The sequence below is a fragment of the Vibrio sp. Vb2880 genome (assembly GCF_033337975.1).
GTDB classification, from domain to species: domain Bacteria; phylum Pseudomonadota; class Gammaproteobacteria; order Enterobacterales; family Vibrionaceae; genus Vibrio; species Vibrio alginolyticus.
Genome location: NZ_JAWORT010000014.1, coordinates 1 through 57,671, shown reverse-complemented (window position 1 = coordinate 57,671; position 57,671 = coordinate 1). Strand labels below are relative to the sequence as shown.

Sequence of the window (57,671 nt, the reverse complement as noted above, 5' to 3'; positions counted from 1 at the left end):
AGAAGCATGACTGCTTCGTTAAGCAGAAAGCATCAGTGAATCTGCTTTTGCTTCTAGGTTTGTGCCACCCATTAGGTAATCATCGATAGCACGGGCACATTCGCGGCCTTCATTGATACAACGAACCACCAAAGATTGGCCTGTTCGCATATCACCAGCAGCAAATACGCCTTCTTGGTTTGTAGCAAAACCTTGAGTTGCTACGTTACCGCGATCGTCTAGTGCGATATCCAGTTGAGCAAGTACACCTGTTGGTTCTGGGTGTAGGAAGCCCATCGCTAGAAATGCCATATCACATGGAATCACACGCTCGCTGCCCTCTACTTCTTTGAAGCTTGGACGCTCGCCAGGTTTCGCCTCTTCCCAAACGATATCAGCCAAACGAAGACCAGTAACTTCACCTTTGTCGTTACCGATGAACTCTTTAGTTAGGATGTTCCAGTGACGATCAACGCCTTCTTCATGAGATGTCGAAGTACGTAGGATCATCGGGTACTGTGGCCAAGGCATATTGGCAGGACGCTTTTCTGGTGGAATCGGCATGATTTCCACTTGAGTTACACTTGCTGCGCCGTGACGGTTTGATGTTCCCACACAGTCTGAACCCGTATCACCACCACCGATAACCACAACATGTTTACCCGCAGCGTGAATTTCTTCCGTTTTCATGTCCATGTTATTGGCGCGACGGTTGTTTTGACCTAGGAATTCCATCGCGAAGTGAACGCCTTTTAGTTCACGACCCGGAACGGGCAAATCACGTGGAACCGTTGAGCCACCGGTTAGTAGAACCACATCGAACTCTTGACGCAATTGTTGAGCATTTACATCAACACCGACGTGTTGGTTTACTTTAAACTCAATGCCAGCTTCTGCCATTAGATTGATCTTGCGATCAATGACTTCCATGCTCAGTTTAAAGTCTGGGATACCAAAACGTAGCAGACCGCCCACTTTCTCGTCTCGCTCGAATACCGTCACAGTATGACCAGCGCTGTTTAACTGCTCAGCAGCCGCAAGGCCAGCAGGGCCCGAACCGATGATCGCAACGGTTTTGCCAGTTCGAGAGCGTGGTGTTTTTGGTTTGGCGTACCCTTCACGATACGCCGTTTCCACGATGGTTTTCTCGATATTACAGATAGTGATTGGATCTTGGTTGATACCAAGTACACAAGCACTTTCACATGGAGCAGGGCAAACACGACCAGTGAACTCTGGGAAGTTATTGGTTGAGCTTAGAATGTTCCATGCTTCTTCCCAGCTATCACGATAAACCGCGTCGTTAAATTCTGGGATGATGTTACCGATAGGGCAGCCGTTATGACAAAACGGCACACCACAATCCATACAACGAGAAGCCTGAGTATTGATCTTGTCACCAAACTCCTCGTTCAGAACGAACTCTTTGTTGTTCTTGATGCGTTCAGCTGGGTCGATCTTCTGTGGTAGTTCACGACCATGCTCTAAAAATCCAGTAGGCTTACCCATTATACGGCCTCCACTTGAGTTTCGTTTCCTTGAGACTGTGCTTCAGCTTTACGCTTTTGAAGAACCGCTTTGTAGTCACGCGGCATTACCTTAACCATAGAGGCTAGGCTTGCTTCAAAGTTGTCTAGGAAAGACTGAGCGACTTCACTTCCTGTGAATTGAACATGCTTAGTTAGCATGTCGAGTAATAGATCTCTGTCTTCTTTCTCGATTGGATCTAGGTCTACTAATTCTGGGTTCAGTTTTGACTCAAAGTCACCTGATTTATCCCATACGTAAGCCACGCCACCACTCATACCTGCGGCAAAGTTACGACCTGTTGAACCAAGGATGATGGCTGCACCGCCAGTCATGTATTCACAACCGTGGTCACCGACGCCTTCTACTACTACTTTCGCGCCTGAGTTACGAACACAGAAACGTTCACCAGCCATACCGCGAATGAAAGACTCACCCGAAGTTGCACCGTAGAAACACACGTTACCAACCACGATGTTGTCTTCCGCGACAATACTTGATTTTGCATCTGGGTAAAGTACTAAGGTACCGCCAGATAAGCCTTTACCCCAGTAGTCGTTCGCGTCGCCTTCTACTTCGAACTTCACGCCCTTAGCTAGGAATGCGCCGAATGACTGACCCGCAGAACCCTTGAACTTCACGTTCATTGGCTGAGGTAGACCCGCATCTTTGTACACTTTCGAGATTTCGTTCGACAACATGGTACCTGCAGAGCGGTCCGTGTTGACGATAGGGAACTCGGCATTCACCGCTTCGCCTTTCTCTAGTGCAGGAATCGCTGCTTGAATCAGCTTACGGTCTAGCACTTCTTCTAGGTTGTGGTTCTGTTGAGCTTGGTTGAATACACCATCAGCTTCACGTGGTTGCTCAACGTGGAGAACAGGAGACAGATCTAGGTTCTTGTATTTCCAGTGAGAAATGTCTTGGCGGATCTTCAGTTTCTGACCTTGACCGACCATTTCATCGATAGTGCGGAAGCCAAGCTCAGCCATGATTTCACGTAGACCTTGTGCCATGTATTGGAAGAAGGTAACGACGTCTTCTACGCGGCCATCAAAGCGCTCGCGAAGCGTCTTGTTCTGAGTCGCGATACCAACAGGACAAGTGTTCTTATGACACTTACGCATCATGATACAACCTTCAACCACTAATGCTGCGGTTGCTACGCCCCATTCTTCTGCACCAAGTAGTGTTGCCACTGCAAGGTCGCGAGGTGTCTTCATCTGACCATCTGCTTGAACCACGATACGGTTACGTAGACCGTTCTTCAGTAGCGTTTGGTGCGTTTCTGCCAAGCCAAGTTCCCAAGGAAGACCGGTATGGCGGATTGAAGACATTGGTGATGCACCTGTACCGCCGTCGAAACCTGCGATTAGTACAACGTCCGCTTTCGCTTTCGCTACACCAGAAGCGATCGTACCTACGCCTGCTTCTGATACCAGCTTCACGTTTACACGGCCTGCGCGGTTCGCGTTCTTCAAGTCGTAGATAAGCTGAGCCAAATCTTCGATTGAGTAGATATCGTGGTGTGGTGGTGGAGAGATAAGGCCAACGCCCGGAGTCGAGTGACGCGTTGCACCGATCCAGTCATCTACTTTATCGCCTGGTAGCTGACCACCTTCACCTGGCTTCGCACCTTGAGCCATTTTGATTTGCAGCTCTTCAGCGTTAGTTAGGTAGTAAGAGGTTACGCCGAAACGACCTGAAGCCACCTGCTTGATTGCAGAGCGTTCCCAATCGCCGTTCTCTTTGCGCTCGAAACGCATTGGGTCTTCACCACCTTCACCAGAGTTCGATTTCGCGCCAAGACGGTTCATCGCAACAGCTAGTGTGGAGTGTGCTTCGTAAGAAATAGAACCGAATGACATAGCGCCCGTCGCGAAGCGTTTCACGATGCTTTCAATTGGCTCGACGTCGTCGATAGAGATAGAACCAGCGGGGTTCTTAATGAACTCAAGTTGGCTACGCAGGGTTACCGCGTTGTCACCTTGCTTATCTACAGCAGTCGCGTATTGCTTGAACTGATCGTAGTTCTTGTTGCGCGTAGACTCTTGCAGTAGAGAAATGGTTTCTGGGTTGAATAGGTGCTTCTCACCACGCTGTTTCCATTGGTAAACACCACCAACATCCAGCATTTGAATTGGGATTTCGCGTTGTGGGTAACCGATGCGGTGACGGATAAGTACTTCTTTGGCGATATCATCAAGGGTTAGACCTTGGATACGAGAAACCGTCCCTGTGAAGTATTTGTCGACCACGGATTTGTGGATACCCAATGCTTCGAAGATTTGCGCACCATGGTACGACTGTAGCGTAGAGATGCCCATCTTCGAGAAGATCTTCAGAAGACCGCCATTGATCGCTTTACGGTAGTTGTTGAACAGATCGCGAGGGTTCGCTTCTGGATCCAACTTCTTCGTACGTTGAAGTTCAATGATGGTTTCAATCACTAGGTAAGGGTTAACCGCATTAGCACCGTAACCAAGTAGCGTTGCAAAGTGGTGCGTTTCACGCGCGTCACCAGTTTCAACCACGATGTCACACTTCGCACGTAGACCTTTACGGATCAAGTGGTGGTGTACTGCGCCAACTGCCAGCATTGCTGGGATCGCCGCGTGGTTTGAATTCACTGCGCGGTCAGTGAGTAGGATGATTGAATAACCATCGATAACCGCGTCTTCTGCGTATTGGCAGATACGTTTTAATGCACGCTCAAGTTTGCCTTGATCTTCACTAGCTTGGAATACGATATCCAACGTTTTCGCTTGTAGGTGCTCGTTATCGATCGCACGCAATTTTTCAAGCTCAGAGTTGGCTAGAACAGGCGATTCCAATTCTACTTTCTGACAGTGAAGTGGTGTTTCAGTCAGAAGGTTTTGGTCTTTACCCAAGTAAGTGTTCAGCGACATAACCATGCGCTCACGGATCGGGTCGATCGGTGGGTTAGTTACTTGTGCAAACAGCTGCTTGAAGTAGTTTGAAAGGTGCTGAGATTGATGAGATAGAACCGCAAGAGGCCAGTCGGCACCCATTGCTGATAATGGTTCTTTCGCGTCATTCGCCATTGGAACGATGATTTCGTTCACTTCTTCAGTGCTTACGCCAAACGCTTGTTGGCGGTGTAGAAGGTGTTCTGGCTTAGGTTGGCTGAACTGGTTGCTCGCATCTGGCAGCTTCTTCAAGCTCAGTAGGTTTTCTTCTACCCACTTCTCGTAAGGCTGTGCCGTTGCGATGGTGTCTTTCACTTCTTCATCAGAGATGATTCGACCTTGTTCTAGGTCTGCAACGAAGATACGACCTGGCTGTAGGCGACCACGGAACTCAACGTTTTCTGGTTCTATATCCACAACACCAGATTCAGATGCCATCACTAGGAAGTTATCTTTGGTCACTGTGTAGCGAGAAGGGCGCAAACCGTTACGGTCTAGTGTCGCACCAACTTGAACACCATCAGTAAAACATACGGAAGCCGGGCCATCCCATGGTTCCATGATGTTCGCATGGTACTGATAGAACGCGCGACGTTTAGGATCCATGTTTTTGTTTTCTTGCCATGCTTCAGGAATCATCATCATCAATGCGTGTGGCAGGCTGCGACCAGACAGAACTAGGAGCTCAAGTGCCATGTCAAAGTTAGATGAATCCGAGCTGCCTTCCTGACAGATTGGAAGAAGCATGTCGATTTCAGCCTGAGTGAACAGGTCTGATTCTAGGATTGCTTCACGGGCTTTCATCCAGTTCAAGTTACCGCGAACTGTATTGATTTCGCCGTTGTGGGCAATGTAACGGAAAGGCTGTGCAAGACGCCATTTCGGGAAGGTGTTGGTAGAGAAACGAGAGTGTACCAGTGCCAGTGCAGTCACCATGGTCGGGTTTTGCAGATCGAGGAAGTACTGAGGTACTTGCTCAGTCGTTAACTGACCTTTGTACACTAATGTCTTGTAAGACATGGAGTTAATGTAGAAGTCGTCACCAATGTTCGAAACGCTTTCTAGGCAAACGCGTACGGTGTAATTACGAAGTACGTACAGTTTGCGTTCTAGCTCTTCAGGCGTGATGCCAGGGCCGCCGGAGATAAACACGTGCTCAAATTGAGGCTCTGTGCTTAGAGGGTCGGCACCAATCATGGAGTTGTCGGTTGGTAATACGCGGTAGCCGATAACTTCAAGGTCTAGACGCTGTGCGTTGCGTTCTAGAATGTCACGGCATTGTTCGCGTTTGTATTCGTCTTTCGGGAAAAGAACGACACCAACACCATACTTTTCAAACGAAGGCAGTTTAATGCCTAGCTTAACGGCTTCTTCTAATAGGAATTCATGAGGTTTTTGTAGCAAGATACCCGCACCGTCACCGCTGCATGGGTCACAACCTTGACCACCACGGTGTTCCATGCGAGCCAGCATATCCAATGCTTGAGTCACTACTTCATGAGATTTACGGTTTTTAAGGTGAGCAACAAAACCGATACCACAAGCGTCATGCTCCAGTTCCGGAGTGTACAGACCCTGTGGATTTTGCTCTCTATCTACCATAGATACATCCTTCCAGTTCAATGTCGACGCAAAAGTACCGGGCAGCAAATACTACCTAGACTATTGATTACGTCTTGTCCTTTATATTTATTATCGCCACCGATCTAGGTTGACCGGTCTTGATTCCTTTCCGTATCTCGCAGGAAAAGTTTTGCGAGAAAAACAATCCTTGGTGGTATCCCTTTATTTATTATCACTATCTAGTGATTTATATAGGTAGGAGTGGGATAACACCGACAAATCCCGCAGTGTGCTTTGTAATAAAAGTCACAAAAATAACGGGGTTGTGTAAGTATCCTACAATTTTGTCACTTCAGAATGCAATGAAAAAGTCGGCGTTGTGACCCAATTTTTTCGTTTAATTATGCATTTTTAGTTTAACATTTACGCAACATGAACGATTTTTGTCTTTAATTATGCAAGTTTATTGATTTTGACCTGCATGATGGGTGTTTGAATTGATTAATATTGTGTGTTTTTTCTTGCAGGGATGTAATTTATTTACACAGATCGTAGTGAGATTGATTACGATTTATTGTTGGTGAGAATTTATGCAGTTACATGAGTTGGTCAATACAATCGGCCAAGATCTTCAGCGTCGATACGGTGAAAAGGTTCATAAGTTAACATTGCACGGTGGATTTAGTTGCCCTAACCGCGATGGCACGATTGGGCGGGGAGGATGTACATTTTGCAATGTGGCTTCGTTTGCAGATGAAGAAGTCCAGATAAAAAGCATTCACGAACAGTTAAAAGATCGCGCAGGTGAAATTCACAGAGCGAAGAAGTATCTCGCTTATTTTCAGGCCTACACCAGTACCTATGCAGAAGTACAAGTTCTCAAAAACATGTATGAGGAAGCACTAAAGGCTGCAGACATGGTTGGTCTTTGTGTGGGGACGCGTCCTGATTGCGTCCCTGATGCGGTATTGGATTTACTGTCGGGCTATGTACAGCAAGGTTATGAAATTTGGCTAGAACTAGGTCTTCAAACCGCCAACAACGACACCCTCAAACGTATCAATCGTGGTCATGACTTTGAGTGTTATGCCGAAATCACTAAGCGTGCTCGAACACTCGGAATCAAGGTTTGTACTCACTTAATTGTGGGTTTACCCAAAGAAACCCGCGCCGAAAATATTGAAACGCTGCAAAAAGTGTTGGCCGTGGGAACGGATGGCATCAAGTTACATGGCTTGCATATTGTCGAAGGTAGCACCATGGCGAAAGCTTGGCGTGCTGGAAAGCTAGAAGCCCCTGAATTAGAAGAATATGTTGCGATCGCCAGTGAAATGATTCGTATGACACCACCAGATGTGATTTATCATCGCGTTTCATCAGCAGCCAGGAGGCCCACGTTATTATCGCCTCTGTGGTGTGAAAACCGTTGGCTAGCGATGACGGAAATTGGTCGAGATCTCAGTGCTCATGGTGCTCAAGGGAGTCTTACGGGGAATACCTTTATCTATACTAAACCGGAATTAATAGCAGATCGCTCAATAAATAACTGATATATTTTAACCAGTGTTCTTTGAAGGTTTAAACGATGGATCAGTTACTCAATTGGCTTTGGGGTGGTCAAGGCGGTTATGGCTATGTCGTCTTGTTGTTAATCGCAGGCGTGTGCGCGTTAGCACTGATCTATTTGCACTTTCAGACGTCACTTAAGCAACTAGTAACGGATTCTCCCTATCCAGTCATAGTGGTGGACACTAGCCATGCTCAGCTCTTGCTATCTAACCAGGCTGCGATGCAGTTATTAGGCATTCGCTCTTTGGGAACGGGGTATTTGTATCCTGCTTTATTCGATATTCATGAGCTTGAGCAGTTTCTCGATCGCTTCTCTAGTCGTCATTTTCGTCAGCAGGCTTTTGACTGGCGACTATCTGATAGTGAATCTATTAAAGTGGAGCTGTCAGGCAGAAAGAGTTTATTGCGCAATCATCGAGTTTGGATTCTTTATGCTCAGCCATATCAAGCCACTCACCAAGAGCAGCAACAAGAACTTGCACAATTAATCATCGCACGTTCGGCATTAGACTCACTTTCAGAGCTGATTTGTACCCAAGACCGCCAAGGCAATCTGTTAACGACCAATCGAGCATTTGATCAATTCTGGCAAGGGCGAAGGGAAGAAGCTTGCGCATCCAAGACCTTGGGTGAGATGACCAGAAAAAGCGAACGTAAATGGACAATGGATCCACAAGGTCGAAGTTGCTTATTGGAAGTCAGTCAAAACGCTCTTGTTTCGCCGAGTGGTGAGCTTATCGGTACGCTGTCTATTAGTCATGACGTGACTGAATGGCACAAGATGCAACAGAATCTGCGAGATGAAATGGAGCGTCGCAAAGATACAGAGGTGGCGCTAGCGCAAAGAGATACTATCTTACAAACGATTCTGGATGCCAGTCCGGACTCTATTGGTATTTTCAATGAGAACATGGTCTATCAAGCGTGTAATCAGCCTTTTGTTAAGGCGTTAGGCATTTCAAAAATTTCTGATTTGATAGGTAAGCGCCTCCAAGACGTGATTCCTAAAGAGATGTACGCGCGCTTAGCAGACAGTGACTTAGAAGCATTACGCCAGTTAGAGCCAGTTCGATACATAGATAAAGTCGTGAGTAGTGATGGTAAAAGTACGTGGTTTGATGTGGTGAAATCGCCTTTTAAAGATAAAGCATCAGGAACGAATGGTGTGCTGATCATGGCGCGTGATATTTCTGAGCGTTATCTTGCAGAACAAAAGTTGGAAAAAGCCAACCTAGAGTTAGAAAAATTGAGCTTTATGGATAGCTTAACTCAAGTATCGAACCGACGCCGTTTCGACGAACAGCTGCAGGTATTGTGGTACCACCACGCTCGAGAAAAGCTGCCGCTCACCATCATGTTATGTGACATCGACTTTTTCAAAGATTACAACGACTGTTACGGTCACCAACAAGGTGATGAAGCGTTAGTCAGTGTCGCTACCGTGTTTACACAAGTCATCAATCGTTCTTCGGATTGTGTTGCGCGTTATGGTGGCGAGGAGTTTGGTTTTATCTTGCCGAATACCACCACGGAAGGTGCGCGCAACGTAGCACAGCGTATTCATGAGAAAATTCTACAGCTTGATATGGAACACGACAGTTCAGAAGCATCTGAACGCCTTACCGTCAGTATCGGTCTGGTCTCTTACATTCCTCAGCATGGTGATGAACCCGAAATGGGCATCGCTATGGCTGACAGTGCGTTATACCAAGCTAAAGCTGATGGACGTAATCGCACCTGTATTCACCCCAGTTCTTGCTAACGCTTTGTGACCGCTTGCTCTAAGTTGATAGCTGATTGTTTAAATCACCGTATTAAACACGTTAAACTTACACAAGCCTGTGCGCTCGTTGGTTTATCTTTCTATCTCGTATCACAAGCGCAGATCGCACCGTGTGTTTTTCACTAATCAAACAGACCTAAATTGCGTTAGGTCGAGTGCATTTACCTGTTTTTCATCATCGAATGGCGCTATCTAGCCACCACCATGGAGTAGTTAATGAAACCCATGAAAAATCTCGCCCAGTATTATGTCGACTTGCTAGTCAAACTGGGGATTGTTCGCTTCTCTATTTTGCTAGCCCTTGCGCTGGTGGCATTAGCTGTTGTGGTGCAGGTAGGGATTACTTTAGCTCTCAAAGGGCGAGTAGATGATATCGACATTGTCCGTTCGGTGTTTTTTGGTCTATTGATCACCCCTTGGGCGGTTTACTTCCTCTCTGTGGTTGTCGATCAACTAGAAGAGTCTCGCCAGCGTTTAACTAAGCTGGTGTCCAAACTGAAGGACATGCGTTCGCGAGATCAAGAGCTGAATTACCAACTTCAACAAAACATTGAAAAGCTTAACCAAGAAATTGAAGAGCGTATTAAAGCGGAAGAAGCACGTGAAGAGGCGATGCAAGACCTCGAAAACGAGGTGTTCCAACGCGAACGTACTCAATTAGAGCTGGCAGAACGTACCGCATTACTACGTTCATTTATTGATGCCTCACCAGACTTAATTTACTACCGCAATGCGGATGGTGTTTTCTCTGGCTGTAACCGCGCGATGGAAGAGCTAACGGGCAAGAAAGAGCACCAGTTAGTCGGATTAAGTCCTTGGGATGTGTATAGCAAAGAAATCGCCGAGCATATCGTTGATACTGACCAAAAGGTTTTTGCCGATAATCAAGCGATTACTTACGAGCAATGGCTCGAATACCCAGATGGTCGCAAGCATTACTTTGAGCTTCGTAAAGTGCCATTTTACAGCAAAGATGGCCGCCACCTTGGTCTCGTTGGGTTCGGTCGTGATATCACTGAACGTAAGCGCCATGAAGAGTCGTTAGAGAAAGCAAGCCGCGACAAAACTACCTTCATCTCAACCATCAGTCATGAGCTGCGAACGCCGCTGAATGGCATTGTAGGCTTAAGTCGTATGCTTCTAGATAGTCCGTTGACAGAAGAGCAGCGTAAACACATGCAGACCATCAATGTGAGTGCGATTACGCTAGGTAACATCTTCAACGATATTATCGATATGGATAAATTTGATCGCCGTAAGTTAGAACTATTACCTGCGCCACTTAACTTCGAAGACTTCGTCGCTGAGATTGAAAGCATCTCAGCTCTGATGGCAGAACAAAAAGGGTTACGCTTTGACTTAGAACGTTTAAGCGATTTGCCAAAAGCAATTGAAGTGGATGCAACCCGTCTACGTCAGGTGATTTGGAACTTGGTCAGCAACGCAATGAAGTTCACCAAAGAAGGTGGCGTTGTGATGACAGTGAGCGCGGATGTCGAAGACGATTTTGCGACCATTATTATGGAAGTGGAAGACACAGGTATTGGTATCCCAGACGAAGAGCTAGATAAGATCTTTGCGATGTACTACCAAGTGAAATCAGGCAAGGACAACCTGCATGCGGTCGGTACAGGTATTGGTTTGGCGGTATCTAAGCAACTGATCAATATGATGGATGGTGACATTACGGTTACCAGTGAGGAAGGCTTTGGTAGCACTTTTACTGTATCGATCCACGTTCCGATTGTTGAACTAGCTGAGCCAGTCATTGATGCGAAACGTGACAATGTGCGCCTCAACATATTTATGGTCGAAGACATCGAGCTTAACGTAACTGTGGCTAAATCGTTACTTGAGAGCCTAGGGCACTCTGTCACCGTGGCAATGACGGGCCAAGAAGCGTTAGTGAACTTTGTGCCAGAAAAATACGACTTAGCGTTGTTGGATATCCAACTGCCTGATATGACGGGCTTTGATGTCGCCAATTATTACCGCAAGCATTATAACAATCTTCCTCCATTGGTCGCCTTAACTGCTAATGTAATGAAAGATCGTCGTGAATACTTAGATAACGGCATGGATGATGCGATCAGTAAGCCGCTGGCAGTGAATGCTATTCAGTCAGTGATTGATAAATTTTTCGCTCACCAGTTAGAACAACCTAAGGAAGTGGTGAGCGGTCCCGAAACAGTGGAAGAGCCAGTCCCTTCTCCTGTGATTGAGACACATTTGCTCGATATGGATATGTTAGAGTCTTACGTCGACATTGTTGGTGCAAAACCTGTCTACGACAGCATAAAAATGTTTGAAGATATGATGCCAGACTATATTGATGTCTTAGATTCGAACATGACAGCGAAAGATCAAGATGGGATTGTTTCTGAAGCGCATAAAATCAAAGGTGCTGCAGGTTCAATTGGCCTGAAACGTATCCAAAGTGTGGCGCAAAAAGCGCAATCGCCTGATATGCCAGCATGGTGGGAAAACATTTCAGACTGGGTTGAAGAGATCAAAAATGAATACCAAAACGATATTCAAGTCCTCAAAAGTTGGTTGGAACAAAGGAAATAACATGAAAAGAATCGCACCATTGGCATTAGCCATGGCATTGATGGCAGGCTGTAGTTCCGTTCCAAATGTGAATTGGCAACAAAACAGTCAGATTACGATTAATGAGGTTAATGTTGAGCTCAAAAGTAATTTATGGGTGAACCTCATGCCGAATATTGGGGACGTGGAAGAGCAAAGTATTCAAGGTGCACTTTACCTCGAAGGAGATCAGTTACTTCCTGCAAATCTAACGGCAGAAGCTCTTATTATTAAACAGGGGCAAAAAGAGTGGTTGGTGGACAGTGCGTCTTTAGATACTCGAACGCACAGTGAAAGCCGATGGGAGGTGGCGTTCTCGTCTCACATTGATGTGAACACAGAAAAATCGGTTGATATCGCAGTGCTTCTAGACGATGCGGGTAAACAGCGTTGGTTAGTCGAAAAGTACGTGAAGATTAACAAGGTTTATTAACCGCAATGATGTTGCATTAGTCGTTAGACCTAAAACAAAAAGGGCTTGCTCAATGAGCAAGCCCTTCGCATATTAGTGGTTAAATCTAGTCTTCTAGATCGCCACAGAAGCGGTAACCTTCGCCGTGGATAGTGGCGATGATTTCTGGCGTGCCTGAAACAGACTCAAAGTGCTTACGGATACGACGAATCGTTACGTCTACAGTACGGTCGTGTGGCTTAAGTTCACGACCAGTCATCTTCTTAAGAAGATCTGCACGAGTTTGAATCTTACCCGGGTTCTCACAGAAGTGCAGTAGTGCGCGGAACTCAGAGCGAGGTAGCTTGTAGCTATCACCAGCAGGGCTTACTAGAGAGCGGCTGTTGATGTCTAGTACCCAACCGTTGAATTCATACTTTTCTACCGAGCGCTTCTCTTCTTGCACCGCGTTAGAGCTCATTGAGCGACTAAGTAGGTTACGTGCACGAATAGTTAGCTCACGTGGATTGAATGGTTTAGTGATGTAGTCATCTGCACCAATCTCAAGACCTAGGATCTTGTCTACTTCATTGTCACGGCCTGTCAGGAACATTAAAGCAATGTTCGCTTGCTCGCGTAGTTCACGCGCTAGTAGAAGGCCATTCTTGCCTGGAAGATTAATGTCCATAATAACCAAGTTGACTGAGTTATCAGACAACACTTGGTGCATCTCTTCACCGTCACTGGCTTCAAAAACAGCGTATCCCTCTGCTTCAAAAATACTCTTAAGAGTGTTACGAGTTACTTGCTCATCTTCAACGATAAGAATCTGCGGGGTTTGCATTGGCGGTACCTAAATTTGTGACAAAATTGTGCTAATAGAATAAATTCTAGGCAAAAATATAACATACAGGTAATGTGATTTTGATAATAAATCAAGTTGATCAAAAAAACACTTCTTTCAGTTATCCGCCCTCCATGGAATTTTGCCAACTCACCAGTATCCAATGGCGACGTTTATTCTAAAGGGCTTGTTTACCTTTCATTTCCTGCTTTCAGTGGGGCCTGAAACGTAAACACCCTAAGATATTGAGCGGATTTTATATTGTTAACAGCATGCTAACAATGCTCAAATGTTAATTCCATTCAGTTTGTTGATTTATATCAATTGATGAAATGTAACTGTTATTAATCGTTTAAGACTTATGATAGAAAAAAGTAATACGAACATAGACGCATCGTTATGGAATGCTTATTCAGAATCTTTTTTCAGATTCGAAGCCGAGTGGCGTGTTTCAAACTATGCTGTGATAACCGCTTGGAACCCATACAGTAACTTGAGGTCCAAAGAAGAGAACAGCATAAACAATCACGCGTTAGAAAAACAGCTACAGCACGTTAATTACGCGCCTGTCACGGTAGGTGATAGCGCTTTTACATGGTATGAGGAAAGCTTTGCCGTCGAGTTGTCGCCAGAGGTAGCCGTTGAATTGGCGAATGACTTTCAACAAAACGCGATTTATTACGTCATTAATGACCAACTTTATCTTATTGCGTGCTCGCAGCCGAAAGTTTTTCATACGTTAGGCTCCATTAAACCTCGGCTCGTATGAAGGTATAGAAAAGGATACTGCTCACTGAAGCACCGCTTGGGTGAGAAAATTCACGGAGGAAATATGAGAGACATTACACCCGATATTTGTGACCAATTTGAAGACCAAGTGAGCTTGCTTACTTTACCATTGCAGAACTTTGGTCAACGTAGCGCTTTTTACGGTGAAATCGTTACGGTGCGCTGCTATCACGATAACTCGAAAGTGCGTGAAGTACTGGGCGAAGATGGAACGGGTAAAGTATTGATTGTTGACGGACATGGATCGTGTCAGAGAGCATTACTCGGCGATCAATTAGCGATACTCGGAATAGAAAATGGGTGGGAAGGTATCATTGTCTATGGTGCAATACGCGACGTAGCACAAATATCTCAAATGGACATTGGCGTTCAAGCTCTTGGAACTAACCCGTTTAAAACAGAGAAACGCGGGATAGGAGAGGTAAACGTAACCTTAACGATGCAAAACCAAATCGTTCAACCTAAGCACTACGTTTACGCGGACTGGAACGGTGTATTGATTTCTAAGCAAAAGCTGGACTTCTAAAAACGAAAGCCTAAACCAACCTCAAAACCTTGTTGCCAATCTTGGTAATCAAGAGTCGCGTGAAGATCCAGTTTATCGGTAATTTTTACGCGACTTGATACTTCAGCCGCGAGGCTACTGTCGTCTTGGCGAATACCTTCCGCTGTTTCGTTCTTGTAAGAGCGAACTGTACTTTTCAGCGTGACACGATCATTAAAGTGATAGCTGATCCCACTCAAAAAACCACTTTGATTTTGGGTAGGAGAGTTATTGACTCGCGCACCGACATAAACGTCTACCGAATCAAAAAGTTCGTAAGCGTAACCCGTATCGATATTCCAAACATCAAAACTGTCAGACTGATAACTGTCGCTGGAAATGAATAGTTTATGAGGAGAAGGGGATGTTTTACCTGGAAGCGGCGGAAGCTCGTTTGCTAGACAAACACCAGGCACAAAAAACAGCAACAGAAAAAGCCCTCTTTTCATGTTCACCACTCCTTGTGTCAACTTTTTTATTAGTATGCGCCCAAAGCTTCTCACTATTAAAGCATAGAATATGAAAGCTAGCTCACCTATTTTCTAAATAATTCGATCCTATGAACATAAGTCACAGTTAAGTTGTTGTTATGTGTCACAACCCTCTCGAATTATTTGATCGTACGTTTTATGGCAAAGATCAGACTAGTTATTAGATAAAAAACCGAACTGGTGATGATGGTTAAGTTCTTTACAAAAACTAACTGTAGATTTTTAAATGATCAATAATGTGTAATTAACTATAAATATCAATGACATTGCTTAGCAGAATTCTCTGAAAGATGGAAAAACAAACAATTTTTTGTTGACTATGTATCAGAAACTCGGTAAACGTAGAGTTAAGCAAACACAATTAACGTTGAATATTTATTTATGCCATCTAACAGCCTAGTAGTAATGACCACGACCATTATTATTACCGACACGACACATGTTGGGGCAGGCTGCTGAGCGAAAGAAATTCACAAAAAAGGCCTGTATCCAACAAGATACAGGCCTTTTTTTATGCTTTTTTATCCAGAATTTAGACAAATTTAAGAAGATATACCGGAGGAAGGGATGCGAGTATTGAAGTTTGGCGGATCATCACTAGCTGATGCAGATCGCTTTTTGAGAGCGGCAGACATTATTGCCAATAACGCTCAACAAGAAGAAGTGGCGGTTGTTCTTTCCGCTCCTGGTAAAACAACAAACAAATTGGTTGCGGTCATTGAAGGCGCATTGCGCAATGGTGAAGCAGAACTACAAATCAAAGAGTTGGAGGAGTCGTTTAAAACGCTCTTCACTCAAATCCAAGCAGTACTACCCAATATCGATGGTTCAGCTTTCGATAACCAAGTGAAAACTTCTCTCTCTCAATTACGCCAATTCGTTCATGGCATCAATCTTCTTGGCATGTGCCCAAACAATGTTAATGCACGTATTATTAGCAAAGGCGAACGCGTTTCGATTCAATTGATGAAAGCGGTGTTAGAAGCCAAAGGCCAGCCAGCACATCTTATCGACCCAGTTGAATACCTATACGCAAAAGGTGATCACCTTGAAGCCATGGTTGATGTAGACGTTTCAACGCAAAACTTCCGCCAAAACCCTCTTCCTCTGGGCCATGTGAACATTATGCCTGGCTTTACCGCAGGTAACGAGAAAGGTGAATTGGTAACACTTGGTCGCAATGGCTCTGATTATTCAGCGGCGGTTCTTGCGGCGTGTCTGCGCGCAGATTGTTGTGAGATCTGGACTGACGTAGATGGTGTATACAACTGTGACCCTCGTTTAGTAGAAGATGCTCGCCTGCTTAAATCTCTTAGCTACCAAGAAGCGATGGAGCTTTCTTACTTCGGTGCTTCCGTTTTGCATCCGAAGACCATTGCTCCTATCGCGCAGTTCCACATCCCATGTCTGATCAAAAACAGCTTTAACCCACAAGGTGCAGGAACTTTGATTGGGCAAGACACTGGTGAAGACAATCTGGCGATCAAAGGTATCACGACGCTAAACGACCTAACTATGGTTAACGTCTCCGGCCCAGGTATGAAGGGTATGGTTGGCATGGCAAGCCGCGTATTTGGCGCAATGTCTTCCGCTGGTGTGTCTATTGTTCTTATTACTCAGTCTTCTTCTGAGTACAGCATTAGCTTCTGTATTGAGGCAGAAGATAAAGCAAAAGCGCAACAAGTACTGGCCGATGCGTTTGAGTTGGAACTGAAAGATAGCTTATTAGAGCCGGTCGAGTTTATTGATAATGTTTCAATCATAACGTTGGTTGGTGACGGCATGCGTACATCGCGCGGTGTTGCATCTCGCTTCTTCTCATCTCTTGCTGAAGTGAACGTAAACATTGTAGCCATCGCACAGGGCTCATCTGAGCGTGCTATCTCAGCCGTGATTCCTGAAGATAAAATCTCTGAAGCGATCAAAGCGTGTCACGAGAACCTATTCAACTCTAAGCACTTCTTAGACGTATTCGTGGTTGGTATTGGCGGCGTTGGTGGTGAGCTGGTGGATCAGATCGAGCGTCAACAGGCGAAGCTTGCGGAAAAAGGCATCGTTATTCGCGTGTGTGGCTTGGCAAACAGCAAAGGTCTTCTGCTTGATAGTGAAGGTCTGCCACTCGATCATTGGCGTGATCGTATGTCGGCAGCGACAGAAGAGTTCAGCCTAGCGCGTTTGATTTCTTTGGTTCAACGTAACCACATCATCAACCCAGTATTGGTTGACTGTACATCAAGTGAAGATATCGCGAATCAATACGCTGATTTCTTAGCTGCTGGTTTCCATGTCGTTACACCAAATAAAAAAGCAAACACAGCAAGCATGGCTTACTACCATCAGCTTCGCGATGTTGCGCGCAGCTCTCGTCGCAAGCTGATGTACGAAACAACTGTGGGGGCGGGTCTACCGGTAATCGAAAACCTGCAAAACCTAATCTCAGCGGGTGATGAGCTAGAGCGCTTTAGCGGTATTCTTTCTGGCTCTCTGTCATACATCTTCGGTAAGTTAGATGAAGGTATGAGCCTAAGTGAAGCAACTAATATCGCAAAAGAAAATGGTTTTACTGAACCGGATCCTCGTGATGATCTTTCTGGTATGGATGTCGCGCGTAAGCTTCTGATCCTAGCTCGTGAAGCAGGCATGTCTCTAGAACTAGAAGACGTTGTGGTTGATCAAGCACTGCCACCAGGTTTTGATGATTCTGGTAGCGTTGATGAATTTATGGCGCGTTTACCTGAAGCAGACGCCTACTTTAAAGAATTATCTGCAAAGGCAGCGGAAGAGGGCAAAGTACTGCGCTACGTTGGTGAAATTAATGAGGGCAAGTGCACAGTAAGCATCGCAGCGGTGGATGAAAACGATCCAATGTATAAAATCAAGGACGGTGAAAACGCACTGGCATTTTACAGCCGTTACTATCAGCCAATCCCACTAGTGTTACGTGGCTATGGTGCAGGCACCGAAGTAACGGCTGCGGGTGTATTTTCTGACGTGATGCGTACTTTAGGTTGGAAACTAGGGGTATAACAATAATGAGTTCAAGTGATATGGATGTAGTGGTTTATGCCCCAGCATCAATTGGTAATGTAAGCGTTGGCTTTGATGTGCTGGGGGCTGCCGTGTCTCCAGTGGATGGCACACTATTGGGTGACCGTGTATTGGTGAAATCTGGGGCTGATCCGTTCAGCCTTAAAACGGCGGGTGATTTTGTTGAGAAATTGCCAACTGAACCAAAAGAGAACATCGTCTACGACTGTTGGCTCGTGTTTGCTCGTGAGTTAGACAAAAAAGGCGTTGAGCTAAAACCACTTGAGATGACGCTAGAAAAGAACATGCCAATTGGCTCTGGTTTAGGCTCAAGTGCATGTTCTATCGTTGCTGCATTAGATGCATTGAACCGATTCCATGGACAGCCACTTAACGAGACAGAATTACTAGCGCTGATGGGAGAGATGGAAGGCAAGATCTCTGGTGGTATTCACTACGACAACGTTGCGCCATGTTACCTTGGTGGTGTGCAACTGATGCTTGAAGAGTTGGGTATCATCAGTCAAGAAGTGCCTTGCTTTGATGATTGGTACTGGGTGATGGCGTATCCGGGTATCAAGGTATCAACGGCGGAAGCGCGTGAGATCCTACCATCTCAATACCGCCGACAAGATATCATCGCTCATGGTCGCCACCTTGCGGGCTTTATTCATGCGTGTCATTCTGGTCAGCCAGAACTTGCTGCAAAAATGATCAAAGACGTGATCGCAGAACCGTATCGTGAGAAACTGCTTCCAGGTTTTGCGAATGCACGTCAATACGCAGCGTCTGCGGGTGCATTGGCAACCGGTATTTCTGGCAGTGGTCCGACACTGTTCAGTATTTGCAAAGAGAAAGATGTCGCTGAGCGAGTTGCTCGCTGGTTAGAACAAAACTACGTACAAAACGAAGAAGGATTCGTCCACGTTTGTCGTCTAGATAAGCAGGGTTCGAAAGTAACAGGAAGTGAGCTATGAAGCTTTACAATATAAAAGAAAATGATGAACAAGTTTCCTTTGGCCAAGCCGTTCGCCAAGGGTTAGGCCGTAACCAAGGTCTATTTTTTCCATCGGAATTACCAAAATTTGAAGATATCGATGCGCTGCTTGCAGAAGACTTTGTCTCTCGTAGCACTAAGATTCTATCGGCGTTAATTGGAGATGAACTTACAGAGGAGCAAGTGAATGCCCTTGTTGATGCTGCGTTTCAATTCCCTGCGCCTATCAACCAAGTAAAAGACGGTGTTTATGCACTGGAACTGTTCCATGGTCCAACGCTTGCGTTTAAAGACTTTGGTGGTCGCTTTATGGCGCAATCTCTTGCTGCGGTTTCGGACGGCGGCAAGATCACCATTCTGACGGCAACGTCTGGCGATACTGGCGCAGCCGTTGCGCATGCTTTCTACGGTATGGAAGACATCAATGTTGTGATTCTTTACCCGAAAGGAAAAATCAGCCCACTGCAAGAGAAGTTATTCTGTACGCTTGGTAAAAACATTCACACTGTCGCGATCGATGGCGACTTCGATGCGTGTCAGGCACTGGTTAAGCAAGCTTTTGATGATTCAGCACTGCGTGAAGAGATCGGTCTGAACTCTGCAAACTCAATCAACATCAGCCGTTTGATGGCGCAAATCTGTTACTACTTTGAAGCAGCTGCGCAAATGAGCAAGCAAGAGCGTGAAAACCTAGTGGTATCAGTACCAAGTGGTAACTTTGGTAACCTAACTGCTGGTCTACTGGCAAAAGCGCTGGGCTTGCCTATCAAACGCTTTATCGCGGCAACTAATGCCAATGACACTGTTCCTCGCTACCTAGAAACAGGTAAGTGGGAGCCAAAACCAACAGTCGCAACAACATCGAACGCGATGGACGTGAGCCAACCAAACAACTGGCCTCGTATTGAAGAGCTGTGCCGCGTGAAAGAGTGGGGCTTGGAGACGCTAGGTAAAGGTGCAGTATCTGATGAGCAAAGCGCACAGTCAGTAAAAGATCTATACGCCATGGGTTACCTGTGTGAACCGCACGGTGCTATTGCTTACCGAGTGCTTGAAGAACAACTGCAAGACGGTGAAACCGGTCTGTTCCTATGTACTGCTCACCCTGCGAAGTTCAAAGAAGTCGTGGATGATATTCTAGAATCCGATATCGAGCTTCCTGCGCCACTAGCGAAGCACGCTGCGATGGAGCTGCTATCGGAAGAGCTCGACGCAGACTTTGACGCATTGAAACAAGTACTGCGCCGCGTGCAGTAAGCTTCAAAGTATAGTAAGTATCAAAAACAGAAATAACGAGAGGTGAATGAGTAATCATTCACCTTTTTTATTGTCGGTAAGTTTTGACTCTCTTTATGATTGAGAAACGAACTTAACTAAATGAGATGGAAAGAGAAGCATGCATTTTTTGATTTTTCTTGGCTCAGTGAGAGACAGCACGCCACCACGACCAGCCCGTTTAGGAATGCGAGTCAGTAAAGCGTGTGAAAAACTCATCGCGAGTCAACATTCGCAACATACGGTCGAAATCATCGACCCTTTGAATTACGACTTTGGTGATGTGTTTAAGCCCGAGTTTGCTTATCACCGCTCTAAAGTTCCGCAGAACCTAAGTGAGCTGGCAGACAAAATCAAACATGCGGATGGGTATGTGATGGTTAGCCCGGAATATAACCATTCGATGAGTCCTGCTCTGGCGAACACGCTTAACCATTTCGGCAGTTCGCTGTTTTCTTACAAGCCGAGTGCTATCGTGACCTATTCTGCCGGACAATGGGGTGGTGTTAGAGCTGCCGTTTCTATGCGTACCTTCTTATCTGAACTTGGATGTCTACCTGTCTCTGCGATGATCCACATTCCGAAAGCGCAAGAAGTGTTTGATGAGCAGGGCGTTGCTGCGGATGAGTCGGAGCAGACGCAGTGGGACAACTATATGAATCGCACTATGCATCAATTGATTTGGTGGGCAGAAGGGGCGTCACTGCAAAGAGATAGGCTTGATCCAACCTCTTTAGCGCAAGCGTTTCAGAAAGATCCTTCGCAAAGAAATGCACCTTAGAGGCGAGTTGCTTTCCATTATAGAAAGGGTTTAGAAGGATTCTGAAACAAAAAAAGCTTGGTCATTGCTGACCAAGCTTTTTAAATTCTAGCGAGCTAGTTTACTGAGAGATTATAGAGTCTCAGTAAAAGTACGAGCGATTACATCACGTTGTTGCTCTGGAGTTAGCGAGTTAAAACGTACTGCGTAACCAGAAACACGAATAGTTAGTTGTGGGTATTTCTCTGGGTGTGCAACTGCATCTTCTAGTGTTTCGCGTTTAAGCACGTTCACGTTTAGGTGTTGGCCGCCTTCGATACGAGGAGCAGTTTCGATTGCAACTTCACGGCTTTCGTATTCACCTAGGTCGCTGATTGCGATAACTTGGTCTGCTTCGTAGCCAGCAGTTGCAGCAACACAACGAGCTTCATTTTTTTCGCTATCTAATAGCCAGATAGAGTTTAGTAGGTCGTCGTTTGCCGCTTTTGTAATTTGGATACCTTGGATCATCACTATCTCCTAGACCACTTACGTGGTGATTATTGGTGTTAATTTTCGAATTTTCGTTGAGCTGAGTATTATATAGCTAATATCCACTATTTTAATATTGATTTAAGTCAAAAAACAACCAAAAACATTATTTTTATTAAGGTGATTTTATTGAGTTAAATCAATAAAACCTTTGAAAACAAACTAATTACAATTTATTTGATAATATAAAAAATATTTAATAACTAGTTTTGTTGTAAATTTACTACAAATTGAGATTAAAGTTTAAACTGGTTAACGCAACTATCTGTATTTAGGTAGCAATACTGAAAGTCTAAAGTGATTAAATGACAAACATGAAAAACAAGCTTGGGAATAAACTCATTGGTGCACATGTCTCTGCTGCTGGTGGGGTCGATCAAGCTCCGTTGAGAGCTCGTGAAATTGGCGCGAATGCCTTCGCACTATTTACAAAAAACCAACGCCAGTGGGTGGCGAAGCCTTTAGAAGCAAAAACCATCAGTGCGTTTAAAGCGAACTGTAAAATGCTGGGTTTCGGAGCAGGGCATATTCTTCCCCATGATTCTTATCTGATTAACTTGGGTGCGCCGGAAGAAGAAAAGCTGAATAAATCCCGCGCGGCATTTATTGATGAAATGGAGCGTTGTAATCAGTTGGGGCTGACTTTGCTTAACTTCCATCCGGGTAGTCACCTAAAGAAAGTCTCTGAACAGGAGTGCCTCGCAACGATCGCCGAGTCGATCAACCTTGCGCATAAAGCGGTGCCGAATGTGATCGCTGTTATCGAGAATACGGCAGGTCAAGGCACTAACTTAGGCTGGAAGTTTGAGCACCTTGCTGAAATCATCGAGCAAGTGGAAGATAAAGATCGTGTCGGCGTTTGTATTGATACCTGCCATACCTTTACGGCTGGTTATGACTTACGTACAAAAGAAGATTGCGAGCGCACCTTTGCAGAGTTCGACCGTATCGTAGGTATGCACTATTTAAGAGCAATGCATCTAAATGATTCAAAAGTAGAGTTTGCCAGCAAAGTAGATCGCCACCATTCGCTAGGTAAAGGAGAGATCGGGTGGGATTGCTTTGAGTACATCGCGAAAGACCCTCGTTTTGATGGTATCCCTCTGATTTTGGAAACAATTGATCCAGATATTTGGCAGCAAGAGATCAACACGTTGCGTCAATTCCATTTAGCGGCCATTGCCAGTTAATGGCGTAACCACAAAGTTGGCACCTTTCTTTCTTAGTCATTGAACATCAATCTCTGAATTAGCAAAGAAGGATGCCAACATGTCTCGACCACTCTCTTTTACTCCTTATGCTTTCACTCGTCGCGTGCTTCGCTTACCGATGCCTAATCGTCACATTACCGGACAGGGGCATTTTCGAACGCCACAGAAGCATTAGTCTTTTATTACTTGTCTCAAGTTCGTGGTAAGTTTTTGTTTGTTTGAGTTTCGCTCGTTAGAATAGAAGCAAAATTTAGGACAGGAACTTTCCATGAATCAGTCACCCACTTGGCACGATGTGATCGGCGAAGAGAAAAAGCAGAGCTACTTTGTAGACACCTTGAATTTTGTTGAAGCCGAACGCGCCGCAGGCAAAGCTATTTTTCCTCCCGCAAAAGATGTCTTTAACGCGTTTCGTTTTACCGAGTTCAAAGACGTTAAGGTCGTGATTCTAGGACAAGACCCATACCACGGCCCAAATCAGGCGCATGGCCTGTGTTTCTCTGTACTTCCTGGCATTAAAACGCCACCGTCACTGGTTAATATGTATAAAGAGCTGGCGCAAGATATTGAAGGTTTCCAAATCCCTCAGCATGGTTTTTTGCAAAGCTGGGCTGAACAAGGCGTATTGTTACTCAATACGGTATTAACGGTGGAGCAAGGTAAAGCGCATTCACATTCAAAGACAGGTTGGGAAACGTTTACTGATCGAGTGATTGAAGCCATTAATCAGCATCAAGAAGGTGTAGTGTTCTTGCTGTGGGGTTCACATGCACAGAAGAAAGGTCGTTTTATCGATCGCAATAAGCACCATGTGTTAGCTGCCCCACACCCATCGCCACTTTCTGCACATCGAGGCTTTTTCGGTTGTAAGCATTTCTCTCAAGCAAACCAGTTGCTTACATCACAAGAAAAAGCACCAATTAACTGGCATTTGCCATTAACGGTATAAATGAAGAGACAGCGATCATGGATGGTATGATCGCTGTTTTTTTGAGCACGCTCGAGGCTGATAGTAAATTTCTCATGTACACTTACTAAAAGTAGGTGTTAAGGAGAGACGCTATGATGATCGAAAGAATTCGACGCGAACATGGTTATATGGTTCGTCTGTTGGCGATACTGCGCCATAAGCTTAATGAGATAAAAAAAGAACGTGTAATCAACTATGCGTTAGTAAGCGAGATTGTTGATTACCTCTCTAATCATTCGGAGAAAGTACACCACCCGAAAGAAGATATCCTCTATCACCACTTTCTTGAACACTATGGTAAGCAACAAACCATGGAAAATTTAGAGAAAGAACATCTAGAGTTAGCGAGTAAAACCAGAGAGTTTTCATCCGTGATAGAGATGATCCTTCAGGATGCTGTTGTGCCACAAGACATGTTTGTCGCTCACCTAGAAGATTTCATAGAATCGCAAAGGCACCACTTGGAGCTAGAAGAGCGAAAAATTTTGCCTCTCATTGAAGAGTTATTTACCACAGAAGATTGGCAGCATGTCGAGAGCTTATGGAGCGTCAGTGAGGATGATCCTGTGTTTGGTGACACGATTGCTGATCGTTATAAGCAGTTGGCCGAACGTGTTCGTCAAAGTGATACTGAATATGTTTAAGACTGAATGATGAAACCTGAGCGAGCGAAAGCCGTCTCTCGGGTTTGTGAGATACATTTCTTATTTATTGGGAATCAACCGAAAATTTAGTGTGCATATTTCTCGGCAAAAAGTACGGAAGATTCTCATTGAGTAATAATGGTATTCATACTTAAACCTTGGTACATAAACTCACGGTGTTTACGGTCACTGTAAACAAAAAACAAAAGGCACCTGTAAGGTGCCTTTTGTTTGAATTAGAGTTTAATGTCTTCCAAGTTATAATCGGTACAGACATCAAGTTCGCGCAGCTCTTTAAGCAAATTGCGTCTGTCGTTCATCTCTTCTATTTCACGCCACTTTCGCTTTACTGGTTTGGCACGAGATTTGGTTGTTGAGGTAGTATCCAGATTAAAAATGTCATCTAGTTGAAAGCCTTCCATAAGCCACCTTTACCTTTCTTAAGCTAAACTGTTGTAACCAGTCCTTGTGGAGTTTTTTTAGTACCACAATAGCCGTGAGAATAACCATGATATATTTCGCATTTGTGTCGGTAGCATGACATTTTCGTGCAAAAATATTCTCAAAATCACACTTTTTATTGCAACGATGTGGATAAAAAATGCACAAACGATCTCAAGAAAACGATTAAATAGAGAGATTTTCTATGTTAATTCGATTTGATGAATGGGTGCACTGCGCAAAGGTTAAAGTTGCATAAAATCAGTTTGATGAAATAGTGTTCAATTAGATGGTAAGTCACTAGCGTAAATTTATGTAACACCTTGTGAATACTAGCTTGTTCTTGTTTATACGGTTTGCCATTCCATTTAATGAAGAATAATTATTTATGTTGGTGTTTGGTAATTGAAATGTTGCGCAGTTTGAGTGTTAAGTCTTCTATTTATGTTATTTTTTGGTGACTTTATAGTGAAAAATAACAATGTTATTCTTATTGTTGCATATTGATTTTTGCGCTCCTAGGTTGCATTATCCGCCCGTCAAAAAATACGCTGGTACGTAAAATGGATGCATGAAGCGACGTTTACGATTCTAGATTGCCCATAAACATTACTTAAAAAGCTAAGCACACTTTGACACTTAGCAGGCAATTTGGTGGATGGCTAGGACGCATAGACTGGCGCAACTCACTTTGAGGTACACATGACAGACTTAATCAATTTGATGAACGATCTCCTCTGGGGCTCGATTCTGGTTTATCTTCTTGTTGGTGTTGGTATTTACTTCACCGTTCGATTAGGGTTCATTCAGTTCCGCCATTTCGGCCACATGTTCTCTGTTCTTAAGAACAGCCGTAAAGCAGACAAAGCTGGTATTTCCTCTTTCCAAGCGCTTTGTACTAGTCTTGCTGCACGTGTTGGTACAGGTAACATGGCGGGCGTTGCAGTTGCATTGACTGCGGGTGGTCCTGGTGCGATCTTCTGGATGTGGCTGATTGCAATGCTTGGTATGGCAACATCGTTTGCTGAGAGCACACTGGCGCAGCTATACAAAACCAAAGATGATGATGGCAACTACCGTGGTGGCCCTGCCTACTACATGGAAAAAGGCCTGGGCATGCGTTGGATGGGCGTGTTGTTCTCAGTTTTCCTAATCATCGCTTTTGGTTTGGTATTCAACGCAGTACAAGCTAACTCAATTGCCAATGCAATGAGCAACGCATTTGGTTGGAATAACCTGTATGTCGGTATTGCCGTTGTTTTACTGTCTGCAATTGTTATTTTCGGTGGCATCAAGCGTATCGCAAGAGTTGCTGAGATGATCGTTCCGATCATGGCACTACTTTATCTAGCCCTAGCGTTGTTCATCATGTTCTCTAACCTAGAGAAATTACCTGATGTATTGATGCTTATCTTTAAGAGTGCATTTGGTCTGCAAGAAGCAGCAGCAGGTGGTCTTGGCTACGCAATTGCACAGGCAATGATTAACGGTATCAAGCGCGGTCTATTCTCGAATGAAGCAGGTATGGGTTCTGCACCTAACGCGGCAGCTTCAGCAACACCTTACCCACCACACCCAGCGTCTCAAGGTTACGTACAGATGCTAGGCGTGTTCATGGACACGATCGTTATCTGTTCTGCAACAGTGGCTATCATCCTGATGTCTGGTGAGTATGTCGGTCAAGCAACAGAAGTGACGGGTATCGAGCTAACTCAGCGTGCATTGAGCTCACAAGTTGGCGATTGGGGCGGCATTTTTGTTGCTGTGGCAATCTTCTTCTTTGCGTTTACTTCAATCATTGCAAACTACTCGTACGCTGAAACGAACTTAATCTTCCTAGAGCACAATCACAAAGCGGGCTTAAGCATTTTCCGCGTTATTGTTCTTGGTATGGTGATGTTTGGTGCACTAGCTTCGTTACCAGTCGTATGGTCGCTTGCTGACGTCTCTATGGGTCTGATGGCGATAGTCAACTTGGTGGCGATCATCTTGCTATCTGGCATCGTGATTAAACTGGCAAAAGATTACAACCGCCAGCTTGGTGAAGGCAAAGTGCCAACATTTGATGCGAATGACTTCCCTGAGCTGAAATCTCAGCTTGAAGAAGGCATTTGGTACAACGATAAAAAAGACTAAGTGAGCTATCACTCATAGTTGAAAGCTATTAGTACGATGTAAAAAGCCATGCAGACAATGCATGGCTTTTTTTGTACCCTATTAAAAACAAAATTAGAGAAGGGAAAGTCATGCTTATCGTAGTTTCTCCAGCGAAGACTCTTGATTACGAGTCTCCGTTAGCGACAGAAAAATTTACTCAACCTGAGTTGGTCGAATACTCAAAAGAGCTTATTGATGTTTGCCGCAAACTGACTCCTGCTGATGTTGCCTCTTTAATGAAAGTGAGCGACAAGATTGCCGATTTAAATGTGGGCCGATTCCAAGAGTGGAGTGAAACGTTTACCACGGAAAACTCACGACAAGCCATTCTTGCATTTAAAGGTGACGTTTACACAGGGCTAGACGCCGAAAGTTTATCTGAAGCGGACTTCAAATATGCTCAAGATCATCTGCGTATGCTATCGGGTCTTTATGGTTTACTAAAACCACTTGATTTGATGCAGCCATACCGTCTTGAAATGGGTACCAAGCTTGCAAACGACAAGGGTACGAACTTGTACCAGTTTTGGGGCAATGTAATTACGGACAAGCTTAACGAAGCGATTTCTGCTCAAGGTGATAATGTCCTTATCAACCTTGCATCAAATGAATACTTTAAAGCGGTTAAGCCAAAGAATTTAGATGCGCAAGTGATCACGCCAGTATTCAAAGATTGTAAGAATGGTCAATACAAGGTCATCAGTTTTTACGCGAAGAAAGCGCGCGGTATGATGGCGCGTTACATCATTGAAAACCGTGTTGAGAGCGTTGCAGACCTGACTAAGTTTGATACGGCGGGTTACTACTTTGTGGAAGATGAATCGACGCCAACAGAGTTAGTATTTAAACGCGAAGAGCAAAAATAAAGCTGATTGAGACGTAGTCTACGTTAATCTCTATCAGCACAAACGAAAAAGGGTTGGCATTGCCAACCCTTTGTTATTTTCTAGCTTGAGCTACTTCGCCCCAACAAGATTACTTCTTCTTAGCGGTTTTCTTTTTCGCTACTTTTTTCTTGTCGTCTTTTTTCTTTTTCTTCTTAAACACAGGCTTTTTGTGTTTAGGACGCATTTCTTTCACGAAACGCTCTTTGATGTCTTCTTTCACGTAACGTGCAACGCGATCCATCATTGGTTGGTCGTGTGCTTCTACGATTGAGATAGCGTTACCTTTCTTACCTGCGCGAGCCGTACGGCCGATACGGTGAAGGTAAACATCAGCCGTGCGCGGCATGTCGTAGTTGATAACGTGTGATACATCCGGAAGATCGATACCACGCGCAGCAACGTCCGTCGCGAGCAGCACGTTCACAGTTCCATCGCGGAAGCGAGAAATCGCATTGTTACGACGATCTTGCGGCATTTCACCTTGAATCCAAGAACATGGAATCTGTGCGCTTTCAAGCTGCGCTCGTAGCTCAGCCAAACGCTCACGAGTCTTTAAAAAGACGATAGTGCGTTCAGCCTGCTGAGTAATAATGTGTTTTAGTAATTCCAGTTTGTGTTCTGCATCATCAGCTCGGTGGTACCACTGAGCAATTTTCTTACGCTCACGCAGAGGTGATTTTGCGTCGATCTCTGCAGGGTCATTCAACAGATCAGCGGTAAAGCCTTCTACGCCTTTCCCTTCTAACGTTGCTGAGAACAGAAGGGTTTGCTTACGCCAGCGACATTCGTTAGATAGGCGATCGACAGTAGGAGCAAAACCCATATCTAGCATGCGGTCTGCTTCATCAAGGATTAACCATTCGATTGCACGACAATCAAAACGCTCTGCATCAATGTATTCTTTTAAACGGCCAGGTGTCGCAACCACAATGTCTTGTGTTGTTGCAAGGATGTCGGCGTGCTCTTGGTACTGAACACCACCAGTGATGGTGAAAATGTTGAGTTTGGTATTTTTTGCCAAAGCACGTGCTTGATCGGCAATTTGCATCGCCAGTTCGCGAGTAGGCGTTAGGATCAAAATACGCGCAGGCCCAGGCTTACGACGAGGGAAGTCTTGCAAGTATTGCAATGCTGGCAGGACGAAGGCGGCCGTTTTACCAGTTCCTGTTGGCGCTGACGCTAGAATGTCACGACCGTCCAACGCTTGTGGAATCGCTTCTGCCTGAATTTTTGTTGGGCGTTCGTAACCCATCTCTTCAATGGCTTCAAGTAGGTTTTGGTCTAGATCAAGTTCAGCAAAGGTTCTGATCACAATGAGTTCTCCACAAGCAAAGCTTGGTTAATGGTTCGCCACAACAGCATAGAATACAAAAAGGTCGCACATTATAAAGTGATTGGTGATAAGGATCACATGTTATTTCACATCTTAAGATAAAACTCGCGAGTTAACTGGATGAAATCATCACTATAGCCGTCATTTGAACGGATAATTAAATGTGACGTTTGCGAATCGCAAGGTCGTTTTGACAGTTCAAATAACAGTCGGTGTACTGGTTTCTTTTCTGATGGTTGCACACGACAGATCCGCGATAGATACCAACCTTGGTTTAATGCTAGCTCAATGAACTGCTCGCCTTCGGTGATTGGCAAAACAAAACTAGCTCTCCCTTCGTCATCAAGCAAATGATAGCAACGCTGTAGCAATGCGTTATGGCCTAGCGTATCAGTGTGCCTCGCGGTTGCACGTTGACTGTGTTTCGATTGCTCGCCGCTGTTGAAGTAGGGCGGGTTACAAATGATGCGTTGGAATGGATGTGTCGGCGTAAAGTGCAGTATGTCGGTGTGATGCACACTTACACGATCTGACCAAGGAGACTGGGCCATATTTTTTTGCGCGGCAGCAACGGCTGTTAATTCGATATCGACCGCGGTTATTTGAGTTTCCGTAAAGCGTTGAGCACACATCAGGGCAAGCAGGCCAGTGCCAGTGCCAATATCGAGAATTTTAGCGTCGTTAGGGCTTTGAATCCAAGCACCAAGCATTACCCCATCTGTGCTGACTGGCATACCACTCTCGCCGCCCTCAATACAAAATTGCTTAAAATTGAAGCCTTTAGTTTTCAGTTTTTTGTTCTTCATGATTGTTTTATATTTGCTCAATAATTAAGTGGATTGCTCTATTGTTTATTAATTGTATAGATTGTTGTTTTGTTGGTTATTAAATTGTATTGTTAATTGATCGAGATAAAGAACTGGTCTGTTATTTGGATCTGGTTATATCCACTGCTTTTAAGTTTGAAAACTAAATTAATATGGTGTTTTTTTCTTAAAGGTTGCCAAATGATGAGTCTTTCGTCATTATGCGGCGAAAATTTTATAGATTGAACCACGTGTACTTATTGACTTTAGGTATACAAAAAGTGGTCTAAGCATACACAACATTCATTAATTAAAAGACAAGGGTTATCTGTGAAGCAGACGTTAAAACTAACAGATATTATCGCAGTAGGCTTTATGCTATTTGCGTTCTTTTTAGGTGCGGGCAATATTATCTTTCCACCTCTAGCGGGTCAGTTAGCGGGTGAAAACTTAATGCCAGCTATGTTTGGTTTCTTGCTAACAGCGGTAGGTCTACCTCTTATTACTATCGTTGCTATTGCTGTTGCTGGTGGTTCTTGGGATCACTTGACGCAAGATCTTCCGAAAAAAGCGGCAGTTCTTATGGCTGCACTGATTTTCATCATCATTGGTCCTGCGTTTGCAGCGCCTCGTACTGGCCTAGTGGCTTACGAGATGGCGGTGAAACCTTTCTTCCTTGAGGCATCACAAACGCATCTGACAGCGTTCTCAGTGATCTTCTTTATCGCAGCAATGATGTTCTCATGGTTCCAAGGCCGTTTGATCGATCTCATCGGTAAAGTACTGACACCAGCATTGTTCGTTGGTTTGATCATTCTTGCTGTCGCTGTCTTCCTTGATCCTCAGGGCGATATGATTGGCGCGCACGGTGAATACCTAACGCAGCCTCTGACCAAAGGCTTCTTAGAAGGCTACAACACAATGGATACGTTCGCGTCATTGATGTTTGGTATGCTGATGGTTGATGCACTGCGCGGTAAAGGCATTACTGAGCGCTCTGCAACTACTAAATATCTGATCTATGCAGGTTGTATTGCTGCTGCTGGTCTTGCGTTTGTTTACATCTCACTATTTTACTTAGGTGCGACGAGTGCAACGGTTGCTGCTGGTGCTGATAATGGTGGCCTAGTGCTTAGCCAATACGTTCAAGCGTTGTTTGGTCCATACGGTCAAATCGTTCTGTCTGTCATCGTATTGCTAGCGTGTCTGACAACCGCGATTGGCTTGATTTCTGCGTGTTCAGATTTCTTCAGCTCGAAAACACCACTGTCATACAAGCAATGGGTACTGATTAATGGTTCTGTTTGTGCATTGGTTGCAAACGTTGGTCTTGCACAGCTGATTTCTCTGTCAGTGCCAGTATTGTTTGCGCTGTACCCTGTGGCGATTGCGTTGGTTGCACTAACATTTGTGCGCAGCAAACTGCCGAATCCACGCTTTGCTTACCGTGCAGTACTGCTTGTATCTCTGCTGTTTGCGTTAGTTGATGCGGCAAAAGTATCGGGTATTGATGTTTCTGCGTTTAACATGTTGCCACTATTCGAAGTCGGCATGGGTTGGGTGCTTCCAACATTTGCGGCTATCGTGTGCATGTTCTTTATCGCGAAACCTCGCCCAGAGCTAGCACAAGAAACCGCGTAATCACTTCGCGTCATCATTAAAAAGTAAAAAGCCCGATGAATTACTTCATCGGGCTTTTTACTTTTTAATGATGACGTGTTTGCGCTATTAAAGCGTGTCGTGGAATTCCACAAGAACTTGTTCACACCATTTTTCGATGCGTTCATCACTCAGTTCGTACTGTGAGTCTTCATCTAACGCAAGTCCAACAAACTTGCTGCCATCTTCGATCAATGCTTTCGATGCTTCAAATTCGTAGCCTTCATTTGGCCAGTAACCGATAAAGGTTGCGCCTGTGGCTTGTAATTCATCGTGAAGTAAGCCCATCGCATCTAAATACCACTCTCCGTAACCTTCTTGGTCACCCAGGCCAAACAGCGCTACAACTTTGCCTTTCAGTGGCGTGGTCGCGATGTCTTGCCAAATCGCGTTCCAATCTTCTTGAATTTCACCAAAATCCCAAGTTGAGATGCCAAGGAGTAATAAGTCGTAGTCCGCCATTAGTGATAACGGTGTCTCTTTCACATTGTGAATGTCGACAAGGTCTTCACCAATAAGGGTACGAATTTTCTCTGCTGCCATTTCTGTGTAGCAGGTCGTTGAGCCGTAAAAGAGTCCGATTTTCATTATATTCGTCGTTATTTGTGTTGCTGTTGTGGAAGATTCTAACCATAAATTGAGGAAGATTGCAGCGAATATCCTATGTGGGATGATTTTTTATGGTATTGGATTGGCAGGTGCTTTAATCTAAATACTGTAAATATAAACAGATAAGGAAGCATTCATGACGGCACAACAGCCTGTCAATCAACAAGATTTTTCGCTTGTTGAGCAATTCTTAGATGCGATGTGGATGGAGCGTGGTCTATCAGAGAACACGTTGGCTTCCTACCGAAACGATTTAATGAAGCTGCTCGTGTGGATGGAAAAACATCGATACCGTCTTGATTTTGTCAGTTTGTCTGGCTTGCAAGAATATCAAAGCCACCTTGTAGATTTAGATTACAAACAGACGTCTCGTGCGCGTATGTTGTCGGCGATTCGCCGTTTATTCCAATACCTGCATCGTGAGAAGGTGCGCGCTGATGACCCGAGTGCGCTCTTGGTTAGTCCTAAACTGCCACAACGTTTACCCAAAGATATTAGTGAAGAGCAAGTGGACGCGTTGCTCGAAGCGCCAGACCCGAATGACCCTATAGAATTGCGCGATAAAGCGATGCTAGAGCTACTCTACGCGACAGGGTTGCGTGTGACAGAGCTCGTCAGTTTGACCATGGAAAATGTTAGCTTGCGCCAAGGGGTGGTGCGCGTGACTGGTAAAGGTGGTAAAGAACGTCTTGTTCCTATGGGGGAAAACGCGGTCGATTGGATCGAGACGTTCATTCAACAAGGGCGCCCTGCGTTACTTGGTGATACATCATCTGATATTGTTTTTCCTAGTAAACGCGCAAGACAAATGACTCGTCAGACGTTTTGGCACCGTATTAAGTACTATGCTTTGATAGCAGGGATTGATACTGATCAGCTGTCGCCGCACGTACTGCGTCATGCCTTTGCCACGCATTTATTGAACTATGGCGCAGATCTCAGGGTCGTACAGATGCTTTTAGGACATAGTGACTTATCGACCACGCAAATTTATACTCACGTGGCGACTGAACGATTGAAGCAGATCCACAGTCAACACCACCCAAGAGCATAACAATGGTTAGATTCATCCATGTCTTCTTGGAAAAACGATTTTACATTAAGGTGAATTTCATGAGCGTATTACGCCGACTAACTCTGCTGACTTTACCATTTTTTGTTACCGCTTGTGGTGCAGAAGAAAGTCAGGCTCAAACGGAGACTCCTGCGCAACAAGTGGCGCCAGCTGCCCAGAGCGGCTTTGATGAAGCAGCATTAAAAACTAAGTTCTCAAAGCTTGGTTTATCTATCGTTGATATTCAACCATCAGACGTCGCTGGCTTATTGGAAATTCAAACCAATGGCGGGATCCTGTTTGCTTCAAATGATGGTAGCCATTTTATCGCCGGTACGCTTTATGCCATTAATGATGATGGCAGTTACAAAGATGTCATAGCAGAGCGTCAAGCGCCACTTAACGCCGAGAAAATTGCGCAGTTCTCCGATAGCATGATCGAATACAAAGCCGACGATGAAAAGTACGTTGTGACCGTATTCACTGATATCACCTGTGGTTACTGTGTGCGTCTGCATAGCCAAATGCAAGGCTATAATGATCTAGGTATTACAGTGCGTTACATGGCTTACCCTCGCCAAGGTGCAACTGGCCCTGTGGCAGAGCAAATGGCAACGATTTGGTGTGCTGAAGATCCGGCGTCGGCAATGCACAACGCGAAAGTGAATCGTACATTTGATAACCCTGCGAAAGACCTGAAACAGTGTAAAGAAACCATCCAGGCGCATTACAATCTAGGTCGCCAATTGGGTATTTCTGGTACGCCAGCAATCTTCTTACCGAATGGCGAAATGGTTGGTGGCTACCTACCACCTGCAGAGCTATTGAAACGTTTAAAGCAACTATAATCCATTAGGAGCAGAGTCGGCAAAGTTGTCGGCTCTTTTAAGCATGATAGAAATTCAACGACGTCCTGAACCTGATCTTTCCCTTCTTCCTGATTCCATTCCTCCGATTCTTAAACGTATCTACATCAACCGTGGGATAACGGATCTTTCACAATTAGAAACGTCGGCCCGTGGGTTGCATTCATATCAAAAACTCGGGGGGATTGAGCAAGCTGTCGATCTTTTGTTTCAGGGGATAAAAGAACAAAAACGCATCATCGTTGTCGGTGATTTTGACGCTGATGGCGCGACAAGCTCAGCATTATCAGTACTCGCGCTGCGCATGCTTGGTAGTCACAATGTGGATTACCTAGTGCCAAATCGTTTTGAAGACGGTTATGGGTTAAGCCCAGAAGTCGTTGACCAAGCCCTAGAGCTTGGCGCTGAGATGATCATGACGGTGGATAACGGCGTCTCATCAATCGAAGGTGTGCGTTACGCAAAAGAAAATGGCATTACCGTGCTCGTTACCGATCACCACTTACCAGGACAAGTGTTGCCTGATGTGGATGCAATGGTGAACCCAAACCTTGAGAGCTGTAGCTTTCCATCTAAAGCGCTTGCGGGTGTGGGGGTCGCGTTTTATCTCATGATGGCACTATGCGTTCATATGCGAAAACACAATTGGTTTGCAGAACAGGGGATGCAAGAGCCCAAGTTGATGGAATTGATTGACCTTGTTGCACTGGGTACCGTCGCCGACGTCGTTCCATTGGATGAAAACAACCGCATTCTTGTACACCAAGGCTTGCAACGTATTCGTGCGGGCAAAGCGCGTCCCGGCATCCAAGCGTTAATTGAGGTCGCGAAGCGCGATGCGCGTCGTTTAGTTGCGTCTGACTTTGGCTTTGCTTTAGGTCCACGTATTAACGCAGCAGGCCGTCTTGATGACATGTCTTTCGGTGTTGAACTGCTGATGTGTAACAACATCCACGCTGCTCGTCGCATGGCAAGTGAATTGGATGGCTTGAACCAAACTCGTAAAGAGATTGAAGAAGGCATGAAGCAAGAAGCGATGGCTTTCTGTGAGCGCCTTCAGTTTGGTGAAGGCAATGAGCTTCCTTATGGCTTAGCCTTATTCCAACGTGATTGGCACCAAGGTGTGATTGGTATTTTGGCTTCGCGCATTAAAGAGAAGTTTCACCGTCCAGTCATTGCATTTGCTGATGGCGGAGAAGGGACGATTAAAGGCTCGTGTCGTTCTATTCCGGGGCTACACATGCGCGATGCGTTGGATTTCATCGACACACAAAACCCGGGTTTGATCATCAAGTTTGGTGGACACGCTATGGCAGCAGGCTTAACGATTAAAGAGCAGGATTTTGAGCGTTTCAGTCGTTTGTTTGATGAAGTGGTAAAAAAGGAACTCGATGAAGCGGCGCTAAAAGGCGTGATCATGTCAGATGGTGAACTTAAGCCGGAAGAGTTCTCTATGCATGTTGCTGAACAGCTGCGATCGGGTGGCCCTTTTGGACAAGCTTTCCCAGAGCCAATCTTTGATGGTGAGTTTAAAGTACTGCATCAAAAGCTGGTGGGTGAGAAGCATCTTAAATTGATGTTAGAGCCGCTTTATAAAGGTCACCCTACCAATGTGATGATCGACGGTATTGCATTCAATGTTGATCTACGTCGATGGCCAGATGCATCGGTTAAAACAGTACGTCTCGCGTATAAGCTGGATGTGAATGAATTTCGTGGTAATCAATCATTGCAATTGATGATCGACCATATCGAAGCTAAGTAATACCTAGATTAACCTTTCTTATAGAGTACGGTTGCCCCTAAGTGGGTGTAAAATTTTATGACCGTGCTCTCTCTCACCGCAATCTGATTTCTCATCCGAAATTTTCCTGTATCTCGGTCACATTTTTCAGTAGAATTTCTCGGTTAAATTCTATTCTAAAATGTTGAGTAAACATGTTTGAAATCAATCCAATTAAAAACCGTCTGCAGGACGTGTCTCAGCGCACAAATGTCCTGAGGGGGTATCTTTGACTATGACGCGAAGAAAGAGCGTCTAGAAGAAGTCAACGCAGAACTTGAACAACCAGATGTATGGAACGAACCTGAGCGTGCGCAAGCACTGGGTAAAGAGCGTGCATCACTAGAAGCGGTTGTTGAAACCATTGATCAACTAGAGCAAGGTGTGGAAGATGTAGAAGGTCTTCTTGAGCTGGCTGTAGAAGAAGAAGATCAAGAAACATTTGACGAAATTGAACCAGAACTTGCTGAGTTGGAAGAGAAGCTAGAAAAGCTTGAATTCCGTCGTATGTTCTCTGGAGACCACGATAGCTCTGATTGTTACATCGATTTGCAAGCTGGCTCTGGTGGTACAGAAGCACAAGACTGGACTAACATGCTGCTGCGTATGTACCTACGTTGGGCAGAAGCGAAGGGCTTCAAAGCTGAAGTGATTGAAGTCTCTGAAGGTGAAGTCGCGGGTCTTAAGTCGGCAACAGTTCGCATCTCTGGTGAGTATGCGTACGGTTGGTTACGCACTGAAACGGGCGTTCATCGTCTTGTTCGTAAATCTCCGTTCGATTCAGGCGGTCGTCGCCATACGTCATTTGCTTCTGCGTTCATCTATCCAGAGATTGATGAAAACATCGACATCGACATTAATCCTTCCGACCTACGTATTGACGTTTACCGTGCGTCAGGCGCAGGTGGTCAGCACGTAAACACCACAGAATCTGCGGTACGTATTACGCACGTACCTACGAACACAGTGGTTCAGTGTCAGAATGACCGTTCTCAACATAAGAACAAAGATCAGGCAATGAAACAGCTTCGAGCGAAGCTATTTGAGCTTGAATTGCAAAAGCAAAATGCGGAAAAACAAGCTAATGAAGACGCTAAGTCTGACATTGGCTGGGGTAGCCAGATCCGTTCTTACGTATTGGATGACTCACGTATTAAGGACCTCCGTACGGGCATTGAAAACCGTAATACTCAAGCGGTTCTTGATGGCGATCTGGACAAATTTATTGAAGCTAGCCTGAAATCAGGTCTATAAAGCTTTTCACCGACAAAAACAGGATACATCGAAAATGACTGATGCTGTTCAAAACGAAACTGTACTAGAAGAAAATAAGCTGATTGCTGAACGCCGCGCTAAACTGGATGCAATCCGAAAGAGCTGCAAAGCGAACGGCCATCCAAACGACTTCCGTCGTGACGCACTAGCGGGCGACCTTCAGAAAGAGTTCGGTGAAAAGACGAAGGAAGAGCTAGAAGAGCTTAACCACGTAGTAGCAATCGCTGGCCGTATCATGGCTAAACGTGGTCCATTCTTGGTAATTCAAGAAACTTCTGGCCGTATCCAAGCTTACGCTGACAAAGCGGTTCAAAAAGTACTTAAAGAAAAATACCAAGGTCTAGATATCGGTGACATCATCGGTGTTAAAGGTGCACTTCATAAGTCTGGTAAGGGTGACCTATACGTGAACATGGAAGAGTACGAGTTGCTAACCAAAGCACTACGTCCACTTCCAGAGAAGTTCCACGGTCTAACTGACCAAGAGATGCGTTACCGCCAACGTTACGTTGACCTGATCGTTAACGAAGACTCTCGTCAAGCGTTCGTAGTACGTTCTAAAGTAATGTCTGCAATCCGCAACTTCATGATCTCTAAGCAGTTCATGGAAGTTGAAACGCCAATGATGCACGTTATCCCTGGCGGTGCGAGTGCGCGTCCATTCATCACGCACCACAACGCACTAGACATGCCAATGTACCTACGTATCGCGCCAGAGCTATACCTGAAGCGTCTAGTTGTTGGTGGTTTTGATCGCGTATTCGAAATCAACCGTAACTTCCGTAACGAAGGCCTTTCTCCACGCCACAACCCAGAATTCACAATGATGGAATTCTACATGGCGTACGCAGACTACAAAGATCTGATGGACCTAACTGAAGAACTACTAAGCTCAGTGGCGCAAGAAGTTCTAGGTTCAACGTCAATGCCTTACGGTGATGAAACGGTTGAGTTTGGTGGTACTTACACTCGTATGAGCATGTTCGAAGCAATCAAGCACTACAACCCAGACCACGCGCAAATCCAAGCGCTAACAGAAGAAGACCTACAAAACCGTGATCTAATGGTTTCTATCGCGAAATCTGTTCATGTTGAAGTAGAACCTTTCTGGACATGTGGTCAGCTTCTTGAAGAGATCTTTGGTGAAACAGCAGAACCTAAGCTAATGCAGCCTACGTTCATCACTGGTTACCCAGCAGATATTTCTCCGTTGGCTCGTCGTAGCGATGATAACCCGTTCTTTACAGACCGCTTTGAGTTCTTTATCGGTGGCCGTGAAGTAGCGAACGGTTTCTCAGAGCTTAACGATGCTGAAGACCAAGATGCACGCTTTAAAGCACAGGTTGAAGCGAAAGAGTCTGGTGACGACGAAGCAATGTTCTACGATGCAGACTACATCACTGCTCTAGAGCACGGCCTACCGCCAACAGCAGGCCAAGGTATCGGTATCGACCGTTTGGTTATGCTACTGACTAACACGCACACTATCCGTGACGTGATCCTATTCCCTGCAATGCGCCCGCAAGCGTAATTCGATAGGATGAGTAAAAAACCACCTTCGGGTGGTTTTTTTTGCCTTTTAGTTAAGTTAATTCAAGTTGTTGCATTTGCTTTTTAATGGGATATGCAAATAAACATTCGCCAAATCTCAATCTATTGCATAGTCTTAATACTGAGACAGACGTGAGGGGGCGGAGTCTCGATAATGTTACCCGCTCGCAAAGATAAGTTTGTGGCACAAAATTTCTATTAACAATGAAAAAGGGTTAGAGAATGGCTGGGCAGTTTAAGATGGATTCCATCCCGGGATCGCTTGTGGTAGTTGGCGGTACTTATGAGCCTTGGTTATCGGTACTGGAGCAAGTGGGCTGGAAGTGTCACCAAGTAGGTGACTTACGCAAAGCTAATACGCTGTTAGAAGATATTGGTCCATGTATCGGTATTGTTGATCTCAGCCATGACGAGTTCAGCTTGAATGGTTTGGCGAACTTAGTCAGCTCTCACAAACACGTACGTTGGTTAGCGTTTATTCGTGAATCTCAGCTTGGCACTGACACCATATGCCAGTTCATTGTTAACTTTTGTATCGATTTTTTCACAGCGCCGATCCCAGATGCACAGTTATTAAGCACAATAGGTCACCAGCTTGGCATGCTTAAGTTGGAGAAAAAAGTTTGGCCTAGTTTTGGTAGCAGTTTAGATATGGGTTTGATCGGTGAATCTATCCCGATGAAACGTTTACGCGATCAAGTGAAGCGCATTGGTCCAACAGACGTCAGTATTCTGATTTCTGGGGAAAGTGGGACTGGTAAAGAGGCGGTTGCTAGGGCCATCCATAAAGTCTCTTCACGCTCTCATAAACCGTTTATGGCAATTAACTGTCGCGCACTCAATGAACAACGTTTCCAAGCTGAAGTATTTGGTATTAACGCCGATGAAGATATGGAAGCATGCCTGCTTGAACAAGCAGATGGCGGCACCGTGTTGTTTAACGACATTCTTACCATTTCAAAAGAGCAGCAAATGAATCTGCTGAGATTCTTGCAAGAAGGCACCATTGATACCAAAGATGGCGTAAAAGCGGTTAACGTGCGTATTCTTGCTGCTAACTCGTCAGATGTTGAAAAAGCTTTGATTGACGGTGACTTCAATGAAGAGCTTTACCATTACATCAACGTTCTGCGCATCAATGTCCCTAGCTTGAAAGAACGTGCGAGTGACATCGCATTGCTGGCTCGTTTTTACTTACAAGAGTTCTCAAAAGAGTACAACTCGCAAGCAAAAAGCTTTTCTGAGGATGCATTCAAGGCACTGACACGTTATTTCTGGCCTGGAAATGTGCGTGAGCTGATGAACCAAGTGAAGCGAGCGGTATTAATGTCCGACAGCGTAATGATTGAAGAGCATCACTTAGATTTACCTCAACGTAATGACTCAAAGCGCAGCTTGAAATCAATCCGTGAGAAGAGTGAACGTGATGCGTTGCTGGTTGTTTTGGAATCTCATTCTGGTCAAGTTTCAAATGCGGCGAAAGAGCTCGGAGTTTCGCGTGCAACCATGTATCGACTACTTAATAAACATAACTTGATTTCCGAACAAGCCATGTAGTTGGCCTTTCCCTGTGTCAAATAGGCGAATAAATACAATAAAAGAGAGTGGCCACAGAGCCGCTCTTTTTATTTTTTGTTTGGTTTGATTTATAAAATACGCAAATTTATATATTCCTCAGGTGAATATGTTATACATAAAAGTATATGAAACTAAATTGCGGTGTATTGATTTGTTTTTAATCAAAAAGGCAAAAAATGTTTGATATATATTCATCAAAGCTTACAATTTAACCGTAACTCAGTGAGTTATACCTTTCATAAACGGATTAATTTTTAGCTAGGAGGCGCAAGATGAAACATTACGTTGTTAACACCACTGCTTGCGCTGATCGTATGCCTATCGCTCCGATAACCCTTAAATCGGATGATACCAATACCACTGGCTCACAAGATAAAAATTAATCCGTAACCTATCATATTTATTACTAGGCTGCGGAAAAGTAGCGGCTTAGTATCAACAGAATATTTCTGTTCATTTTACGCACTATTTTTCCCAGTCGAATACATCGATAATCGGAGAAAATATTATGCGTCACTCTATTTACCTACAATTGGCCACTTTGCTATTGAAAGCAGACCTTAAACGCGAAGAAAAGCAATGGCAGCGCACCATACGCCGAACTGCTCATGATATTCCATGGACGAATGTTCATCTATTGAGAGATATTGGTTTAGATCGCGATGGTCGTTCTACACGTGCCAATGTTCCGGATGCAGTAAAAGTTGAACGTCGAGTTCGTCACCTTCGTCGAGTTTTAACGTCGCGAATAATGACGTAATCGTTAGCGTGTTGGACTGGCAGAGTTGCTAACGAGTCAGTCAACACGCTTAACGTGCGATATGAAGTCATACTTCATTTGATAAACAGCTGATCTTGAAGATCAGCTGTTTTCGTTTGAAGGTGGTACCGTTAAGGGCAAGGATTCGAGTAAGTTGTACCTATTGCTTGAATTTCAGTAAGTAGTTCGTCGCTAAGTTGCAAATCAATACTGTCGATATTGGCCTTTAATTGGTCTAGGTTTGTTGCTCCGATAATGTTAGAAGCAACAAATGGACGCTGATTGACAAACGCGAGCGCCATTTGTGCAGGGTTTAGACCATGCTCTTGAGCTAAATTGACGTAAGCTTCGGTCGCTTTAACACCTTGCGGAGTGAAGTAGCGCGCAAAACGCTCCCACTTAGTGCATCGAGCGCCTTCAGGTTTTGCCCCGTTTAGGTATTTACCACTCAGGCAGCCAAATGCCAAAGGAGAGTAGGCAAGTAACTGAACGCCTTCGTAATGGCTGATTTCAGACAAGCCAACTTCGAAGCTGCGGTTCAATAAGTTATATGGGTTTTGAATGGAGACAATTCTTGGCAAATCGTGTTTTTCTGCCAAACGCAGTAGCGACATTACACCCCACGGCGTCTCGTTGGATACGCCGATATAGCGCACTTTACCTGCATTCACTAATTCAGTAAGCGCTTCCAACGTTTCAATTAACGTGACTTCTTCTTGTTTGTCAGGGTATGGGTAGTTGAGTTGACCAAAGCAGTTGGTTTGACGCTGCGGCCAATGTAGTTGGTACAAATCGACATAATCGGTTTGTAGACGATTAAGGCTGTCATCAATCGCTGTATGGATGTGGCGACGATTAAGGCTCATGTTGTCTCTAATGTGAGGAACATTGCGAGGGCCTGCCACTTTTGTTGCCAGTACTACTTTTTCTCTTTTGCCGCTTTTTGCCAACCAATTACCGATGTATTGCTCGGTAAGCCCTTGTGTTTCCGAGTTTGGCGGTACAGGGTACATCTCAGCGGTATCGATGAAGTTCACCCCATGATCGAGGGCAAAGTCGAGCTGTTCAAAGGCGTCCTTTTCTGTGTTTTGCTCGCCAAACGTCATAGTGCCGAGGCAGATTTTACTGATCTCAAGTGATGAGTGCGGTAGTTTTGTGTATTGCATATCACGTCCTTGAAGAGTTACCGACTAAATAAGTGACTCCAATATAGGGGATTTTTAGCCGCAATCGCAAATGATTTACGTATAAAGGAAGAGCAAACTCGAAAGCTACAGTTAGCCTAACTACACTTAAATGATCGTGTGAAGGAGGTATGTTATGCAGAAGCATCAATTGGACATGTGGCTACATGGTCCACATAAAGATACTTATAAAACTCCCAAAGTATTTGTGATTGGGTGTTCTGATGTCTCTGACTATCTTTTAGCTGTGGAGTACAAGCATCAACTTGAGCCGATTAAAGACGGTGAAGACCCGATACATTTTGGCTCTCTAGACTTAGTAAAAGAAGAACTATTGAGGCTAGGGGTCGATAAAGCGTATTTAAGGCTGCGCAATGCGTATGACGAATGTGGCACTGAAGAGGCAGCCTCATACTGCGATATTGAGTTATCGCTCGTGACGCACTAAATAGCTGATATGGTTTTATTCTGGTTGAGTGTTAATGTAGTGCTTGAGTAAGATCTGTTCAGTAAACTGTGTTCTAAGGTAAAAGCCTCGGGGCAGAGTTTTCATCGGCTTACCATTTGAGTTGTATGCTTCGGTGAGCGCTTTTGCATTTGCGGCTTTAGGGCGAAGATGCAGCGCTTCTCCGTGTCTGGCGGAAATTTGATCAAATCTTCCCAAGACGATCATCTCCATTAACTCTTCCCAGTCATTTCGCAAAATCCGTTCTTCTTCTTCATCTGGTGACCAAATGAGTGGACTGCCCACACGTCTTTCAGCGAGTGGGATTTCTCGTTCTCCTTCTACGGGTACCCAAAGCACACGAGATAGCTTGTTTCGAACATGACTTGTTTCCCATGTAAGACCATGAACACCAGTGAGGGGGGCCACAGAAACAAAGGTTGTTTCTAAAGGTTTGCCAGAGTAACTGATCGGAATACTTTTCAACTCGATCCCTAGTTTTGCGAAATCTTGTTGAGGTTTACTGCCAGCTGGAGCGCCCAAGTGCCATTCGAGTAATTGACCCACCCAACCTTTATCACGTTTTAAGTTTTCAGGAACAATCATATTCGCCTCGGCGGCCAACTCAGCAAAACTGAGTCCTGCCATATCATGCGCTCGTTCCAATAGCTCTGCTTCTGTTTGTGGTTCTGGTTTCATAGTTACAAGGTGGTATTACAAAAAATATAGTTTATCAAACTCCGACCAAATCTACTGTTTAAGATTTCACCGAGGCGGTGTAAGAACGATCAATTCATAACTTATCCACAGGCGGAGGAGGTATTGATAAGATCCTGACGGGGTCTGTATGAATAAACAGGGGTTAAAATGCATTTTTGGGGTTGATTTTGTTGTAATCATCTAAACGAATAGCAGGTAAGTGTGGATAAATAGCCTGTTGGTGGATCTTTGACCGATCTGAGTTTGGTGAAAAGATCATCAAGAAATTGAAGATCGAATTATCGTTGTTTTTAAAAATAAATACTTTTTTATCAATGTGTTATGTTTGTTTTTTTGTTTATTCATTTGTTTTTCATTTGATGGGATTGAACTGAATTACTCATTTGAATTGAATTCTTCACAAAGTTATTCACAGAAAAGGTGAATAAATGTGGGCAATGTCTCACTCTTGTGTTGATAAGGTATGGTTTGATTAAAAGATATCCAAAAATGCTGAAAAGGTAATAAATCTTGCTCATATCACATCAGTAAGTTTGCTAGTAATGGGGATATGTGGAAAAATCACGGTAATAAAAAATTTATTCATAGAGGTTAGCCAGTGATAGATGGCGATGGTTACCGACTTAATGTTGGTATTGTGATATGTAATAACCATGGTCAGGTCTTCTGGGCTAAACGATACGGGCAACACTCATGGCAATTTCCACAAGGTGGGATTGACGAAGGTGAAACCCCTGAACAAGCCATGTTCAGGGAGTTATACGAAGAAGTCGGTTTAACGAAAAAAGACGTTAAGATCATTGCAACAAGTCGTCATTGGTTAAGATATAAGCTACCAAAGCGATTGGTGCGTTGGGACTCCAAGCCTGTTTGTATCGGCCAAAAACAGAAATGGTTTCTGCTGAGATTAGAATGCGATGAGTCTCGCATTAATATGCAACGCGGAAAATCCCCTGAATTTGATGGTTGGCGCTGGGTAAGTTACTGGTATCCAGTTAGGCAAGTTGTTTCTTTCAAGCGAGATGTTTATCGACGAGCGATGAAAGAATTTGCATCCTTAGCCATGCCTTTTCGAGAGAGAAAAGCGAAAGGGAAAAGAAAAAAGCAACGTAGAGGATAATCATGCTCAGTCAGCTAAGGGAAATAGTTGAGAAAGTCTCCAGGGTCGATGATGTGCATCTGGCACTCGATATATTGGTGAAAGAGACTTGTGCTGCCCTTAGTACTGAGTGCTGTACTATCTATCTTGCTAATGAAGAAATGCAGCGCCTTGAGTTAATGGCAACTCAAGGCCTTATTTTTGAAGGTGATAGTATTCATATCAACTTCAATGAAGGCTTGGTTGGGTTGGTAAAACGAAGCGCTGAACCCCTTAACCTTGCCGAAGCCTCAAAACACCCCGAGTTCAAATTCTTTCCTCAACTCGGCGAACAGATTTACCACTCTTTTTTAGCTACTCCAATCATTCATCGTAAACAAGTTTTAGGTGTGTTGGTGATCCAACAAAAAACGCCGCGCTTGTTTAGTGAAATGGAAGAATCGTTTCTTGTTACCTTATCCGCTCAGTTAGCGGTGCTCATTGCACATGCGCAGAATCTTGGGCATTGGCAGTTAGCATCTAAACCCACGGTATTAAAAGGTTTGCCTGCGTCTACTGGTGTCGCGATTGGAGAGTTTTGGTTCGACAATACCCAGCCGAGTTTATCGGATGTTTTCCCTTCGTCCACGTTAGATAAGGAACGCGAGCACGAGACACTACTGGTGGCCATAGAGCGAGCGTTAAATGACTTTCGCCGTATGCGGAAAAAGCTGGACAGTGAAATCAACAAAGATGCGCTGGCGATCTTCGATCTGTTTACTCACTTACTGAATGATCCGATGCTTCGCGGTGATTTGAAGAAGCAGATTGAAAAAGGAGATAGGGCAGACTGGGCGTTACGCCAAGTTGTAGAGTCATACTCGAATCGATTTGCAAGAATGTCGGATGTATACATGCGTGAAAGAGCGCAAGATATCCGAGAGTTAGGGCAAAGGCTGCTCTATTTTCTGCACAACAGTGAGCAAGAAAATTCTGCAATTGATCGTCCCATTATTTTGGTGGCGAACGAACTCACTGCCACCTTGCTCGCTTCTGTACCTAAAGAGTTTTTGTTAGCTGTCGTATCATTAGAGGGAGGCGCTAACTCTCACGCTGCCATTTTATCTCGAGCTCTTGGGGTCCCTGCAGTCATGGGCGCCAACATTAATCCGGATGTGGTTAATGGCAAACTCGGGATAGTCGACGGCTATACGGGTGAGATCTTCTTAGAGCCAAACCGCCAGTTGTTGCGAGAGTATCGCAGCTTAGTAAGCGAAGAGTCTGAATTGTTTGCCATGGTAAACAAGGACCTCGCACTCCCTGCGGTTACGCAAGATAATCACCATATCGAAATTATGCTGAATGCGGGACTCAGTGCAGACAGTAATATTGCCATCAACACAGGTGTTGATGGTGTTGGGTTGTACCGAACTGAGATTGCATTTTTACTTCAGCATCACTTTCCTTCGGAAGATGAGCAGTATCATCAATACCAAGCAATACTTAACAGCTATCCGAATCAACGAGTAGTGATGCGTACTTTGGATATTGGTGGTGACAAACCTTTGCCGTATTTGCCCATCGAAGAAGATAATCCGTTTCTAGGCTGGCGTGGCATTCGTTTTACATTGGATCATCCAGACATTTTCTTGATCCAGCTGCGTGCAATGTTAAGAGCGAGTGCAGAAAGCGGAAACTTAAGTATCTTATTGCCAATGGTGTCAGGGGTAAAAGAGCTAGACGATGCCATTAGCTTGATTAATCAAGCTCACAGCGAAGCCGTTTTGCTTGATGATAGAATTCAATTCCCACAAATTGGGGTCATGATTGAAGTACCATCGATGGTGTATCTGTTGCCAACGATTGCTCACCGTGTTGATTTTGTTTCTGTCGGGACAAACGATTTAACTCAGTATTTATTAGCGGTAGATAGGAACAATTCGCGCGTAGCGGATGTCTATGAATCTATGCATCCTGCGGTACTGTTAGCGCTTAAGCAAATCCATGAGGTGTGTGATAAATATCAGGTGCCCGTGTGTATTTGTGGTGAGCTAGCGGGTGATCCATTTGGCGCTCTTCTCTTACTTGGGTTAGGGTATACCAGTTTGAGTATGAACACCTCCAATGTGGCTAAGGTGAAATATTTGATTCGTCATAGCCAACAAGAAGAATTAGAAAAATTAGCGGAGCAAGCAATGACAAAGTCCTATGGGGAGGACATTCATCAAATGATGCATGACTTCTTCATTCAACAGGGCTTTGCGGGCTTTATCCGTGCAGGTAAAAAGTAGGAAATCGTGACCGTCTCTTTATTTTTGTTATTGTTGGCGCTAGGCGCTTTTGTGGGTGTGATGGCGGGGTTACTCGGTATCGGTGGTGGTTTGATTGTTGTTCCTGCCTTGTTGTATTTGCTTCCTCTTGCTGGGATCTCTCCAGAAATGAGTATGCACATGGCCTTAGCCACTTCGTTAGCGAGTATTATTGTCACGTCTGGCTCATCGGCGATGAATCACCTTAAGCTCGGCAATGTCGATATGTTTGTCGTAAAATGGTTGATGCCTGGTGTGGTCATTGGTGGCTTTGTTGGTGCCAATATTGCTGAGTGGATCCCTACACACTATTTGCCGAAAGTGTTTGGTGTCATTGTTCTTTGCCTGTCAGTACAAATGTTTCGTTCCATTAAAGTTACGAGCAGTAAACCTATGCCGAGCAGCCCTGTGACTGTAGTTTACGGCACGGGAATTGGTGTCGTATCAAGCCTTGCTGGTATTGGTGGTGGCTCACTGTCGGTACCATTTTTAAATAAACATGGGATAGAGATGCGTAAAGCGGTGGGCTCATCCTCCGTTTGTGGTTGCGTGATTGCTATTTCTGGTATGATCGGCTTCATCTTACATGGCTATAAAGTGGAAGGCTTACCTTCATACAGTATTGGCTATGTTTATCTTCCCGCTTTATTAGCGATTGCTATGGCCTCGATGCTCACAACAAAAGTGGGTGCGAAGCTCGCAACTAACCTTCCAACTGCGGTATTAAAAAAGATATTCGCGGTGTTCTTAATGTTTGTTGCAGCGACCATGCTGCTCTAAGTTTGTACCCAAGTCATTCTCGCTGAACCAAGCATCTAGAGGTTACTTGGGTATATTTATTTTGTTGTGATAAGAAGAGAATGATTTATGTATCAGGGATATATTGAATTTCCCAATATTGATCCGGTTTTAATCTCTATTGGTCCTGTTTCGGTTCGTTGGTACGGTTTGATGTACCTTGTTGGCTTTATGTTTGCTCTATGGTTAGCGAACCGACGTGCGGATAAGCCTGGAAGTGGTTGGACACGAGAGCAGGTTTCTGATTTGTTGTTCGCAGGCTTCCTTGGCGTGGTGATTGGTGGCCGTGTAGGCTACGTGCTTTTCTACAATTTTGAGCTCTTCCTGGCTGACCCTTTGTATCTATTTAAAGTGTGGACCGGTGGTATGTCTTTCCACGGGGGCTTACTGGGTGTGATTACTGCGATGTTCTGGTATGCACACAAAAACGGGCGAACTTTCTTCGGTGTTGCTGACTTTATCGCGCCGCTTGTGCCATTTGGTTTGGGTATGGGGCGTTTAGGTAACTTCATGAACAGCGAGTTGTGGGGCCGAGTAACGGATGTGCCTTGGGCGATCGTTTTCCCAAATGGTGGTCCACTGCCACGTCATCCATCGCAGCTTTATGAAATGGCGCTTGAAGGTATCGTCCTTTTCTTCATTTTGAATTGGTTCATCAAGAAACCTCGTCCTCTAGGTTCTGTTTCAGGACTCTTTCTTGCGGGTTACGGAACCTTCCGTTTCCTAGTAGAATACGTGCGCGAACCAGACGCTCATTTGGGTTTATTCGGTGGCTTTATTTCCATGGGACAGATTTTATCCCTGCCAATGGTGGTTATCGGTGTCCTCATGATGGTTTGGGCATACAAACGTGGTCATTACAAAGACGAATTACCACAAAAGACGAAGTAAGGTATTGGTGTGAAACAGTATTTAGATTTGTGTCAACGCATCGTTGACCAAGGTGTTTGGGTTGAAAATGAGCGTACAGGCAAGCGCTGCCTGACCGTAATCAACGCGGATTTAACCTACGATGTTGCGAACAATCAATTTCCGTTGGTCACCACACGTAAAAGTTTTTGGAAAGCGGCCGTTGCAGAGCTATTAGGGTATATTCGTGGTTACGATAATGCGGAAGATTTTCGTAAGCTGGGCACGAAAACCTGGGATGCCAATGCCAACCTAAATGATGCCTGGTTGAATAACCCATACCGTAAAGGTGAAGACGACATGGGCCGTGTCTATGGTGTTTTTGCCTTTTTCCCAATGTTGTCTATATTGTTCTATAGGATTGAAATTATAGGACATTGTGGTGCAAATGGAGCAGCTATCAAAACGGACAATTGTCCAAAATAAAAACAAACTCCTCTTTTTGAACATTGAGGAGTCTGACCATGTTCTTCTTCAGACTCTTTCCCCTCTCATCGAACAGCTAAACAATGGTAAATCATCGATTGTTTTTTATGCAAAATTAATGTACGTCTATTCCGATGTGTTTGATGACCGTGTAAGTGAAACATCGATAAAATTAGGGCATGTTACCGACTTTCTTGGGCGATTTCTTAAGAGCATTAAAGATGGGATTTTGGTCGATGTAAGCCCTGCAACCTTCGATGGATATCTCAATTTTTCACGAAAATGCTTAAGATTTTTGTCATCAAAATTTGGCATTGGTGATTATCATAAGAAAAAGCGATTAATTGATATATATATACCGTTTGACGCTGTTGATTTGCCCACTATAGATAGTGATAAAGCGGACTATTATAGTTGGTGGGTAATAAAATCTAAAAGTGGTAAAGAGAGGTTCCTAGATCTTACTTATATATGGAAAAATGAAGGCGCTGATGCCGCTAGACAACTAGAAAAATATACGAACAGTGTTTTAGGTGGATTTAAAGCATTAGAGAATCATCTCCCCTTATTTTCAGCATATTTTTTATATCTATCTTCAGTCGAAGGTTTAAATTATTTTGATTTAAAAAGTAATTCGGATGTTTCAGATGATATTTGGCGTGGATTCTGTGCTCATTTTTTTAAAAAAAATGTAGAATCTGGTAATTGCCTTATGACAACGAAGAAACGTTGGAATGACGGTTCTCCAGCTCTTTTCTACACTTTATTTGAAACAGGCTTCTTTGCTAGACCTAATATAGATATTACATATATACCTACAGAGTATAAGACAGGTTCAGAAGCAAAGATAAAGAAAATAAAAGATGCGCCTACAGGGGAAATAATTCAGGTTAAAGAAAAATTGCTTACTGATGTCCCGATTTATTTGACTGATGATGAGGCTATAGAATCTATATTCGATGATATAGAAGATGATTATAACATTGTAATAAATTGGGCTAAAAATCAATTCAATGATTTATGGGCAAGATATTCAGATAACAATCATAAGTTTAAATTTGAGGATATTGAGTTATCCAGAGATGAATTTCGCGTCAAATATCGACTTAATTGCTATGAAAGATTGATAGATTCTAATGGAAATATTCGTAAGGTTTATAGTAGTAAAACATCATTGGCTGAAAGTTTTGGAATGCCGACATCGTATTTCGAAATTCCAATATCAATACTCCTGATAAAAGAACACAATGATATAACGGATAGCTTCTTATACAACCTTGATTTATATGATAAGAACGGGCATAGAGTTGGATTTTATAAGCTTGATAATAATTATTATCTTCAGGGATATAAATTACGTAAAAATGGACGCAAAGCTGAACAAACCATCAAATTAAATTCTGTTTCAAAAGAGCTAGTTGAAAAGCTATTGGTTATCACCTCTAGACCAAGAGAATATTTAAAGAAGAAAGGGGATGATAACTATAGAAAATTATTTATTAATACTGGTCAAGCATTTTTTCATCCAAGACCATGTGTGAGTGGTTCTACTTCATTATCTGAAAAATATATTAAATCTCGATTCGAACAGCTAAAAAATGCACATGCCAATAAAAGTGAAGAGGCTCTGAATAATCTAAATAAAAACCTTACTTTAACTAGGTTTAGAGCATCATGTGCTGTTGTAGGCTATTTGAAAGATAAAGATGTATCATTAATGGCTAAAAATCTAGGGCATGACAAATATAGACAAGACTTGCTTTCTCATTATTTACCCGACCCAATATTGAAGTATTTTCAATCTCGTTGGATTCGAATATTTCAAAAGGGAATTATTTGTGAAGCAATGAAAGATAATAAAAACCTTCTTAAGGCGTCTTGCTTTAATAATATAAAAGAGCTTGAGAGGTTTTTATTCAATCATTCCTTAAAAATTGAAAAAAGTGATAGTAAAGATTTTGCAGAAAACGATGCGAAAGGTAAAGTTCTTGTCGGTATAAATGTTGAAGTTTTAAAGGTTCTTTTAGCGATTCAAAATGGGACTATTGAAGACGACAAGTTATCTATCAAAGATAGTTATTATCTCAGCCTTAGTGAACTTATAATGGAAGATATAAGAAACTCAGATGATGTTCTTCTAAAAAGCTACTTAGACACGGCAGAGAAAGAGATGGAAAAATAGTTAAGGGCTTGACATGAATTTACATGATGACTTGGGTTTTCTTAATAATATTTTTGAATCAGGTGTTGAGCGGTTCAAGAAACATCCTTACCTTAAAAGCGAATTTATAGAAAATATTTGGCGGTTTGACACTTCTACTTCAACAGGAAAGTTTGTCACGGAAGTAGACTTTAATATCACATTACCCAATGGAGAGTTGCTAACTAGCGAAAGTCATGGTTCATTGCTAAATACGTTTAAGATGTGGATAATAGCATACCTATCTACTAATAGTAGCGGGAAGCTAATTGTAAAGCCATCCCCAATAACTACAAGAGATAAACTTCCTTACATCTGTAAAATAATTGATTATTTCATTCTAAGAGATGGATATATTAAAATATCAGAATATGGTTTAAGAATATTATCTGAAGATGATGTGATACAATTGTTCTCGATTTTATCTTCCTCAAAAGATACATATGAGACCATATACAACTTTAAAGATAGAGCGTTGTCATATATTTATTTTAATGCTGTAAATTCTATTCGTAATAATAGTGCCGATAGGTCTGATATTAGCTATGATTTACTTACTGGTAAAAATTCTTATGCATTTGATTTGATTGATAGTAAATATGTAGATAATTTATCTATTATGAGAAGTTGGTTACTATCTAACGACTTTTTTAGAGAAGATACAAAAACTAGCGCCGATTATAAATATGTTTTAAAAGTGTCAAAGTTAGGAAGGGAGTTGCTTGGTTCAAAAACCATTTGGGGAGGGAAGATTAGTAAATCGGGAGATTGGGTTGAAGCTTTTCATCTAGTTGATAAATCGCCATATCATATTGAGTATAGAAGGATTAATGTTCAAGATACCCCAGAAGATGAGTTAATATCTAAAACGGCTTTTATTAATTTTCGTTCTGCTTGGCAATCATTAAAGTTGTTATCTAGCCATGACTTTAGAAAGAATGGAATCTACGTACCTGAAGATAATATAATTGATTGTGTGGATTTTTCTCGTGTTAAAGTTAAGAACTCAGGAAGGTTTAAAAGTATTCCATTTCCTATTGTATTTAATATGATCGAGAAATGCATCGATTTTCATTTAAATTACGGTGAAGAGTTAGTCTCATCATACGATAGTGTGGTTAGGCTAGTAGCTAGTCGAGATTATGATAAAGCACTTAGTAAAAGTTCTTCAGAAGATAGAACTCGGCTCAGAGAGTTCATATCGGATAGAGAGTTCATAACTTGCATTCATCCTAAAATAAAAGAGCTAGGTTGTAATCAATTCGGAAGAGGTCAGAGGTGGACTGCGAAAGAGTTGAGGGAGAACAAAAGTTTAATTGATTTAATATCGGTATACTTTGGGCTAGTGGCCATTATATTTGGAGCTTTAGCCGCAAGGAGAGTTGGTGAATATCTATCCATCAAGCATGGTAGTGCATTTGATAAAAAAAATCGTTATGTGATATTTGATAGAGAAAAAGCGACTCAAAATTTAGGAGGATTACGGGATAAAATTGCTCGCCCAATGGATGAGCTATGTATTTCTATGCTTGAAAATTTGGAGCGAATCCAAAAAGTACTAATTGATTGTGGATACTTATCTAGTATCCCTCACATTTTCTCCTATCCGTATATTAATCCTGTCAGAATTTCTGAGGCAAATTTTTATAATTCTTTATATCAAGCGATGGATAAGGCTTGTGACTATTTTGAAACAGAAGTAGTAGATGGACTGCGATATTATCTACGTCCGCATCAACTAAGACGATTTTTCGTTCAACTTTACGTATGGTCTTCAGGTGAATCCCAACAGGGGCTAGATGTTTTACGTTGGTTTTTAGGGCAGACAGATATAGAACATCTCCACCGTTATATTACAGAGTCAGTTACAGGTGAGGTGTTACGTGATGTGGAGGTTCAGTATGTTTCAGAACACATTGATAGCTTTCCAAAGCTCAAGTCATATATATGTCAAAAATACAATGTAAATAATGTGGAGTTACTTGATTCAGAGGAGCTTGAAGATTATATAAATTACCAAGCATCAAAAGGATCGATTATATTTGATTATGAGTTTATAACTGATTTTGAAGGGAAAAAGCATAAACTATTAGTTAAAATAGTTGGTGAAAATGATGAATAAGCTATCAGAGAAAAAAGTTAATTCGTTAAAAAATATTGAATTGATTTTAAAAGATATCATTAAAGAACCAGAGAAATATCATGAATCTACATATCTCATTAAATCTTTAGAGTCCCAAGGCGGTCTGGCTAGATTTGAAGGCCATATTGTTATTAATGGGGAAAGGTTAGAAGTATCACCTTCTTCAATTAATACTCAAAAGAGACAAGCAAAAATATTATTTTCTGAAGGTTATCAGTATATAAATCGTTTGAGGATCAGTGCATTAGAAACCTTGAACACATCTCCAAGTGTAGAAAAAAAAGAGAACAGAAGAACTAAACAAGGTCTATATAATGCATTGAAATCAAGGGATAATTTGGTCGATTTGTACAAAGAAGAGCATTTGGTATGGATTCAGATAATCGATAGAGCTAAATCTGAAATCCTATCTATTTCTAAAATAGATGACCAAAAACTTAGGGAACATCGAGCTAAAAATGCAGTTAAAAAGTTAAATTCGACATTATCTCTATTAGATATTTTTCCTGAAGATAGTGATAAGGAAAATAATGTTTCTGAAATTTAGAGGTGTCTATGTCTAAAGTTCAGTTGTGGCAAATTATACCAGAGTATCGGAACATCCATTTTGTTGGAAGGGATTTACAACCTGTAGTAAAAGTGATCAAAAATTTCCCTTTTATGACATTACCAAGTGGGAAGGCCTGCGTTGCTGCAAATAAGTATTTAATAAAAGTATCTGAAAGAAAATCGGAAGGTACAGTTAAGCAATATGCATCTTCAATAAGTGCATTAGTTAGATATTGCTATGAGCATAAAGTAGATTTTATTGACTTAACTTCCGATCATTTTTCTGAACTCATGCAGATTCAAAGAGATGAGAAAACCAACTCTTTAACGCCCAAAAGAGTCAGTAATACTTTAATTTCAAACGCTAGGCGTTGGCTTGATTTTCTTGATTTTATAGCGAAGGAGAATGATGACTCAACATTTTTACCAGCTAGGATATTGGCGAGCAAAAGGGTCAGAAATGTCAGGAAGGGTAAAACTATAGTTAAACAAGAAGTATGGTGGCATTGCTCATTTGATACACCTAGTCCTCTGAAAAAAAGAAAACCAATCTCAAAAGCATCGATTGATGCATTACGTTCTGCAATTATCAATGTAACGTCAGATAAAGCACTAATTAGGCGTAGAGAAGCTTTATTAAGAGGTCTTGAATCAACTGGAGGAAGAGTTGCGGAGCTTGTAGAGTTGAAAGTTGAAGATGTTTTAAAAGCTGAGGAAATGAAGAACCCCATGCTTAAATTAATAACGAAAAAAAACGACTCTGGATATAGATTTATACCAATCTTACATCAAGACTTAAGAGCATTAATTAAATATATAGAAATACACAGAAGCAAGTTAATCGAAGATACGATTGGAGAGTCAAATGATCATGGATTTGTTTTTATAAGTGTAAAAACAGGCATAAAATTAACAGCAAAATATTTAAGCGATGAAGTGGGAAATTTGAGAAGAGCGGCTGGGATTGAAGAAAAAGCCTGTGCTCAAATGTTTAGACATAGATTTATAACTAAATTGTTTATTTCTTTGATAAAGGAATTTAATGCTTCAAACAAGTCAGAATTAAAGCTCGCTCTACTTGATGGTAGTATATTTAAGAAGAAAGTCCAGCAATATACTAACCATAAGAGTTTGGATAGCCTTGATCATTATATTGATCTCGCATTTGCGGAATTGGTAGATGTCGATGGTGTTGAAAATAGAGTTCGTCAAAGAATGGCATATGAAGCTTTCGATAGGGGGCTAGATGAACTTGAATCTAAATTAAAAGATGGAATGGTAGTGTCAGAGTATCTGGAAGAACTACAAAGCCTCAGGACGGCAATGCAGAAAGATCTAGATGCTTTATCGGGCTAAGTATGGGGTAGACAGCCCAGCAACTGTTGTGCAGTAAGTCTGCACTAAACTAAACATATCTGTATTCCAATGGCCTCTCGATTAAATCCGATTGATTGAACCATCTTTCTGCCCCGTTTCTACTTAGACTAAAAACTTATTCATATGTTGTTCATCTCTTTTTGCCTTACTAAACCTAATTGTACAGCGTAAGAGTTTCAGGTGGACTCTTTCCGTCATGCAAGGCCAACAATCACATAACGTGCTTATATTGCTTGAGTTGCATACGTGATAGTAGCAAGATAGTCCGAAAGCAAAAGCAGAAAGATTCTGTCTAAAAAGCGTCATATCTCAAAGAAATCAGCGAGTCAGAATTCACATCAGTAGGAGTGGTAATGTTCAAAATACACAAATCAAAAAGCAAGGATGAGTCCATAGAAGAAGTGACTGCCGTAGTTGTGGAAGAACCCCACAAACATCCCATGATATGCCTTTTTGATTTCGAGGAAGATGTAGAAAAAGAACTGGAAAACTTAAGGTTTAACTATGTAACTGCTAGTTTCGGTTCAACTGTGAAAGTTGCGAACAAACGTCATGAAGAAAAACTCCTGAAGCTGCACCATGACTATCCTAGCAATCTACATGAATTTGACATCGTTATGTTGGATCTGACTGTTGAGAAATCAGAAGATTTTGATGCTAGCCTGCATAGCCTAAAAAATACAACTGGAAACAAAGCTCATGCCTTGCTTAGCATATACCCCGAACAAGTTTTCGACCCTAGGCCATTATCCATTAATATCGTTTCTGATGAAATAAATGAGCTGGCATGGAAGAAGGCAATAGTGATCGCATTTTGCGGGAGTGCAATTTCTTCTGAATACCAATTTGTAGAAATAACAGCATACGAGGCTAGTATTACACGCCGAGAGTCATATTCTAACCATACATTCTATAAAGGCTTTTCTGGCTCTAAAAACCGACATGGCCGTAAGGTTGCCCTCCCAGAAAAAGGCTCAAAACTATCTCCGCTGTTTAATCAACACTTAGATGGAATTGAGTACCGAAGTGTGTTTAACCACCCTGATGTTTGGGAGGACGGAAAGTACCAGAAAGACCGTAATTTTATACCACTGTTACTTAATGAAAGAGATGAAATTGTAAGTTACGCGCATTTCCAAAACGAGTCACTGGTATTAGTCTTCCCAGACATTGAGAACAAAGGAAGCTTTGTTGCTAGTCTCCTTAAGACATACCTACCAGAAATAATGCCAGATATATTCCCATTTCATGGTGAATTCGGCTGGTTAGAAAGTGGGGACTATTTGTTGCCTGGAGAGAGCGAGTTATTGCAAGAAAAGGCCGATATAGAGGAAAAATACGTCAAAGATATTACTGAAAACGAGAACTCTCTGCTCAAATTAAAGAGTGAGTTCAAGTTTCTGACAGATTTAATTTCTGAAACTGGTGATGCATTAGTATCGTCGATTGAACATTATCTCAAGTGGTTGGAGTTTGAGTCGGTAGTTAACTTTGACGATACAAATCCAGATATTCTTGAAGAGGATATTCAGGTTGATTGTGGGGATCGGTTTTTAGTCATCGAGATTAAAGGCATTGGAGGTACATCGACAGACAAAGACTGCTCTCAAATTAGCAAGATTAGGTATAGACGCGCCGAGCAACGAGGAAAATTTGATGTGTTCGGACTATATATTGTCAATCACCAGCGATACATGCCACCAAAATCGAGATCCAACCCCCCGTTTACCGAGAATCAAGTCAAAGATGCAGGCCACGATAAGCGAGGGCTTTTAACCACATACGATCTTTATAAAGCATATTTCCTGATTGAAGACGGGATTTTGCAAAAATCAGATGTTAGAGAATCACTTTTTAAAACAGGGCTAATTACTCTAGAGCCTACAGACCTAGTATCTATTGGTGTTCCTCAAGAACTCTTCATGAACGGTCAAGTTGCTATCGTAAATTTAAATGATATAACTCTAGCTGTAGGCGACACCTTGATCGTAAGAAAACAAGGAGATTATTCAAGAGCTAAAGTCGAATCCTTGCAAGTTAATGGTAAGGGAGTAGATACCTGTAATGAAGGAGAGGTTGGCATAAAGTTAGACCGAAAATTGAAGAAGAACTCAGAGCTGTTTGTTAGAAAGTTATAACAAGCTGTTGATCTGTACCTTTAAGTACTGGGCACTGAGTTAAGCGATTTTTCCATACTTAAACTCATTCATTGATTGCTAATTTAGCAACATCGCTAACTCAGAAATGTCCAACAGTGTGCTGACGGGGCATGAAACACGAAAATGCCCCAAAACTCGCTAGACCAAACACTCTACAAGATCTGTTTCGTTCATTTTATCCTACAAAAAGTTATTCGATAG

Annotated in this window: 45 protein-coding genes, 1 pseudogene and 1 other annotated feature; of the genes and pseudogenes, 35 read left to right on the top strand and 11 right to left on the bottom strand. The window is 43.2% G+C overall.

Annotated features, from left to right (window positions below):
* Positions 1 to 18: 18 nt before the first annotated feature.
* Together R7M92_RS15780 and gltB are read right to left on the bottom strand one after the other, a co-directional pair.
* The gene (locus R7M92_RS15780; RefSeq protein WP_318133805.1) at positions 19 to 1,488 is read right to left on the bottom strand and encodes a glutamate synthase subunit beta; all 1,470 of its coding nucleotides are present in this window, start codon (positions 1,486 to 1,488) and stop codon (positions 19 to 21) included.
* Entirely contained in the window at positions 1,488 to 6,038 is a 4,551-nt protein-coding gene (gltB, locus tag R7M92_RS15775; protein ID WP_318133803.1) for a glutamate synthase large subunit, read from the bottom strand. The genes R7M92_RS15780 and gltB overlap by 1 nt, the downstream gene beginning before the upstream one ends.
* A 551-nt stretch (positions 6,039 to 6,589) precedes the next feature.
* On the opposite strand from gltB, the gene R7M92_RS15770 reads away from it, so the two are divergent.
* The 4 genes from R7M92_RS15770 to R7M92_RS15755 all read left to right on the top strand — a co-directional run bounded on the left by R7M92_RS15770 (position 6,590) and on the right by R7M92_RS15755 (position 12,373).
* A complete protein-coding gene (locus tag R7M92_RS15770; protein WP_017633631.1) occupies positions 6,590 to 7,549 on the top strand; it encodes a TIGR01212 family radical SAM protein in 960 nt (319 codons plus the stop codon).
* 35 nt (positions 7,550 to 7,584) lie between these two features.
* Positions 7,585 to 9,330 carry a diguanylate cyclase domain-containing protein gene (locus R7M92_RS15765; protein ID WP_318133801.1) on the top strand — a complete coding sequence of 582 codons (1,746 nt, stop codon included), beginning with the start codon at positions 7,585 to 7,587 and terminating at the stop codon, positions 9,328 to 9,330.
* Positions 9,331 to 9,567: 237 nt separating this feature from the next.
* Positions 9,568 to 11,922, top strand: coding sequence for an aerobic respiration two-component sensor histidine kinase ArcB (arcB, locus tag R7M92_RS15760; protein ID WP_005381826.1), 2,355 nt, complete (start codon positions 9,568 to 9,570; stop codon positions 11,920 to 11,922).
* Position 11,923: 1 nt separating this feature from the next.
* Positions 11,924 to 12,373, top strand: a complete 450-nt coding sequence (locus tag R7M92_RS15755; RefSeq protein WP_005381825.1) for a hypothetical protein — start codon at positions 11,924 to 11,926, stop codon at positions 12,371 to 12,373.
* A gap of 85 nt (positions 12,374 to 12,458) precedes the next feature.
* Here R7M92_RS15755 and arcA read toward each other — a convergent pair whose 3' ends face one another.
* A complete protein-coding gene (gene arcA / locus R7M92_RS15750; RefSeq protein WP_005381824.1) occupies positions 12,459 to 13,175 on the bottom strand; it encodes a two-component system response regulator ArcA in 717 nt (238 codons plus the stop codon).
* Positions 13,176 to 13,536: 361 nt separating this feature from the next.
* Between arcA and R7M92_RS15745 the strand changes: the two genes are divergently transcribed.
* Together R7M92_RS15745 and R7M92_RS15740 are read left to right on the top strand one after the other, a co-directional pair.
* Positions 13,537 to 13,944, top strand: coding sequence for a DUF3293 domain-containing protein (locus R7M92_RS15745; protein ID WP_053306886.1), 408 nt, complete (start codon positions 13,537 to 13,539; stop codon positions 13,942 to 13,944).
* Positions 13,945 to 14,007: 63 nt separating this feature from the next.
* Positions 14,008 to 14,490, top strand: coding sequence for a putative 4-hydroxy-4-methyl-2-oxoglutarate aldolase (locus R7M92_RS15740; protein WP_005381822.1), 483 nt, complete (start codon positions 14,008 to 14,010; stop codon positions 14,488 to 14,490).
* Here the strand turns inward: R7M92_RS15740 and R7M92_RS15735 are convergent.
* A complete protein-coding gene (locus tag R7M92_RS15735; RefSeq protein ID WP_167415017.1) occupies positions 14,487 to 14,957 on the bottom strand; it encodes a ribonuclease regulator in 471 nt (156 codons plus the stop codon). The two genes, R7M92_RS15740 and R7M92_RS15735, sit on opposite strands and share 4 nt — an antisense overlap.
* A gap of 423 nt (positions 14,958 to 15,380) precedes the next feature.
* Here R7M92_RS15735 and thrL point away from each other — a divergent pair, with 423 nt between their 5' ends.
* The 5 genes from thrL to R7M92_RS15710 all read left to right on the top strand — a co-directional run bounded on the left by thrL (position 15,381) and on the right by R7M92_RS15710 (position 21,079).
* Positions 15,381 to 15,458, top strand: a complete 78-nt coding sequence (gene thrL, locus R7M92_RS15730) for a thr operon leader peptide (RefSeq protein ID WP_074192076.1) — start codon at positions 15,381 to 15,383, stop codon at positions 15,456 to 15,458.
* Positions 15,394 to 15,513, top strand: a sequence feature (Thr leader region). It overlaps the preceding gene by 65 nt.
* Before the next feature lie 53 nt (positions 15,514 to 15,566).
* Positions 15,567 to 18,026 (top strand): bifunctional aspartate kinase/homoserine dehydrogenase I, encoded by a 2,460-nt coding sequence (gene thrA / locus R7M92_RS15725; RefSeq protein WP_065274188.1) that lies wholly within the window; start codon positions 15,567 to 15,569, stop codon positions 18,024 to 18,026.
* Between the two features lie 20 nt (positions 18,027 to 18,046).
* Entirely contained in the window at positions 18,047 to 19,003 is a 957-nt protein-coding gene (thrB, locus tag R7M92_RS15720) for a homoserine kinase (protein ID WP_017635074.1), read from the top strand.
* Entirely contained in the window at positions 19,000 to 20,280 is a 1,281-nt protein-coding gene (thrC, locus tag R7M92_RS15715) for a threonine synthase (RefSeq protein WP_138938951.1), read from the top strand. Before thrB ends, thrC begins: the two co-directional genes overlap by 4 nt.
* Before the next feature lie 139 nt (positions 20,281 to 20,419).
* Positions 20,420 to 21,079: an NADPH-dependent FMN reductase gene (locus tag R7M92_RS15710; protein WP_158173675.1), complete on the top strand. Its 660-nt coding sequence runs from the start codon at positions 20,420 to 20,422 to the stop codon at positions 21,077 to 21,079.
* 111 nt (positions 21,080 to 21,190) lie between these two features.
* Here the strand turns inward: R7M92_RS15710 and grcA are convergent, their stop codons facing one another.
* Entirely contained in the window at positions 21,191 to 21,568 is a 378-nt protein-coding gene (gene grcA, locus R7M92_RS15705; protein WP_005381814.1) for an autonomous glycyl radical cofactor GrcA, read from the bottom strand.
* A gap of 326 nt (positions 21,569 to 21,894) precedes the next feature.
* Here grcA and nfo point away from each other — a divergent pair, with 326 nt between their 5' ends.
* The 3 genes from nfo to R7M92_RS15690 all read left to right on the top strand — a co-directional run bounded on the left by nfo (position 21,895) and on the right by R7M92_RS15690 (position 24,414).
* A complete protein-coding gene (nfo, locus tag R7M92_RS15700) occupies positions 21,895 to 22,779 on the top strand; it encodes a deoxyribonuclease IV (protein WP_213968473.1) in 885 nt (294 codons plus the stop codon).
* Between the two features lie 289 nt (positions 22,780 to 23,068).
* On the top strand, positions 23,069 to 23,749 hold the full coding sequence (ung, locus tag R7M92_RS15695) for a uracil-DNA glycosylase (RefSeq protein ID WP_005382846.1): 681 nt from the start codon (positions 23,069 to 23,071) through the stop codon (positions 23,747 to 23,749).
* Between the two features lie 113 nt (positions 23,750 to 23,862).
* Positions 23,863 to 24,414, top strand: coding sequence for a hemerythrin domain-containing protein (locus R7M92_RS15690; RefSeq protein ID WP_005381807.1), 552 nt, complete (start codon positions 23,863 to 23,865; stop codon positions 24,412 to 24,414).
* Positions 24,415 to 24,650: 236 nt separating this feature from the next.
* On the opposite strand, the gene R7M92_RS15685 is transcribed toward R7M92_RS15690, so the two are convergent.
* The gene (locus R7M92_RS15685; protein ID WP_005381805.1) at positions 24,651 to 24,836 is read right to left on the bottom strand and encodes a DUF3545 family protein; all 186 of its coding nucleotides are present in this window, start codon (positions 24,834 to 24,836) and stop codon (positions 24,651 to 24,653) included.
* Positions 24,837 to 25,557: 721 nt separating this feature from the next.
* Between R7M92_RS15685 and R7M92_RS15680 the strand changes: the two genes are divergently transcribed.
* Positions 25,558 to 26,991 carry an alanine/glycine:cation symporter family protein gene (locus tag R7M92_RS15680; RefSeq protein ID WP_005381800.1) on the top strand — a complete coding sequence of 478 codons (1,434 nt, stop codon included), beginning with the start codon at positions 25,558 to 25,560 and terminating at the stop codon, positions 26,989 to 26,991.
* 110 nt (positions 26,992 to 27,101) lie between these two features.
* Positions 27,102 to 27,878, top strand: a complete 777-nt coding sequence (yaaA, locus tag R7M92_RS15675) for a peroxide stress protein YaaA (protein WP_062730737.1) — start codon at positions 27,102 to 27,104, stop codon at positions 27,876 to 27,878.
* A 109-nt stretch (positions 27,879 to 27,987) separates the two neighbouring features.
* Here the strand turns inward: yaaA and srmB are convergent, their stop codons facing one another.
* Positions 27,988 to 29,211 (bottom strand): ATP-dependent RNA helicase SrmB, encoded by a 1,224-nt coding sequence (gene srmB / locus R7M92_RS15670; RefSeq protein WP_005381797.1) that lies wholly within the window; start codon positions 29,209 to 29,211, stop codon positions 27,988 to 27,990.
* Positions 29,212 to 29,318: 107 nt separating this feature from the next.
* Positions 29,319 to 30,038, bottom strand: coding sequence for a tRNA1(Val) (adenine(37)-N6)-methyltransferase (locus tag R7M92_RS15665; RefSeq protein ID WP_033906106.1), 720 nt, complete (start codon positions 30,036 to 30,038; stop codon positions 29,319 to 29,321).
* 330 nt (positions 30,039 to 30,368) lie between these two features.
* Here R7M92_RS15665 and brnQ point away from each other — a divergent pair, with 330 nt between their 5' ends.
* Positions 30,369 to 31,679 (top strand): branched-chain amino acid transport system II carrier protein, encoded by a 1,311-nt coding sequence (gene brnQ, locus R7M92_RS15660; RefSeq protein ID WP_005381792.1) that lies wholly within the window; start codon positions 30,369 to 30,371, stop codon positions 31,677 to 31,679.
* Positions 31,680 to 31,766: 87 nt separating this feature from the next.
* Here brnQ and fldB read toward each other — a convergent pair whose 3' ends face one another.
* Positions 31,767 to 32,285, bottom strand: coding sequence for a flavodoxin FldB (gene fldB, locus R7M92_RS15655; RefSeq protein WP_005381790.1), 519 nt, complete (start codon positions 32,283 to 32,285; stop codon positions 31,767 to 31,769).
* 157 nt (positions 32,286 to 32,442) lie between these two features.
* On the opposite strand from fldB, the gene xerD reads away from it, so the two are divergent.
* The 7 genes from xerD to R7M92_RS15620 all read left to right on the top strand — a co-directional run bounded on the left by xerD (position 32,443) and on the right by R7M92_RS15620 (position 41,173).
* Positions 32,443 to 33,360 carry a site-specific tyrosine recombinase XerD gene (xerD, locus tag R7M92_RS15650; protein ID WP_225473435.1) on the top strand — a complete coding sequence of 306 codons (918 nt, stop codon included), beginning with the start codon at positions 32,443 to 32,445 and terminating at the stop codon, positions 33,358 to 33,360.
* Positions 33,361 to 33,419: 59 nt separating this feature from the next.
* Positions 33,420 to 34,208 (top strand): bifunctional protein-disulfide isomerase/oxidoreductase DsbC, encoded by a 789-nt coding sequence (dsbC, locus tag R7M92_RS15645; protein ID WP_005381786.1) that lies wholly within the window; start codon positions 33,420 to 33,422, stop codon positions 34,206 to 34,208.
* A 43-nt stretch (positions 34,209 to 34,251) separates the two neighbouring features.
* Entirely contained in the window at positions 34,252 to 35,991 is a 1,740-nt protein-coding gene (gene recJ, locus R7M92_RS15640; RefSeq protein WP_017635068.1) for a single-stranded-DNA-specific exonuclease RecJ, read from the top strand.
* A gap of 173 nt (positions 35,992 to 36,164) precedes the next feature.
* Positions 36,165 to 37,263 (top strand): peptide chain release factor 2 gene (prfB, locus tag R7M92_RS15635; RefSeq protein ID WP_100068604.1). Its coding sequence is split into 2 segments (ribosomal slippage): positions 36,165 to 36,239 and positions 36,241 to 37,263, totalling 1,098 coding nucleotides; the frame shifts between segments, so codons are not numbered across the junction.
* A 34-nt stretch (positions 37,264 to 37,297) separates the two neighbouring features.
* Entirely contained in the window at positions 37,298 to 38,815 is a 1,518-nt protein-coding gene (gene lysS / locus R7M92_RS15630) for a lysine--tRNA ligase (RefSeq protein ID WP_005382861.1), read from the top strand.
* Between the two features lie 242 nt (positions 38,816 to 39,057).
* Entirely contained in the window at positions 39,058 to 40,392 is a 1,335-nt protein-coding gene (vpsR, locus tag R7M92_RS15625) for a cyclic-di-GMP-binding transcriptional regulator VpsR (protein ID WP_017635067.1), read from the top strand.
* Between the two features lie 529 nt (positions 40,393 to 40,921).
* A complete protein-coding gene (locus R7M92_RS15620) occupies positions 40,922 to 41,173 on the top strand; it encodes a hypothetical protein (protein WP_005381776.1) in 252 nt (83 codons plus the stop codon).
* A 131-nt stretch (positions 41,174 to 41,304) separates the two neighbouring features.
* Here the strand turns inward: R7M92_RS15620 and R7M92_RS15615 are convergent, their stop codons facing one another.
* The gene (locus tag R7M92_RS15615) at positions 41,305 to 42,339 is read right to left on the bottom strand and encodes an NADP(H)-dependent aldo-keto reductase (protein WP_005381774.1); all 1,035 of its coding nucleotides are present in this window, start codon (positions 42,337 to 42,339) and stop codon (positions 41,305 to 41,307) included.
* Between the two features lie 154 nt (positions 42,340 to 42,493).
* On the opposite strand from R7M92_RS15615, the gene R7M92_RS15610 reads away from it, so the two are divergent.
* The gene (locus R7M92_RS15610) at positions 42,494 to 42,805 is read left to right on the top strand and encodes a DUF6482 family protein (protein WP_005381772.1); all 312 of its coding nucleotides are present in this window, start codon (positions 42,494 to 42,496) and stop codon (positions 42,803 to 42,805) included.
* 15 nt (positions 42,806 to 42,820) lie between these two features.
* Here R7M92_RS15610 and mutH read toward each other — a convergent pair whose 3' ends face one another.
* Positions 42,821 to 43,501 (bottom strand): DNA mismatch repair endonuclease MutH, encoded by a 681-nt coding sequence (gene mutH, locus R7M92_RS15605; RefSeq protein ID WP_017821501.1) that lies wholly within the window; start codon positions 43,499 to 43,501, stop codon positions 42,821 to 42,823.
* A gap of 619 nt (positions 43,502 to 44,120) precedes the next feature.
* Here mutH and rppH point away from each other — a divergent pair.
* The 10 genes and pseudogenes from rppH (at position 44,121) to R7M92_RS15555 (ending at position 57,449) form a co-directional block, all read left to right on the top strand.
* Entirely contained in the window at positions 44,121 to 44,642 is a 522-nt protein-coding gene (rppH, locus tag R7M92_RS15600) for an RNA pyrophosphohydrolase (RefSeq protein ID WP_005381953.1), read from the top strand.
* Positions 44,643 to 44,644: 2 nt separating this feature from the next.
* The gene (gene ptsP, locus R7M92_RS15595; RefSeq protein WP_005385966.1) at positions 44,645 to 46,891 is read left to right on the top strand and encodes a phosphoenolpyruvate--protein phosphotransferase; all 2,247 of its coding nucleotides are present in this window, start codon (positions 44,645 to 44,647) and stop codon (positions 46,889 to 46,891) included.
* A gap of 6 nt (positions 46,892 to 46,897) precedes the next feature.
* Positions 46,898 to 47,689 carry a sulfite exporter TauE/SafE family protein gene (locus R7M92_RS15590; RefSeq protein ID WP_005385965.1) on the top strand — a complete coding sequence of 264 codons (792 nt, stop codon included), beginning with the start codon at positions 46,898 to 46,900 and terminating at the stop codon, positions 47,687 to 47,689.
* An 87-nt stretch (positions 47,690 to 47,776) separates the two neighbouring features.
* A complete protein-coding gene (gene lgt, locus R7M92_RS15585) occupies positions 47,777 to 48,598 on the top strand; it encodes a prolipoprotein diacylglyceryl transferase (RefSeq protein WP_318133797.1) in 822 nt (273 codons plus the stop codon).
* A gap of 9 nt (positions 48,599 to 48,607) precedes the next feature.
* Positions 48,608 to 48,937: pseudogene (locus R7M92_RS15580) on the top strand (thymidylate synthase); the annotation flags it as partial.
* 67 nt (positions 48,938 to 49,004) lie between these two features.
* On the top strand, positions 49,005 to 51,224 hold the full coding sequence (locus R7M92_RS15575) for a hypothetical protein (RefSeq protein ID WP_168936656.1): 2,220 nt from the start codon (positions 49,005 to 49,007) through the stop codon (positions 51,222 to 51,224).
* 13 nt (positions 51,225 to 51,237) lie between these two features.
* Complete coding sequence (locus R7M92_RS15570; RefSeq protein ID WP_020196721.1) at positions 51,238 to 53,364, top strand: site-specific integrase; 2,127 nt, start codon at positions 51,238 to 51,240, stop codon at positions 53,362 to 53,364.
* A complete protein-coding gene (locus tag R7M92_RS15565; RefSeq protein ID WP_115385741.1) occupies positions 53,354 to 53,932 on the top strand; it encodes a hypothetical protein in 579 nt (192 codons plus the stop codon). The genes R7M92_RS15570 and R7M92_RS15565 overlap by 11 nt, the downstream gene beginning before the upstream one ends.
* Before the next feature lie 8 nt (positions 53,933 to 53,940).
* Positions 53,941 to 55,290 (top strand): tyrosine-type recombinase/integrase, encoded by a 1,350-nt coding sequence (locus R7M92_RS15560; RefSeq protein WP_020196719.1) that lies wholly within the window; start codon positions 53,941 to 53,943, stop codon positions 55,288 to 55,290.
* 374 nt (positions 55,291 to 55,664) lie between these two features.
* Entirely contained in the window at positions 55,665 to 57,449 is a 1,785-nt protein-coding gene (locus tag R7M92_RS15555) for a hypothetical protein (protein ID WP_020196718.1), read from the top strand.
* The last annotated feature ends 222 nt before the right edge of the window (positions 57,450 to 57,671 follow it).

Coding starts and splice junctions, on each gene's coding strand:
- recJ (WP_017635068.1), top strand. CDS start 34,252: ATGATAGAAATTCAACGACGTCCTGAACCTGATCTTTCCCTTCTTCCT.
- dsbC (WP_005381786.1), top strand. CDS start 33,420: ATGAGCGTATTACGCCGACTAACTCTGCTGACTTTACCATTTTTTGTT.
- grcA (WP_005381814.1), bottom strand. CDS start 21,568: ATGATCCAAGGTATCCAAATTACAAAAGCGGCAAACGACGACCTACTA.
- R7M92_RS15735 (WP_167415017.1), bottom strand. CDS start 14,957: ATGAAAAGAGGGCTTTTTCTGTTGCTGTTTTTTGTGCCTGGTGTTTGT.
- ung (WP_005382846.1), top strand. CDS start 23,069: ATGAATCAGTCACCCACTTGGCACGATGTGATCGGCGAAGAGAAAAAG.
- thrB (WP_017635074.1), top strand. CDS start 18,047: ATGGATGTAGTGGTTTATGCCCCAGCATCAATTGGTAATGTAAGCGTT.
- ptsP (WP_005385966.1), top strand. CDS start 44,645: ATGCTCAGTCAGCTAAGGGAAATAGTTGAGAAAGTCTCCAGGGTCGAT.
- R7M92_RS15610 (WP_005381772.1), top strand. CDS start 42,494: ATGCAGAAGCATCAATTGGACATGTGGCTACATGGTCCACATAAAGAT.
- R7M92_RS15685 (WP_005381805.1), bottom strand. CDS start 24,836: ATGGAAGGCTTTCAACTAGATGACATTTTTAATCTGGATACTACCTCA.
- xerD (WP_225473435.1), top strand. CDS start 32,443: ATGACGGCACAACAGCCTGTCAATCAACAAGATTTTTCGCTTGTTGAG.
- R7M92_RS15665 (WP_033906106.1), bottom strand. CDS start 30,038: ATGAAGAACAAAAAACTGAAAACTAAAGGCTTCAATTTTAAGCAATTT.
- R7M92_RS15680 (WP_005381800.1), top strand. CDS start 25,558: ATGACAGACTTAATCAATTTGATGAACGATCTCCTCTGGGGCTCGATT.
- R7M92_RS15555 (WP_020196718.1), top strand. CDS start 55,665: ATGTTCAAAATACACAAATCAAAAAGCAAGGATGAGTCCATAGAAGAA.
- R7M92_RS15765 (WP_318133801.1), top strand. CDS start 7,585: ATGGATCAGTTACTCAATTGGCTTTGGGGTGGTCAAGGCGGTTATGGC.
- R7M92_RS15710 (WP_158173675.1), top strand. CDS start 20,420: ATGCATTTTTTGATTTTTCTTGGCTCAGTGAGAGACAGCACGCCACCA.
- R7M92_RS15620 (WP_005381776.1), top strand. CDS start 40,922: ATGCGTCACTCTATTTACCTACAATTGGCCACTTTGCTATTGAAAGCA.
- lysS (WP_005382861.1), top strand. CDS start 37,298: ATGACTGATGCTGTTCAAAACGAAACTGTACTAGAAGAAAATAAGCTG.
- R7M92_RS15745 (WP_053306886.1), top strand. CDS start 13,537: ATGATAGAAAAAAGTAATACGAACATAGACGCATCGTTATGGAATGCT.
- R7M92_RS15575 (WP_168936656.1), top strand. CDS start 49,005: ATGGAGCAGCTATCAAAACGGACAATTGTCCAAAATAAAAACAAACTC.
- R7M92_RS15560 (WP_020196719.1), top strand. CDS start 53,941: ATGTCTAAAGTTCAGTTGTGGCAAATTATACCAGAGTATCGGAACATC.
- R7M92_RS15770 (WP_017633631.1), top strand. CDS start 6,590: ATGCAGTTACATGAGTTGGTCAATACAATCGGCCAAGATCTTCAGCGT.
- R7M92_RS15570 (WP_020196721.1), top strand. CDS start 51,238: ATGAATTTACATGATGACTTGGGTTTTCTTAATAATATTTTTGAATCA.
- R7M92_RS15690 (WP_005381807.1), top strand. CDS start 23,863: ATGATGATCGAAAGAATTCGACGCGAACATGGTTATATGGTTCGTCTG.
- lgt (WP_318133797.1), top strand. CDS start 47,777: ATGTATCAGGGATATATTGAATTTCCCAATATTGATCCGGTTTTAATC.
- R7M92_RS15740 (WP_005381822.1), top strand. CDS start 14,008: ATGAGAGACATTACACCCGATATTTGTGACCAATTTGAAGACCAAGTG.
- arcA (WP_005381824.1), bottom strand. CDS start 13,175: ATGCAAACCCCGCAGATTCTTATCGTTGAAGATGAGCAAGTAACTCGT.
- R7M92_RS15755 (WP_005381825.1), top strand. CDS start 11,924: ATGAAAAGAATCGCACCATTGGCATTAGCCATGGCATTGATGGCAGGC.
- nfo (WP_213968473.1), top strand. CDS start 21,895: ATGACAAACATGAAAAACAAGCTTGGGAATAAACTCATTGGTGCACAT.
- yaaA (WP_062730737.1), top strand. CDS start 27,102: ATGCTTATCGTAGTTTCTCCAGCGAAGACTCTTGATTACGAGTCTCCG.
- R7M92_RS15780 (WP_318133805.1), bottom strand. CDS start 1,488: ATGGGTAAGCCTACTGGATTTTTAGAGCATGGTCGTGAACTACCACAG.
- mutH (WP_017821501.1), bottom strand. CDS start 43,501: ATGAAACCAGAACCACAAACAGAAGCAGAGCTATTGGAACGAGCGCAT.
- R7M92_RS15615 (WP_005381774.1), bottom strand. CDS start 42,339: ATGCAATACACAAAACTACCGCACTCATCACTTGAGATCAGTAAAATC.
- thrL (WP_074192076.1), top strand. CDS start 15,381: ATGCCATCTAACAGCCTAGTAGTAATGACCACGACCATTATTATTACC.
- vpsR (WP_017635067.1), top strand. CDS start 39,058: ATGGCTGGGCAGTTTAAGATGGATTCCATCCCGGGATCGCTTGTGGTA.
- R7M92_RS15565 (WP_115385741.1), top strand. CDS start 53,354: ATGATGAATAAGCTATCAGAGAAAAAAGTTAATTCGTTAAAAAATATT.
- arcB (WP_005381826.1), top strand. CDS start 9,568: ATGAAACCCATGAAAAATCTCGCCCAGTATTATGTCGACTTGCTAGTC.
- fldB (WP_005381790.1), bottom strand. CDS start 32,285: ATGAAAATCGGACTCTTTTACGGCTCAACGACCTGCTACACAGAAATG.
- thrC (WP_138938951.1), top strand. CDS start 19,000: ATGAAGCTTTACAATATAAAAGAAAATGATGAACAAGTTTCCTTTGGC.
- gltB (WP_318133803.1), bottom strand. CDS start 6,038: ATGGTAGATAGAGAGCAAAATCCACAGGGTCTGTACACTCCGGAACTG.
- thrA (WP_065274188.1), top strand. CDS start 15,567: ATGCGAGTATTGAAGTTTGGCGGATCATCACTAGCTGATGCAGATCGC.